59 protein-coding genes and 3 pseudogenes (1 of these 62 running past the window's edge) are annotated in these 57,671 nt (G+C 37.8%); 24 read left to right on the top strand and 38 right to left on the bottom strand.

The genetic code is table 11. The features are described 5' to 3' along the window. From IQ226_RS09460 to IQ226_RS09435, 6 genes are all read right to left on the bottom strand, one after another. Positions 1-405, bottom strand: partial view of a helicase-related protein gene (locus tag IQ226_RS09460; RefSeq protein ID WP_193894821.1) — the 5' end (the start) only. It extends 2,916 nt beyond the left edge of the window; the window shows 405 of its 3,321 coding nt (coding positions 1-405); its start codon is at positions 403-405; the stop codon falls past the left edge of the window. Between the two features lie 214 nt (positions 406-619). Beyond that, positions 620-1,282: a phycobilisome degradation protein NblB gene (gene nblB / locus IQ226_RS09455; protein WP_193894819.1), complete on the bottom strand. Its 663-nt coding sequence runs from the start codon at positions 1,280-1,282 to the stop codon at positions 620-622. A 93-nt stretch (positions 1,283-1,375) separates the two neighbouring features. Next, a complete protein-coding gene (locus IQ226_RS09450; protein ID WP_193894817.1) occupies positions 1,376-1,834 on the bottom strand; it encodes a CBS domain-containing protein in 459 nt (152 codons plus the stop codon). Positions 1,835-1,997: 163 nt separating this feature from the next. After that, positions 1,998-3,044 carry a WD40 repeat domain-containing protein gene (locus IQ226_RS09445; protein ID WP_193894815.1) on the bottom strand — a complete coding sequence of 349 codons (1,047 nt, stop codon included), beginning with the start codon at positions 3,042-3,044 and terminating at the stop codon, positions 1,998-2,000. 116 nt (positions 3,045-3,160) lie between these two features. Further along, positions 3,161-4,132: a GTP-binding protein gene (locus IQ226_RS09440; protein ID WP_193894813.1), complete on the bottom strand. Its 972-nt coding sequence runs from the start codon at positions 4,130-4,132 to the stop codon at positions 3,161-3,163. Between the two features lie 282 nt (positions 4,133-4,414). After that, entirely contained in the window at positions 4,415-5,278 is an 864-nt protein-coding gene (locus IQ226_RS09435; protein ID WP_193894811.1) for an oxaloacetate decarboxylase, read from the bottom strand. 112 nt (positions 5,279-5,390) lie between these two features. Here IQ226_RS09435 and IQ226_RS09430 point away from each other — a divergent pair, with 112 nt between their 5' ends. The 4 genes and pseudogenes from IQ226_RS09430 to IQ226_RS09420 all read left to right on the top strand — a co-directional run bounded on the left by IQ226_RS09430 (position 5,391) and on the right by IQ226_RS09420 (position 8,957). Next, the gene (locus IQ226_RS09430) at positions 5,391-6,812 is read left to right on the top strand and encodes an aldehyde dehydrogenase family protein (RefSeq protein WP_193894809.1); all 1,422 of its coding nucleotides are present in this window, start codon (positions 5,391-5,393) and stop codon (positions 6,810-6,812) included. Positions 6,813-6,853: 41 nt separating this feature from the next. Further along, positions 6,854-7,042, top strand: a pseudogene (locus IQ226_RS25055) (DUF3598 domain-containing protein); the annotation flags it as partial. A gap of 54 nt (positions 7,043-7,096) precedes the next feature. Then, positions 7,097-8,485: a histidine--tRNA ligase gene (gene hisS, locus IQ226_RS09425; protein WP_193894807.1), complete on the top strand. Its 1,389-nt coding sequence runs from the start codon at positions 7,097-7,099 to the stop codon at positions 8,483-8,485. A gap of 73 nt (positions 8,486-8,558) precedes the next feature. Continuing rightward, a complete protein-coding gene (locus tag IQ226_RS09420; RefSeq protein WP_193894805.1) occupies positions 8,559-8,957 on the top strand; it encodes a nuclear transport factor 2 family protein in 399 nt (132 codons plus the stop codon). A gap of 270 nt (positions 8,958-9,227) precedes the next feature. Here IQ226_RS09420 and IQ226_RS25050 read toward each other — a convergent pair whose 3' ends face one another. After that, positions 9,228-9,479, bottom strand: coding sequence for a hypothetical protein (locus IQ226_RS25050; protein WP_370567115.1), 252 nt, complete (start codon positions 9,477-9,479; stop codon positions 9,228-9,230). 92 nt (positions 9,480-9,571) lie between these two features. Beyond that, positions 9,572-11,371, bottom strand: a complete 1,800-nt coding sequence (locus IQ226_RS09410; RefSeq protein WP_193894803.1) for an aspartate kinase — start codon at positions 11,369-11,371, stop codon at positions 9,572-9,574. A 319-nt stretch (positions 11,372-11,690) separates the two neighbouring features. On the opposite strand from IQ226_RS09410, the gene IQ226_RS09405 reads away from it, so the two are divergent. After that, entirely contained in the window at positions 11,691-11,894 is a 204-nt protein-coding gene (locus tag IQ226_RS09405) for a hypothetical protein (protein ID WP_039204838.1), read from the top strand. A 45-nt stretch (positions 11,895-11,939) separates the two neighbouring features. On the opposite strand, the pseudogene IQ226_RS25045 reads toward IQ226_RS09405, so the two are convergent. Continuing rightward, positions 11,940-12,215, bottom strand: a pseudogene (locus IQ226_RS25045) (RNA-dependent DNA polymerase); the annotation flags it as partial. A 105-nt stretch (positions 12,216-12,320) separates the two neighbouring features. Here IQ226_RS25045 and IQ226_RS09400 point away from each other — a divergent pair. Beyond that, on the top strand, positions 12,321-14,186 hold the full coding sequence (locus tag IQ226_RS09400; protein WP_193894801.1) for a tetratricopeptide repeat protein: 1,866 nt from the start codon (positions 12,321-12,323) through the stop codon (positions 14,184-14,186). A gap of 153 nt (positions 14,187-14,339) precedes the next feature. Then, a complete protein-coding gene (locus tag IQ226_RS09395) occupies positions 14,340-15,170 on the top strand; it encodes an alpha/beta hydrolase (RefSeq protein WP_193894799.1) in 831 nt (276 codons plus the stop codon). 371 nt (positions 15,171-15,541) lie between these two features. Here IQ226_RS09395 and IQ226_RS09390 read toward each other — a convergent pair whose 3' ends face one another. Beyond that, positions 15,542-16,918, bottom strand: a complete 1,377-nt coding sequence (locus tag IQ226_RS09390) for a carotenoid oxygenase family protein (RefSeq protein ID WP_193894797.1) — start codon at positions 16,916-16,918, stop codon at positions 15,542-15,544. A 326-nt stretch (positions 16,919-17,244) separates the two neighbouring features. On the opposite strand from IQ226_RS09390, the gene IQ226_RS09385 reads away from it, so the two are divergent. The 7 genes from IQ226_RS09385 to IQ226_RS09350 all read left to right on the top strand — a co-directional run bounded on the left by IQ226_RS09385 (position 17,245) and on the right by IQ226_RS09350 (position 21,000). Beyond that, positions 17,245-17,427, top strand: a complete 183-nt coding sequence (locus tag IQ226_RS09385; RefSeq protein ID WP_193894795.1) for a hypothetical protein — start codon at positions 17,245-17,247, stop codon at positions 17,425-17,427. Positions 17,428-17,686: 259 nt separating this feature from the next. Then, positions 17,687-17,914 (top strand): hypothetical protein, encoded by a 228-nt coding sequence (locus IQ226_RS09380; RefSeq protein WP_148761459.1) that lies wholly within the window; start codon positions 17,687-17,689, stop codon positions 17,912-17,914. Further along, the gene (locus tag IQ226_RS09375; RefSeq protein ID WP_148761461.1) at positions 17,911-18,180 is read left to right on the top strand and encodes a type II toxin-antitoxin system RelE/ParE family toxin; all 270 of its coding nucleotides are present in this window, start codon (positions 17,911-17,913) and stop codon (positions 18,178-18,180) included. The genes IQ226_RS09380 and IQ226_RS09375 overlap by 4 nt, the downstream gene beginning before the upstream one ends. 517 nt (positions 18,181-18,697) lie before the next feature. Continuing rightward, complete coding sequence (locus IQ226_RS09370) at positions 18,698-19,240, top strand: hypothetical protein (RefSeq protein ID WP_193894793.1); 543 nt, start codon at positions 18,698-18,700, stop codon at positions 19,238-19,240. 425 nt (positions 19,241-19,665) lie between these two features. Further along, complete coding sequence (locus IQ226_RS09365; RefSeq protein ID WP_193894791.1) at positions 19,666-19,962, top strand: hypothetical protein; 297 nt, start codon at positions 19,666-19,668, stop codon at positions 19,960-19,962. 4 nt (positions 19,963-19,966) lie between these two features. Next, positions 19,967-20,365 (top strand): type II toxin-antitoxin system VapC family toxin, encoded by a 399-nt coding sequence (locus IQ226_RS09360; RefSeq protein WP_193894789.1) that lies wholly within the window; start codon positions 19,967-19,969, stop codon positions 20,363-20,365. A gap of 419 nt (positions 20,366-20,784) precedes the next feature. After that, positions 20,785-21,000, top strand: coding sequence for an antitoxin (locus IQ226_RS09350; protein ID WP_193894788.1), 216 nt, complete (start codon positions 20,785-20,787; stop codon positions 20,998-21,000). A gap of 668 nt (positions 21,001-21,668) precedes the next feature. Here IQ226_RS09350 and IQ226_RS09345 read toward each other — a convergent pair. Beyond that, on the bottom strand, positions 21,669-22,874 hold the full coding sequence (locus IQ226_RS09345; RefSeq protein ID WP_193894786.1) for an EAL domain-containing protein: 1,206 nt from the start codon (positions 22,872-22,874) through the stop codon (positions 21,669-21,671). A gap of 755 nt (positions 22,875-23,629) precedes the next feature. Beyond that, positions 23,630-25,057, bottom strand: a complete 1,428-nt coding sequence (locus IQ226_RS09340) for a phosphoglucomutase/phosphomannomutase family protein (protein WP_193894783.1) — start codon at positions 25,055-25,057, stop codon at positions 23,630-23,632. Between the two features lie 122 nt (positions 25,058-25,179). Between IQ226_RS09340 and IQ226_RS09335 the strand changes: the two genes are divergently transcribed. The 4 genes from IQ226_RS09335 to IQ226_RS09320 all read left to right on the top strand — a co-directional run bounded on the left by IQ226_RS09335 (position 25,180) and on the right by IQ226_RS09320 (position 27,591). Continuing rightward, complete coding sequence (locus IQ226_RS09335; protein WP_193894781.1) at positions 25,180-26,049, top strand: PD-(D/E)XK nuclease family protein; 870 nt, start codon at positions 25,180-25,182, stop codon at positions 26,047-26,049. 332 nt (positions 26,050-26,381) lie between these two features. Continuing rightward, on the top strand, positions 26,382-26,678 hold the full coding sequence (locus tag IQ226_RS09330) for an RNA-binding protein (RefSeq protein WP_193894779.1): 297 nt from the start codon (positions 26,382-26,384) through the stop codon (positions 26,676-26,678). Positions 26,679-26,818: 140 nt separating this feature from the next. Next, entirely contained in the window at positions 26,819-27,127 is a 309-nt protein-coding gene (locus tag IQ226_RS09325) for an RNA-binding protein (protein ID WP_193894777.1), read from the top strand. Between the two features lie 140 nt (positions 27,128-27,267). Further along, positions 27,268-27,591 (top strand): RNA-binding protein, encoded by a 324-nt coding sequence (locus IQ226_RS09320; protein ID WP_193894775.1) that lies wholly within the window; start codon positions 27,268-27,270, stop codon positions 27,589-27,591. A 255-nt stretch (positions 27,592-27,846) separates the two neighbouring features. Here the strand turns inward: IQ226_RS09320 and IQ226_RS09315 are convergent, their stop codons facing one another. From IQ226_RS09315 to IQ226_RS09260, 12 genes are all read right to left on the bottom strand, one after another. Further along, positions 27,847-29,208, bottom strand: a complete 1,362-nt coding sequence (locus IQ226_RS09315; RefSeq protein WP_370567110.1) for a hypothetical protein — start codon at positions 29,206-29,208, stop codon at positions 27,847-27,849. Positions 29,209-29,596: 388 nt separating this feature from the next. Continuing rightward, complete coding sequence (gene rnc, locus IQ226_RS09310) at positions 29,597-30,319, bottom strand: ribonuclease III (protein ID WP_193894773.1); 723 nt, start codon at positions 30,317-30,319, stop codon at positions 29,597-29,599. Between the two features lie 237 nt (positions 30,320-30,556). Beyond that, the gene (locus tag IQ226_RS09305; RefSeq protein WP_193894771.1) at positions 30,557-31,306 is read right to left on the bottom strand and encodes a hypothetical protein; all 750 of its coding nucleotides are present in this window, start codon (positions 31,304-31,306) and stop codon (positions 30,557-30,559) included. A 158-nt stretch (positions 31,307-31,464) separates the two neighbouring features. After that, positions 31,465-31,920, bottom strand: a complete 456-nt coding sequence (locus IQ226_RS09300; protein ID WP_228039336.1) for a DUF488 family protein — start codon at positions 31,918-31,920, stop codon at positions 31,465-31,467. Continuing rightward, the gene (locus IQ226_RS09295) at positions 31,907-32,563 is read right to left on the bottom strand and encodes a DUF488 family protein (protein WP_193894769.1); all 657 of its coding nucleotides are present in this window, start codon (positions 32,561-32,563) and stop codon (positions 31,907-31,909) included. Before IQ226_RS09295 ends, IQ226_RS09300 begins: the two co-directional genes overlap by 14 nt. A 136-nt stretch (positions 32,564-32,699) precedes the next feature. Further along, entirely contained in the window at positions 32,700-33,107 is a 408-nt protein-coding gene (locus IQ226_RS09290; protein WP_193894767.1) for a type II toxin-antitoxin system VapC family toxin, read from the bottom strand. Between the two features lie 3 nt (positions 33,108-33,110). Continuing rightward, positions 33,111-33,401, bottom strand: coding sequence for a hypothetical protein (locus IQ226_RS09285; protein ID WP_193894765.1), 291 nt, complete (start codon positions 33,399-33,401; stop codon positions 33,111-33,113). Between the two features lie 231 nt (positions 33,402-33,632). Beyond that, positions 33,633-33,815 carry a hypothetical protein gene (locus IQ226_RS09280; RefSeq protein ID WP_193894763.1) on the bottom strand — a complete coding sequence of 61 codons (183 nt, stop codon included), beginning with the start codon at positions 33,813-33,815 and terminating at the stop codon, positions 33,633-33,635. Between the two features lie 174 nt (positions 33,816-33,989). Then, the gene (locus IQ226_RS09275; protein WP_228039340.1) at positions 33,990-35,480 is read right to left on the bottom strand and encodes a GTPase; all 1,491 of its coding nucleotides are present in this window, start codon (positions 35,478-35,480) and stop codon (positions 33,990-33,992) included. Between the two features lie 38 nt (positions 35,481-35,518). Next, the gene (locus IQ226_RS09270; RefSeq protein ID WP_193894761.1) at positions 35,519-36,106 is read right to left on the bottom strand and encodes a hypothetical protein; all 588 of its coding nucleotides are present in this window, start codon (positions 36,104-36,106) and stop codon (positions 35,519-35,521) included. Between the two features lie 180 nt (positions 36,107-36,286). Continuing rightward, entirely contained in the window at positions 36,287-36,517 is a 231-nt protein-coding gene (locus IQ226_RS09265; RefSeq protein WP_190385962.1) for a type II toxin-antitoxin system HicB family antitoxin, read from the bottom strand. Beyond that, positions 36,514-36,744 carry a type II toxin-antitoxin system HicA family toxin gene (locus IQ226_RS09260; protein WP_193894759.1) on the bottom strand — a complete coding sequence of 77 codons (231 nt, stop codon included), beginning with the start codon at positions 36,742-36,744 and terminating at the stop codon, positions 36,514-36,516. The genes IQ226_RS09265 and IQ226_RS09260 overlap by 4 nt, the downstream gene beginning before the upstream one ends. 295 nt (positions 36,745-37,039) lie before the next feature. Here IQ226_RS09260 and IQ226_RS09255 point away from each other — a divergent pair, with 295 nt between their 5' ends. Then, positions 37,040-37,309, top strand: coding sequence for a hypothetical protein (locus tag IQ226_RS09255; protein ID WP_193894757.1), 270 nt, complete (start codon positions 37,040-37,042; stop codon positions 37,307-37,309). A gap of 21 nt (positions 37,310-37,330) precedes the next feature. On the opposite strand, the gene IQ226_RS09250 is transcribed toward IQ226_RS09255, so the two are convergent. The 7 genes from IQ226_RS09250 to IQ226_RS09220 all read right to left on the bottom strand — a co-directional run bounded on the left by IQ226_RS09250 (position 37,331) and on the right by IQ226_RS09220 (position 42,278). Beyond that, positions 37,331-37,600, bottom strand: a complete 270-nt coding sequence (locus IQ226_RS09250) for a hypothetical protein (RefSeq protein WP_193894755.1) — start codon at positions 37,598-37,600, stop codon at positions 37,331-37,333. Between the two features lie 128 nt (positions 37,601-37,728). Beyond that, positions 37,729-38,163 (bottom strand): helix-turn-helix transcriptional regulator, encoded by a 435-nt coding sequence (locus tag IQ226_RS09245; protein WP_193894752.1) that lies wholly within the window; start codon positions 38,161-38,163, stop codon positions 37,729-37,731. Between the two features lie 76 nt (positions 38,164-38,239). Beyond that, a complete protein-coding gene (locus IQ226_RS09240; RefSeq protein ID WP_193894750.1) occupies positions 38,240-38,674 on the bottom strand; it encodes a hypothetical protein in 435 nt (144 codons plus the stop codon). Between the two features lie 201 nt (positions 38,675-38,875). Beyond that, positions 38,876-39,226, bottom strand: a complete 351-nt coding sequence (locus IQ226_RS09235) for a DUF1257 domain-containing protein (protein ID WP_015081375.1) — start codon at positions 39,224-39,226, stop codon at positions 38,876-38,878. 143 nt (positions 39,227-39,369) lie between these two features. Further along, positions 39,370-40,881, bottom strand: coding sequence for an AAA family ATPase (locus IQ226_RS09230; RefSeq protein ID WP_193894748.1), 1,512 nt, complete (start codon positions 40,879-40,881; stop codon positions 39,370-39,372). Between the two features lie 91 nt (positions 40,882-40,972). Then, entirely contained in the window at positions 40,973-41,320 is a 348-nt protein-coding gene (locus IQ226_RS09225) for a hypothetical protein (RefSeq protein WP_193894746.1), read from the bottom strand. Between the two features lie 403 nt (positions 41,321-41,723). After that, positions 41,724-42,278 carry a sporulation/spore germination protein gene (locus IQ226_RS09220; protein WP_193894744.1) on the bottom strand — a complete coding sequence of 185 codons (555 nt, stop codon included), beginning with the start codon at positions 42,276-42,278 and terminating at the stop codon, positions 41,724-41,726. A 177-nt stretch (positions 42,279-42,455) separates the two neighbouring features. On the opposite strand from IQ226_RS09220, the pseudogene IQ226_RS25040 reads away from it, so the two are divergent. From IQ226_RS25040 to IQ226_RS09205, 4 genes and pseudogenes are all read left to right on the top strand, one after another. Continuing rightward, positions 42,456-42,603 (top strand): annotated as a pseudogene (locus tag IQ226_RS25040) (IS5/IS1182 family transposase); the annotation flags it as partial. Between the two features lie 116 nt (positions 42,604-42,719). Then, complete coding sequence (locus IQ226_RS09215) at positions 42,720-43,709, top strand: NAD(P)H-dependent glycerol-3-phosphate dehydrogenase (protein WP_193894742.1); 990 nt, start codon at positions 42,720-42,722, stop codon at positions 43,707-43,709. 530 nt (positions 43,710-44,239) lie between these two features. Beyond that, the gene (sigC, locus tag IQ226_RS09210) at positions 44,240-45,472 is read left to right on the top strand and encodes an RNA polymerase sigma factor SigC (protein WP_193894740.1); all 1,233 of its coding nucleotides are present in this window, start codon (positions 44,240-44,242) and stop codon (positions 45,470-45,472) included. 156 nt (positions 45,473-45,628) lie between these two features. Next, positions 45,629-46,084: a Fur family transcriptional regulator gene (locus IQ226_RS09205; RefSeq protein ID WP_096663223.1), complete on the top strand. Its 456-nt coding sequence runs from the start codon at positions 45,629-45,631 to the stop codon at positions 46,082-46,084. Between the two features lie 483 nt (positions 46,085-46,567). Here the strand turns inward: IQ226_RS09205 and IQ226_RS09200 are convergent, their stop codons facing one another. From IQ226_RS09200 to IQ226_RS09180, 5 genes are all read right to left on the bottom strand, one after another. Continuing rightward, positions 46,568-47,566 (bottom strand): peptidoglycan-binding protein, encoded by a 999-nt coding sequence (locus tag IQ226_RS09200; protein WP_193894737.1) that lies wholly within the window; start codon positions 47,564-47,566, stop codon positions 46,568-46,570. A 19-nt stretch (positions 47,567-47,585) separates the two neighbouring features. Beyond that, a complete protein-coding gene (cobN, locus tag IQ226_RS09195) occupies positions 47,586-51,323 on the bottom strand; it encodes a cobaltochelatase subunit CobN (protein WP_193894735.1) in 3,738 nt (1,245 codons plus the stop codon). 139 nt (positions 51,324-51,462) lie between these two features. Beyond that, the gene (locus IQ226_RS09190) at positions 51,463-52,455 is read right to left on the bottom strand and encodes a zinc-dependent alcohol dehydrogenase family protein (RefSeq protein WP_193894733.1); all 993 of its coding nucleotides are present in this window, start codon (positions 52,453-52,455) and stop codon (positions 51,463-51,465) included. A 112-nt stretch (positions 52,456-52,567) separates the two neighbouring features. After that, positions 52,568-53,200 (bottom strand): biopolymer transporter ExbD, encoded by a 633-nt coding sequence (locus IQ226_RS09185; protein WP_193894731.1) that lies wholly within the window; start codon positions 53,198-53,200, stop codon positions 52,568-52,570. Beyond that, the gene (locus IQ226_RS09180; RefSeq protein ID WP_193894729.1) at positions 53,190-54,086 is read right to left on the bottom strand and encodes a MotA/TolQ/ExbB proton channel family protein; all 897 of its coding nucleotides are present in this window, start codon (positions 54,084-54,086) and stop codon (positions 53,190-53,192) included. Before IQ226_RS09180 ends, IQ226_RS09185 begins: the two co-directional genes overlap by 11 nt. Before the next feature lie 188 nt (positions 54,087-54,274). Between IQ226_RS09180 and IQ226_RS09175 the strand changes: the two genes are divergently transcribed. Beyond that, on the top strand, positions 54,275-54,583 hold the full coding sequence (locus IQ226_RS09175; RefSeq protein WP_193894727.1) for a YkvA family protein: 309 nt from the start codon (positions 54,275-54,277) through the stop codon (positions 54,581-54,583). Between the two features lie 397 nt (positions 54,584-54,980). On the opposite strand, the gene IQ226_RS09170 is transcribed toward IQ226_RS09175, so the two are convergent. Further along, positions 54,981-55,913, bottom strand: a complete 933-nt coding sequence (locus IQ226_RS09170; RefSeq protein WP_193894725.1) for a cobalamin-binding protein — start codon at positions 55,911-55,913, stop codon at positions 54,981-54,983. A gap of 360 nt (positions 55,914-56,273) precedes the next feature. After that, positions 56,274-57,536 carry a DUF1802 family protein gene (locus tag IQ226_RS09165; RefSeq protein WP_193894723.1) on the bottom strand — a complete coding sequence of 421 codons (1,263 nt, stop codon included), beginning with the start codon at positions 57,534-57,536 and terminating at the stop codon, positions 56,274-56,276. Positions 57,537-57,671 lie beyond the last annotated feature (135 nt).

Below are 57,671 nucleotides of genomic sequence, written 5' to 3'. Positions count from 1 at the left end.
CCCATTATTATCAATGTGGTACATTTTGCCATGCAGTAAGTTAATTTGTTTAATTGAGCAAATATTGACCTTTTTTTGTATCCATTCTTGGCATTCCCGAGCTAATTTACTCTGTTTGAGGCGATCGCTTAGTTGAATACCAGTATCTTCAATTTTAAAAGCTTTTTGATCAGTATTAGTGCCGATGGCTTGAATAAATCGAGGTTCTCCAAACAGGAAATCTAAGTTATCAATAGACGATAATTCCTGTTTTAAAGCTTCAAAGGCATAAATCGTAAAATAAGCAGAGACGATAGATAATTTAGAACCTGGTTCAATCTTATCTTTAAGAAAATCTCCAACTGTACCCCGGTCATGATTGTCTCGAATACCAGACTGAAACACAGAAAGCTGATGATCTGACATAGTGGTTGATGGTTGAGAAAAAATTAAAATTGCTTTTCTCTTAGTGTTCCCTGATTTAACCTTTAACTTTCAATGAAAATGTAAATGAGAATAAATATTCAGCATGATAACTCCTGGAAACGATCTATCAAAATTTTTATATCAATCAAAAATCAGGATATTTAATAGAATTAGGCGAGCAGTTGCGCTTTATATAGTAAACGCAACTACTAAATTAGACTAACTGTAAACCAGCTTTTGCTTCTTTGGAAATAGCTTCTACTTCATCATTCACCAAAGTTTCTAGAATAGATTTAGCTTCATCACTATTCAAACGAATTAAGGCTTGCACAACTCTGTAACGCACTTGCCAATCTGAGTTAGTGCTGTATGGAACTAGGAGAGGAACTGCTTTTGGATCTCCCAATTCACCAAAGGAACTAATAGCCGCAGTTTGAATTAAACCATTATCGGATGCGATCGCTTGGGTAAGTAATTCAAAGGCTCGTGGATCTCCTAATTCTCCCAATGTGGCAATAATGCTAAACTGGACTAGCCATTCTGGTGTTTCCTGGTAAAGCTTTTGTAAATCATCAAAAGCGTCATGCAATTTTAGCGCACCTAAACAGTCTGCGGCGGCGGCTTGGACATCTGCTTCAGGATCATGTAGTAAACTCCGTAGAATAGTCAAGGATAAGGATAAATCCTGTGTTCCCAGGGTATCCATTTGACTGACAGCAGCATAACGGACACGCGCACTTTTATCCTGAATAGCAATTTGGACTAATTCTAAAGCGATTTGTGGTTCTAGATCCCGAATTTGGTTAACTGCACGCAAGCGATCGCCTAAATTGTCAGAACGCAGTAACTCTTTTATACTATCAGCAGATACACTCATTTAATTATCCTAAATTTTGAAAATGGTAATTGGTAATTGGTAATTGGTAATTAGTAGTTAGTTACTTTCTTCCAAGTCCCCAGTCCCCAATCCCTACTCAGCAGCCATAGTGCGAACAATATCACCACGAGTTAGAATACCAATGACCTTACCCGCACTGTCAAGGACTGGGAGACGGTGAACCTTGTGATCTTGGATTAATTTTGCCGCTTCTCTTAATGGTTTATCAGGAGAAATAGTCAGGGGATTTTTACTCATCACTTCCCCTACGGTTTGTCCTAAAGCTTTATGTAAATCTCGTTCATACGCACCAGGATTTTGTAAATAAATCACACTATCCAAAATCATAATATATGCAGGAGGAGTCACACCAGTTTCTTGCCACATCAAGTCTGTTTCGGAGATAATTCCCACTAATTTACCTGCGTCATCAACTACAGGTAAACCGCTAATTCGTTTTTCTGCCAAAATTTGGATAGCTTCTTTTAAGGGAGTTTGAGGATGGACGAGGATAGGATCACGACTCATCACTTCAGCAACAGTTTTAGACATTTTCTTAACTTGCACCATTTATAAAAGTCTTTTTCACCATTGTAGAAAATTATCGGTGATAAATAAATCCTGTTAATAGATTGTTACTTTTCATCTTAAAAATCAATGTTGTTTTTGATGAAAAGGCACTTTTGTTAATGCCACTGTAATTGAGGATATGAACTTAAATATTCTCCCCAGAAGTTGACCAAATTATTAATTCACCTTGTTCACCACCGGCGGCTAATAATTGTCCTTGGGGATGCCAAGATAGAGTAGAAACCCCGGCTTCAGTGTCAGTAAAAATCTGTGAAACTTCCTTGTTTTCATTCCACAAACATAGCCAACCGTCAGCACCAGCAGAAGCAAGCATAAAACTTTGGGGTGCAAAAGCGATCGCATTAATAATATCCAGATGATTAGTTAATACTTGCGCCTCCCAGCCTACAGATTCATCTACCGACTTTTCCCATGCTACTATGCCATCAACGCTAGAAACAGCCAAAATCGGCGCATCTGTGGGAGTTTTTATCTCTGACCAGGCTAGATGGCGAATTTTCCCTGGAAAACCCCGCATCACCCAAGGATCAGGATGTTCCCATTGTAAAACAGTCAGAGTCCGATCCATATTTCCAGATGCTAAATACTTACCATCATCAGACCAAGCCATTGCTGTACTGACAGTAGACAGAGGAAGAATAAATGGTTCATCATCCCAATCTTGACTAGACCAAATTTTTATGCCTTTATATCCGTTAATAGCCAAATATTTGCCATCTTTACGCCAATCAATTCCCAAAATAGAGGAATCATTAAAATTGAGAGTAGCCACAACTTTTGATGTATCTGCATCCCAAATTTGCACATAACGACCCAAACTAAAAGCTAATTGGTTATCGGTATGACTCCATGCTAATTGGTCAACCCAAATCGGGGCATTTTCTAAAGTGCTAATTAATTTATCTTCCCACCAAATTTTCACATTTCCATCTTGTCCACCAATAGCTAAATATTTACCATCATGGGAAAAGGCCAAACAATTTACTGCTTTATCTGTCGCTGTTTGTAAATTAGTTAATTCACCATTTTTCCATAAAACAACTTCTCCAGCAGCCGAACTAGCTGCAAGTATTTCACCGTCAGCAGACCAAGCTAAAGCGGTGACATAATCTGCAAGTTTTGTGGAATAATGTTGTGCAAATTCTGGAGATTTACTATTTGTTAAGCTCATAGTTTTGATATTTTATTTTTACAGTAATTCGCCAAACCTGTAGGGGCGGGGTTTCCCCGCCCTCAATTGTATTAATTGTCGAGGAAATTGGGGTTCTAATTCAATTTGTCATCTATCTAACTCATACAGGCAAAAAAGTCTGTCTTTAATTGGGCTTCATCCAAATTTCTACCAATAAATACAAGTTCATTTTTGCGAGTTTCATTGACTTTCCAAGGTCTATCTGCTTTACCATCAAATATCATGTGTACACCTTGGAAAACAAAGCGATTATCTTCATTTTCAATATTTAAAATTCCTTTCATTCTGAAAATATCTAGACCTTGATTTCTGAGTAATTCTGTCATCCAGGCATTTAATTTTTCACCATTGATCGTCCCTTCTGATACTATGGCTACAGAATAGACGCTTTCATCATGAACGTGAGCATCTTCTCCTAAGAAATTAGGATCAATTTCTAAAGCATGATCTAAATCAAATGCTTGGACTCCCAATAAAGCTGACATTGCTAATTCAGAATTATGGGTGCGGTAGATTTTTGCCATTGCATTCATTGAGCGGATACGAGTTTCTAATTCATCTAAAACTTCCGGTGTTACCAAATCAGTTTTATTCAACAAAATTACATCAGCAAAAGCAATTTGTTCTTGAGCTTCGTCAGCTTCCCAATGTTGCCAAATATGTTTGGAATCAACAACTGTGACTACCGCATCTAATGACAACTGACTTTGTAAATCTTCATCAACAAAAAACGTTTGAATTACAGGTGCAGGATCTGCTAAACCGGTGGTTTCAATTACTAAATGATCAAATTTATCTCGGCGTTTCATTAAATTGCCAATAATGCGAATTAAATCACCGCGAACTGTACAACAAATACAGCCATTATTCATTTCAAAGATCTCTTCATCTGCATCAATTACCAATTGATTATCAATACCTACCTCGCCAAACTCGTTCACAATAACGGCAACTTTTTTACCGTGTTCGTAGGTAAGAATATGATTTAATAATGTAGTCTTACCCGCGCCTAAATAGCCAGTCAAAACGGTTACTGGTACTGAATTGAATGTTTCTAAAGTCATCATAGTTTATCCGTTTACTTATTTTAGGAACAGAGTATTAACGCAAGACAGAATACAAAAAGGTTACAGGGTAAGTTTTGCAGTTATCCGCCGTCTTGTAGTGTCCAAATAATAGCTTAGAAGTCAGAAAGATTGAATGTCAAGGGAAAAATGTTTAGCTCTTAGGTACTTGTTATGGCAAATTACCAGTTGCTAAAAGGGAACGGGGAAAATAGAGATTATATTGCATTATTTTCAATATAATTCATTATTCATCAACTTTCAACCAGAAAAGTAACGAATAATTTATTCTTTATACTTCTTTTCCATAGCTAAATATTGCGGCATATTCATCAATTCTTGAAAATCCTGAAAATTCATCAAACCAGATAAATTATCGGTCCTTCCCTGTTTCTTTAAATGACGAAAACAAACACTCATTACCTCACTTACAGCCATCAATGCAGTCAGAGGAAAAAAGACAATTGTAAAACCCAAATTCTGCAATTCAGTGGGAGAAATAGCCGGAGTTTTCCCACCTTCCACAATATTTGCTACCAATGGCACATCAGGAAAAGCAGCGGCTATAATTTCCAACTCTGTCACAGATTGGGGAGCTTCCACAAACAAGACATCTGCACCAGCATTGATGTATGATTGACCACGAGCAATGGCTTCCTCCAACCCCAAAGGCGCACGGGCATCAGTTCGGGCTATAATGACCAAACCACTATCACCACGCGCTTCCACCGCAGCCCGGATTTTTCCCGCCTGTTCAGTCATGGAAATTACCCGTTTACCTGCAAAATGTCCGCATTTCTTCGGCCATTCTTGGTCTTCTAAAATTATCCCAGCTACACCCAACCGCACTGCATCTTTAACAGTCCGCATCACATTTAAAGCATTACCGTAACCCGTATCACAATCAGCAATTAAAGGTATATTAATTGACTGAGCTATTCTCCCGACAGTATAGAAATTTTCTGTAGCGGTGAGAAAACCATAGTCAGGTAAACCCAAAGTAGAAGCAGCAATCCCAAAACCACTGGTAGCAGCGACATCAAAACCCGCCTTTTCTACCAATTTTGCACTCAAACAGTCATAAACACCAGGAATAACGATAATTTCCGTGCGTGTCAGTAATTCACGCAGTTTTTGAGCAGCAGACATACAAATAACTCTAAATGGACTATTTTGAGAATACAATAAATACTGTATTTATAGTATTTCTTCCTTTGCGCCTTTGCGCCTTTGCGAGAGATAAAATTTAAATTAATCACAAATGAGTAAACCAATAGAAGTCCGCAACCCCCGCACAGGTAAATTTGATTATGTCATCCTTCCTCCACCACCAAAATTACTTTCCCAACAATGTCACCGTTTGCGGAGAGGACAAATTATCTGGCAAAAATTAGGAATTGAAGGCAGAATTGCCGCTTTAAAAGCATGGAAACAAGCTATATTATCAGACCGGACACAATTAATAGAAGCTTTGGTTAGTGATACTGGAAGATTATCAACATCAGTGACAGAAGTAGATTCTTTTATTTCTAGTATTGATAAATGGTGTAATTTAGCTCCACAATTAATACAAGGGACAGCAAAAAATACATCTATTCCTTTTATTGCTTTACAACAAATGGCTGTTCCTTATCCTCTAATTGGCGTAATTAGTCCTTGGAATTTCCCCCTATTGTTATCTACAATTGATACAATTCCAGCCTTACTAGCGGGTTGTGCTGTAATAGTTAAACCCAGTGAAATCACTCCCCGTTTTGTTGCTCCTTTGATGACTACAATTAATACAATTCCTCAATTGCGTGAGGTTTTAAATTTTGTTGAAGGAGCAGGACAAACAGGAGCAGATTTAATAGAAGATGTAGATTTAATTTGTTTTACAGGTAGTGTGGAAACTGGGCGGTTAGTGGCAGAATCGGCAGCCCAAAAATTTATTCCTGCTTTCTTAGAATTAGGAGGAAAAGACCCAGCTATTGTTTTAGAATCAGCAGATTTAGATTTAGCAACCTCAGCAATTTTATGGGGTTCTGTTGTGAATTCTGGACAATCCTGTTTATCAATTGAAAGAATTTATGTTGCTGAATCTATCTTTGAAGAATTTTATCATCAATTAGTAACTAAAGCTCATGAATTGAAATTGGCATACCCAACTATTGAAAGTGGTGAAATTGGTCCAATTATTTGTGAAAAACAAGCAACTATTATTAATGATCATCTGCAAGATGCTGTTTCTAAAGGTGCAGTAATTCACTGTGGTGGTAAAGTAGAAGAATTAGGTGGAGGTTGGTGGTGTCGTCCTACGGTTATGACTGAAGTTGACCATTCTATGAAAGTAATGACTGAAGAAACATTTGGTCCAATTATGCCGATTATGCCTTTTGCTAATATAGAAGAAGCGATAAATTTAGCTAATGATTCTATTTATGGATTAAGTGCTGCTATATTTTCTGAATCAGAAGAGTTAGCATTAGAAATTGGTATGCAAATAGATGTAGGTGCTATTAGTATTAATGATGCAGGTTTAACAGCTATAATGCACGAAGGAGAGAAAAACTCCTTTAAATTTTCTGGTCTGGGAGGTTCACGTATGGGTAAAGCTGCCTTTAAACGCTTTATGCGAAAAAAAGCCTTTTTGATTAAAACTAACACTGATAAAGACCCTTGGTGGTTTAATAATGAAGATTAGGGATATAGAGATTAGTTAAAAGTTTTTACCAATTACCAATTACCAATCGTATTCAAGGTAAAGCTTGGGAAGTTGACGATTCCAGCGTTATTCTATGGTTTGGTTATAAACAATTTCCAGATTTATACTTATATGAAATGATTCAGATTAGTCCTGACAATAATCATTGCGCCCGCACTTGGCACTGGTTTAAAAATCATCAAATTTACCAACGAATATTAATTCAATAAGAAAGGGTAAAATAGTAATTCTGTGGTTGATTTCCCATTTATTAAGGTAAAAAAATGACCAAAAGTGACAAAATTAACTTTTCTACTCCTAGCGGTTTTCCTGAATTTTTACCTAGCGAAAAGCGTCTAGAAGTATGTTTACTAGATATTATTCGTCAGGTTTTTGAAAGTTATGGTTTTACACCCATTGAAACCCCAGCAGTAGAAAGATTAGAAGTCCTACAAGCTAAAGGTAATCAAGGTGACAATATTATTTATGGTATTGAGCCAATTTTACCACCAAATCGCCAAGCAGAAAAGGATAAATCTGGAGAAACTGGTTCAGAAGCTAGAGCTTTAAAATTTGATCAAACTGTTCCTCTTGCTGCGTATATTGCCCGTCACTTAAATGAATTAACTTTTCCTTTTGCTCGTTATCAAACGGACATGGTATTTCGGGGTGAACGGGCAAAAGATGGACGGTTTCGGCAGTTTCGACAATGTGATATTGATGTAGTTGCTCGTGGTAAACTGAGTTTACTTTATGATGCCCAAATGCCGGCAATTATCACGGAAATTTTTGAAAAGATTAATATTGGTGATTTTGTCATTCGTATTAATAACCGCAAAATTCTCACAGGTTTTTTTCAATCAGTAGGAGTTGCTGAAGACCAAATTAAAACCTGTATTAGTGTTATTGATAACTTGGAAAAAATTGGTGAAGCTAAAGTTAAACAAGAGTTAGAAAAAGAAGGTATTTCCTCAGAACAAACGGGAAAAATTATTGAGTTTGTGAAAATTGATGGCAGCATTGATGATATTTTAGATAAACTCAAACACCTGGCTGAAAGTTTGCCAGATGTAGAACAATTTAATGTAGGGGTTACTGAATTAGAAACTGTAATTAATGGAGTGAGAAATTTAGGAATTGCTGATAAACGTTTCTGTATTGATTTATCTATTGCTCGTGGTTTAAATTATTATACTGGAACTGTTTACGAAACTACTTTATTAGGTCATGCAGCTTTGGGGAGTATTTGTTCTGGTGGTAGGTACGAAGAATTGGTGGGAATGTTTATCGGGGAAAAAATGCCCGGTGTGGGTATTTCTATTGGTTTAACTCGGTTAATTAGCCGGTTATTAAAAGCGGGTATTCTGACTACTTTATCTGCCACGCCTACCCAAGTTGTAGTAGTAAATATGCAAGAGGATTTAATGCCTGTTTATTTACAAGTATCTCAACAGTTACGGCAAGGGGGAATTAATGTTGTGACTAACTTTGAAAAACGCCCTTTAGGTAAACAATTTCAAGCCGCATATAAGCAAGGAATTAGATTTTGTGTAATTATTGGTGAGGAAGAAGCAGCAGCGCAAAAATCATCATTGAAGGATTTACAAAGTGGTGAACAAATAGAAGTAGCTTTGGCAGATTTGGTAGAGGAAATTAAACGCAGACTGGCATAATTTGGCATCATTTTAATTACCACGCCAACAGCGTGGTAATTTATCAAAAAAGTCAAAAATTAGGAATACATAGATGACTACACAATCAGAACGCACCTTAAATGTTGCTAATCAGGCATTTGGGTATTTTGTACAAGGTTTAGAAACTGGTAATTGGCAAGCATTTTTAGATATGCTGGCAGATGATTTTACCTTTTGGTTTCCTATGGGAAAATTTCACGGTTTAAATGTAGGTAAAAAACGAGCAAAGGAGTTTTTTGAATATGTTTCTGAGTCCTTCCAACTAGGAATTAAGATTACCTCTTTAGACAGTATTACTAGCAATGAAAAAACAGTGATTTTTGAATTTCGGGATGAAGGTAACTTATTTGGTAATCCTTATAAAAATCGAGTTGCAGTTGCCTTTGATATTCGAGATAATCAAGTTTGTGCCTATCGGGAATACTTTGGTAGTGATGGTAAATCCTATTAATAAGAGACAAAACAGCACAAAATCATAAAATTCATTAATTCATCCACGTTTATCTGCGGTTAATTATTCTTGACATCTTACATTTTTGTCTTCCTTTGCGCCTTTGTGTGAGATTTTAAAATGTAGTTAATTTATCTATAGGACTCCTATTTGATTTTTGATAGCTTGCGTGGCGTAGCCATACGGAACTCGGTACACCTTTATATTCTCGAATCCTCTTGCCTCTTGCCTTCCTACGTAGGAAAATATGGCTAACGCCACGCTTCGCTATCAGGAATCAAATCGGATTCCTATATGTGAACCGAATAAAATAATTACCGTTCCCAAAAGGGAAATTATCACACCTGATAAATCCCATCCATTCGGTTTTACTCCTTCAAATAGCCATAACCACAGCAAAGATGAAAGGATATAAATTCCCCCATAGGCAGCATAAACTCTACTAGGATTATCGGCATCTACTTTAGTGAGGGACACAGCAAAGACGATCAAAGCGAAAATTCCCGGAATTACCCAAAAGATGCTTTTTCCTCATCTTAACCATGTCCAAAAACTGTAGCAACCGGAGATTTCTGCAAATGCAGCAATTAGGAGGAAAATCAGACTGGATATGTTCACGCTGGAACTACAAACTTTTCACTTCCAGCTAAATCAAAAGCTGAGTGAATAACTTGTAATGCTTTGACACCTTCATCCTGTCCGACAACACAACTAATTTTAATTTCTGAAGTGGCTATCATTTGAATGTTGATGTGATTTTTAGCTAAAGCTGTGAACATTTTGGCGGCTATACCTGGTTGTCCTACCATACCAGAACCGACAATACTAACTTTAGCGATCGCCTGATCTAATACTACCTCACCCCAATCAAACTCTTTGGCAACTGCTTTTAATTTCTGTTGAGCATTTTCTGCATCCATTCTCGCCACAGTAAAGGCAATATCCCTTCCGGGAACACCATTTACGATTCGACACCGTTGGGATTGAATAATCATATCCACACTGATGTTATGTTGCGCTAAAAATCCAAACAATTTGGCAGCCATACCCGGATGATTTGGTACTTGCCGAATCGCAATTCGGGCTTGGTTTATGTCTAAAGCGACACCACGCACCGCAGGGGATTGAGTCGCAGCACAGGAGAGGGAAGTAGAAGAAGAGTTGATTTCAAAAGTATGACACAAAGCAGCTATAGCGCGATCGCAATCCCCAATATCCACAACACAACTCACCTTAACTTCACTGGTAGAAATCATCTGAATATTCACACCAGCTTCCGCCAAAGTTGTAAACATCTGCGCTGCTACCCCCGGACGACCAATCATTCCCGCTCCCACAATACTCACCTTGGCAGTATCTTTCTCTACCATCACTTCCGCTTCATCAGAACTATGCTGATTTTTAAATATCGGTGCTATAGCCAAGGATACTGCTTCTGCCCGTTTTAATATTGAAGTATTTACTGTAAAAGCAATGTCATTAGTATTACCTTCATGAATAGACTGAATAATTAAATCCACATCAACATTTTCCTGGGAAATTTGCCCAAATAACTGGGCGGCTATCCCTGGTCTATCAGGAACACGCAATAAAGCCACCTTAGCCTGTTGAATATCAAACTCCACAGCATCCACTGGCCGTGCCAATTCTAAATTTACTAACGCCCGATCTTGCCTTGACGGCGTTGTTACCCAAGTTCCGGGCTGATCCGTCCAACTTGAGCGCACCACCAGGGGAACGCCATAATTACGGGCAATTTCCACAGCCCGGGGATGTAATACCTTCGCCCCTAAACTAGCCAATTCCAGCATTTCATCACTCGTGATTTCTGTCAATAATTGGGCTTCAGGAACAAGACGCGGATCTGTAGTTAAAATTCCCGGAACATCTGTATAAATTTCACAAAAATCTGCCCCGATAGCAGCGGCTATGGCAACGGCGGAAGTATCAGAACCACCACGTCCCAAAGTAGTAATTTCTAATGCTTCTGTACTGCTAATTCCTTGAAATCCGGCAATCACAACCACTTTACCGCTATTAATTTGCCGCATTAAGCGTTCAGTTTCAATATGTAAAATCCGAGCGCGGCTGTGTTCTGCTTCGGTAACAATCCCTACCTGAGCGCCAGTCATCGAAATTGCTGGTTGACCAATTTCCTGCAATGCCATACTCAGTAAAGCAATGGTAACTTGCTCTCCTGTGGAAAGCAGCATATCCATTTCCCGACGACTAGGAGTTTTAGAGATGTCATTAGCTAGTTTAACTAATCCATCAGTAGTTTTACCCATTGCCGAAACCACTACTACAACAGAGTTGCCAGCTTTGACAGTTTTTTCAACCCGCGTCGCCACAGCTTGAATCCGTTCGACTGAACCAACAGATGTACCACCGTATTTTTGAACTATAAGCGCCATAAAATTCTCTTTAATCACTTGTTTTGCCACAGTTAGGGTGTCACGACTATGAAAAACCCTAAAAGTGCCAGTTTAGATTACCAAAAAAAATACACCCGTTAGCAATCTCGGACTTTAATTTTGGTAGAGTCGAGGGGGAATATTATTTGCCGCCCCTCTCTTTTAGATCCGTGCGTACCCGTTTCCGTGTACACGGCTCCCGATGTTCTTAACTTTCGCTTTTGCTGATATGAATATAATCGTGGCAGCTTTCGTGAATTGCTAGAAGGTTTTTAGCTTAATCAGCAGAAGCCCCACGTCTCACTCTTAGGAGCGTGGGATGAATGCGCGTGAGTTGAGTTGCGTAGCCCAAATTGTATTTGAGCGTAGCGAAAACAAAGAAGGCTACAGCGACGAAACGAACAAAATATTGATTTTATGTTATTATAAAAAAGTAGGTGTAGTCCAATTAAATGCAGAAATGCAGCCTACAAAACAAAAAACAAATCTCAAAACCAAAGAACCGTGGGGCGCACGGTCTTAAAGCTCAGTTAATGTCCTCATAGAGGAGTCACTGAGAAGCCCACACTCACCTGAAAGGGAGTGTGTGGAGTACGTCACTTTTCCAGTTTTGGTGGTTTCCATCAAAATGATGTAAATGTACCTTCTCGTCACTAAGCATTTTTAGCCCACAATGACCACATTTATGGTTTTGCCGTTTGAGGGCTTTAGAGGTGTGATTGTCATATAGCTTGCTGTTGCGTTCGCTCCAGTAAGTTAAGTCTCCGTCATAGGGTGATTTTTCACCTTTGACATTGAAGTATTTGTTTTCGGAGTGAGAAACTGCTGGGAATGCCTGCTGGATACCGTGATTCAGCTAACAACGAATCGCACAATCACAGTCAATCCTCAATCTCTCAACCTGCAACAGCTACAATGAGAATTGTTGTGATGTTCTCTATTAGCTAAAGTGTCAGACCCTTTACCATTGCGCGAGCATTATCTCGCTTTAATTAACGATATTATCGAAACCACTCTCAAGGGTAAAATTAGCTCTGTAGAGCAGGTTTATCAAATGCTGCTCAAAGGTATCACTTCCGGGACTGGGGAGGTGTTTGAATTAGTTTTGAGCGATCGCCTCAATATCATACAATCTCAGGTAGACTCGGAAACCGATGAACTGAAAAAAGCCAAAGCTACCCGGAGTTTACGCGCGGCTAAAACCATCCAAACTCAATGGCAACGGTGGCAAGAACAAAATAAAGCCACTGAAGCGATATCCCTATCTATGCGGGAAATTACCACAGCCACCGCAGATGAGCGATTAACGGCTTTACTACGAGCTACTGATCCCAATTTGAAGTATCCCTTAAATTTGTCCCAACTTCAACAGTTAGCCAAATCTTTACAACAATTTGCCAGTGCTAATCAAGATTTTCAGGAAATTGCTGACGGGATTAATCGTGGTATCGCTTCTTGGCAAAGAATCCAAGCAAATTTACTGAATTGGATGTATGAACCCAAAAGTTCTCTAGGATTTGGTGGTATACCTGGAGAAAATAGTCCTTGGGCAAGTTGGGCTAAAGTAGTTAATAGTGAAGTTCCCCAAGCATTTTTTCAGATTCTCGCAAAAGAACAATCAGCCCTAGAATTTGCTCAACAACAACAGCAAATTAGTTTGAGTAACTGGGTAGAATTAACAATAGTTTTACAGTCTTTGCAAAGGGGTTTAATTAATTGGTTTGATTCCTACGGAGCGCTTCGGAATCAACAAGCTTATGATATTCAAGCAGGTCCTAAATTATCTATTTCCACATTTTTAACCTTTGCCGTAATTTGGAGTCAATTAGCTAGTGGTTTTCAAAATCAAGCCATAATCTATAGCAATGGTGCATCCCAAATCATGCTGCAAATTTTGCGAACCTTTGCCCAACGTCCTTATTTTCCTCTCTACGGTGGGATTTTTGCCTCATTTTCCGGTAGTTATTTACGGGATGCTTTAGATTATTTAGATGCCCCCTTGCGTTCTGCCGAAGGTACTCAAGAAAAAGCCCGGATTTTGACATTATTGGGGTATTCTCAGCGCGGTTTGGGCAGATATAATCGCTCTCTTGATTTTCATCAACAAGCCGTAGAAATAGCTAGAACTGCCGGAGATAAAGCCTGTGAAATCGCCAATCTCAATCACCTAAGTCGGACTTGTGTACAACAAGAAAATTATGGTGAAGCCATTAATTATAGTCAACGGGCATTAATTTTTAGTAGACAAACAGGAGACAAAACTGGAGAAGCTAATGCTTTGGTAAATTTAGGTTATAGCGAAGTTATGCAAGCCAAGCAAACAGAAATTAGTGAACCAGAAGTTTATGAATCTGCGATTAATTATCTAGAACAAGGTTTAAAATTAGCAGAAAAATTAAACGATTTACAAAGTCAAGCTTTATGTTTTAGTAGTCTAGGAATTGCTTATTTAGTAACTGCACAATATCCCACAGCAATTAAATATTTAGAAAATGCCTTTAAAATTGCCCAAATTTCTGGCGATTTGTATTTACAAGGTCGTAATTTAGCCTATTTAGCTGAAGCTAATTATATGATGGCTAATTACGAAAAATCAGTTTACTCTGGTAGTTTAGGAATGTATCTTTTAGAGCAAATCGCCTCTGATGAATGGCGACAACCCGCTGCCTTATTGACAATTATTAGAGGACAAATGGGTATAGACAAATTTCAATTATTACTCCAACAAAATCGCCAGAATATGATTGCTATTATTGGTGTTGATGGCTATGATTACATTCCTACGTTGCTAGTAAAATATCAAGAAGATATGTAATTTGATGTTAATAAAATTGTAGGTTGGGTTAAGCGACAGCGCAACCCAACAAAAGGATTAATTAACAAAAAGATTAATAATGTCGGGTTTCCTTGCGTCAACCCAACCTACGGAATTTACCCGAAAATCGCTGTAATTTATTATTTCTCTATCATGGATAAACAGCAATTAAAAAAATTGCTTATCGGCGATTTAAATTGGAAGCGAATGTTAAAATCTCTCATTTTTATTTACGCGTTTTTTGCTGTCTATGTGTATTTCCGCGCTGACAGCATGATTTTTCTCCCTCAACCATCCAGCTATCAAGATAATCAGGATATTCTCAAGATAGAAACCGCAGAGAATAAACATATTTCTGCAATCTATTTACCAAATTCTCAAGCTAAATATACCATTCTTTATGCCCATGGTAATGCTGAAGATTTGGGATATATAAAACCACATTTACAAAAAATCCGAGATTTGGGTTTTAGTGTCTTTGCTTATGATTATCGCGGTTATGGAACAAGTGAAGGAACTCCTACAGAAAAAGCTGCTTATCAAGATATTGATACTGCTTACAATTATTTAATCCAAAAATTAAAGATTTCTCCTCAACAAATTATAGTTTTTGGGCGTTCCGTTGGTGGTGGTTCAGCCGTAGATTTAGCATCTAAAAACCCTGTAGCTGGGTTAATAGTTGAAAGTAGCTTTACTTCTATTTTTCGAGTAGTTGTTCCTGTACCAATTTTACCATTTGATAAATTTACTAACCTCGACAAAATCAAAAAAGTCAAATATCCAGTTTTGATCATTCATGGTAAATCTGATGAAATTATTCCTTTTAGTCATGGAGAAAAATTATTTGCTGCTGTATCATCTCCCAAACTTTCTTTTTGGGTAGATAAAGCCAGCCACAATGATTTATCCTTTGTTGCAGGTGAAAGGTATTGGGAAATATTAAAAAAGTTCGCTGATTTAGTTGAGAAAAATCCTACTAAATAGGGTTTGCTGAAAAAGTTGTCTGTGAAGGGAGGTGACAGGTGCTACGCCACGGGGACAGTTTCAGGTATCTGTCATTCCCAAACTTTTAAGTTTATTAGAGGTAAAATACTCCGTTTTGGTACTACCCCCCTCAAAAACCTTGCACCTATTTTCCTTTTTATCAACCTCAAACCTTTGATTCATTTACGTTTTACATTTTTTCAGCAAGCCCTAAATAGAAAATAATACCAATTTAAAAAATGATCTAAATAATCTAAATGTAGGTTGGGTTAAGCGACAGCGCAACCCAACAAAAAGATTAATCAACAAAAAGATTAATCAACAAAAGGATTAATAATGTTGGGTAACATACGTCAACCCAACCTACCTAATTACGAGATCCAAATACCATGAAATCCGTAGGGGACACGCTGGGGAATTATTACCCGCGCTATGGGTTCACTGGTGATATCTTGGGCGTTAATAATTACGAGTTCTGATGTTTGGGAATTTTCATCATAAACAAATGTTACTAACCATCCTGCATCTTCAGCAGTACCATGAGGATGAGGTGCAAACACGGCTTCTCCACCATAACGATTTTTACCAAATTCATGGGTTTGGGACGTACCATTTTCAAAATCATATTTGATTAGACCATCAAATAAGGGATTTTGACTATTTGCCATTTTTCCTACATAGCCATATTGGGTTTTTCTCCCTAACAGGTTTTCGTTGACACGGGGAAATTCTCCCGGTACGTCATCGAGTTTTTCTTCAGTAACTGCACCTGTAGAAAGGTTAAACCGCCAACGATGTAAATAAGGAATGTCTCCTTTTTCCTCACGGTGTGTATTGTCAGAAACCAGGACATTAGTAGAATTCATGCGACAAGCGATAAGTACCACTTCGTCTCCAGTTTCGTAAGCATTGAGGGTGTGGAAGACATAGCAAGAGGGACTTTCAAACCACCGAATATTACTGTTGTCACCATGACGAGGCATTATACCAAAACGACTGGGGCGATCGCTCTCAAACATCATCATTGGTTCTCCCTGCTGCATTCGCTCGACACTAAATGTCAGAGGTAAATCCATGAAAATGGTATAATTTTCCGTAATGGCGAAATCGTGCATCATCACCGCTGTGGGTATTTCTATCGGTACTGTTCGTAATAACTCACCTTGGGCGGAAACTACGCCATATTGTAGATAAGGTGGTCTCAAACCGTAACCAAAAAACATCATCTCCCCAGTGACGGGATCTACCTTGGGATGGGCAGTAAAGGGGGAAACCAGTTTATCATTATAGGTATGTTCCCCAATAGTTGCTAAATCGGGAATGTTGATGTGATGAGGCGCACCTCCTTCCCATAGTGCTAAAAGCTGTTGATTGTGCCACACCAAAGCTGTATTAGCGGTATTTTTCCCCGGTCCGTGAGGGTTGTCCATTTGCGGTGGTTCTAAAAGTCCACTCCACACAGCTTTACCCGCTTCATGTTCAATCTTCCATCCTCTAGTTCTCACATAGCGATTGTGATAGGTGGCTTTCCCGTCCTTAATTTGGACACCATGCAACATTCCATCACCATCAAACCAGTGATATTGACCAAGAGGACTCCATTGCGGGTTGGGTCCATTACGAACAAACATCCCTGATAATGCTGGAGGGATTTCTCCAATAACTTCCAAGGTATCAGTAGATATTTCGGTGTTTATGGGGGCAAAGTTGCCCGCTAAATAAGGATTTACGGCTGTTGATGCGGTCATACTCAGTGAGTTTAGATGGAGACACTGTATTTAATATAATTATGGTTGGCTATTTGTAAACTGTCCGTTCGCTGATTTTGAATAGACAACAGGAATTAAAGTCTTGAAGAAAAAGGAAGACAGAGATTTTGTTCTCCACAGAGCGAAGGAAGGATTGAAGCGGGAGAGGAGTAGGGTATTATCAGGGGAGTTGAGGGGAAGGGGAATAAAACAGTGGAAATAAGTTCAGAGCGAATAGACGACATACATTATCACACAGCCAGATCATCGTTTATGTGCAGTAGAAAGATGGGTGTGATGATAGACTGGCCAGAGTCGTAGAAGAATTGGGCAAACAAGACTCCGAAAACTTCGCTAATTCTCAACTCCGAGGTTTAGAACAACGTCTCAACGCGGCTGAAAATGCTCTTTTGAAGCTGGCTGCCAAACCGGGAAAGGATTTAGTACAACTCGATGAAAAAATTGAGATAAATTACATCCTGTACATCCTCAAGTCCTGGACATCCTGATTCAGACAAAAAATCCGTGTTAATCCGCGTTTATCTGTGTTCACCTCTGAATCAAGAAAAATAGGCGATCGTTTAAAATTGGGGTTGTGTGCGATAGCGAAGCGCTGCTGCAAGCAGTTCATTTAGAATTAGGGTGGTTGTGTGCGATAGCGAAGCGCGACCTAGGAATCGTCTAAAATTGCGGTCGCTGATTTTTTTATAAAGCTTAATGGCGATATAATTTAAATAAAGACCGTCATAGACAAGGAAAAAAACAACCATGAGTCAAGCAGAAATTGGAGAATCTTTGCTAACTAGCACAGGTTTTTATAGCCTGTTTCAAACCTTGCCCCTAGAAATTCGACAAGGTTTTTTACAGCTTTTATTTCAAAATAATTCGTCTGAATTGGAAGACTTTATTTTATATTTAGCTTGTGAAAATTCTCGCAAAGAAGGCTTTTTATCTGAATTAGAGTCTCAGTCTCTTTTGGAGAGTTTGCCTTCATGAAGTATGAAATTGCCAAACGCTTTAAAAAAGATCTAGATAAAATTAACGACCAAAAAATTCTTGCAAAAGTTAGAAAATGTATTGAAGCAATTGAAACTTCTGAAACACTATCCGAAATCCCTGATCTTGAACCACTAAAAGGCTTTTCAGGATACTATCGCATTAAATTTGATTACAGTTACCGTATCGGGATTTTCTGGAATGAAGAAGTTATTGAAATTCTCAAAATAGAAAGTCGCGAAGGATTCTACAAAAATTTTCCATAGTGCGATATTTAGGAATAAGTTGGGAGGGCGATAGCGAAGCGCGACCTAGGAATCGTTTAAAATTGGGGGTTGTGTGCGATAGCGAAGCACTGCTGTAAGCAGTTCGTTTAAAATTAGGGGTTTGTGAGCGATAGCGAAGTGCTGCTGCAAGCAGTTCGCGTAAGCGCCACCAAGAAATCGCAAAGGATAAGAAATTTATAGGCGATCGCTGTATGATAATAATGCACTTCCTGTATTACTTGCACAAGAACTTGGGAGTTGTCTTTTCAAGTTAATTCCCGGAAATAAACTCAAATGTCAAGAGATATCTAAACAACTAGCACTTTTTTCTCTCGAGAATTAGAACTATTTATTTTGTTGCTAATTCAGCAAATGCTTAATCAATTTTTGGTAACATATTTCTTACTTTGTTGAGAACAAAGTCATATTCTATTCAAAAGCTGTAAATAGTAAAATCACAAAAATAAAATAAAATCAGTTATCATAAATATAGCTAACTTCATTTTCAATAACTGCCATGACTGCAAATTCTATTTTTCACTTATCCCCCATCATTCGGATCACATTATTAACATTATATATAGCCTTAACATTTCCTTTACCTATTTTAGCTAAAATTACTTCTGCCTCTGTTCCCCCATCATTATTAATCATAGGAATTATCACTGGGTTTGCAATTTTATATGCTGTACTTTCGGAAAGAGTGATAGCAGATGAGGAAAAAATTCAAGTCACTTATCCAGTGTGGATACCACGCTTTTTCCTTCCTGGTTGGTCTTTGCTGTGGTCAGATATTAAAGATTTAAAACCACGTACTACTGGTCAAGGTGGATTAGTCTATTATTTTATCAGTCATGATGGTAAAGGTTATTTATTACCCATGCGTATAGCTGGTTTATCTCGGTTACTTAAGATTGTTCAAGAAAAAACTAATATTAATACTCATGATGTTAACCCTTTCTCACAACCTTGGATGTACATCATTTTATTTGGTTGTACTTTATTATTGCTTTTAGTGGATATTTGGACTATTACTAATAGTATGAGCGCTCTCCCGTAGGTTGGGTTGAAGTATGAAACCCAACCGCTTTTCGTTATCAGGAGGTGCTTCTAATTCAGGGAAAAAAGTTTTATTCCTGACTCGGTGACTCCTGAATTTTGCTGTAATTTCTCTTTGATTAACCTGTCAAAGACATAGGTATCGCTTTTTCCGGATGTTGGGAATATGTCAGTTCGCCTCAAATGGGGTAGTTGTGAGCGATAGCGAAGCGCGACCTAGGAATCGCTGTTTAGGAATAAGTTGGGAAAGCGATAGCAAAGCGCTGCTGCAAGCAGTTCGCTTAAAATTGGGGTAGTTGTGAGCGATTAAGTGATAATACCATGTGACACCCCAGGGTGCGGAATGTGGGTTAAAAAATTAATTTATTGAACGATATAATATAAATAAGAATTAGATTTTTCCAAAGTACAAATAGAGTAAACATCATGCAAGAACAATTAACCGACTATCAACAAGAACTAACAGAACGCATTTCTCATGTTGTAGATAAACTATTTCGGGGTAGTAGCTTCTACATGGTGAAGTTAGATCAATATGAAATGACCCAAATGTTAATGGAATTATTTAGCAGATTTTCCCCAGAAGAAATGAGAGCAATTAAAGAACATGATTTAACCAGAAGAATTGATAAAATTCTTGTATTAGAAGCTGTTGCTGGGACATTAAACGATTTAACACCAGAAGAAATAGCGATTTTTGATGCAGCAGTAGCAGGAAAATAAAACCGTGAATTATTTACTGGATTCAAATATCGTTAGTTACATTTTGAAAAAGAATACCATTGTGGATAATAAACTCCGAGAAGTCAATATTCAGGGAGGAATGGTATTTATTAGCTGCATTACTTATTATGAAATCAAGAGAGGACTTTTATCTATTAATGCTGTCAAGCAATTGTCTGAATTTCATATTTTTTTTCAAAAATATCAAACATTATTTTTAGATGATTTAGAAATTATTGAAAAATCCTGTGAAATTCATGCCAAATTAAAAGCTAAAGGTACTCCTATCCAAGATGCTGATGTTTTAATAGCAGCTACAGCAATTGTCCGTGATTTAATTCTCGTTTCTAATGATTCTGATTTATTAAGAATTGAAGAACTTAAATTAGAAAATTGGTTGTGATAAAAATTTAGGAATAAGTTGGGAGTGCGATAGCGAAGCGCTGCTGCAAGCAGTTCGTTGAAAATTAGGGTGGTTGTGTGCGTGAGCGTTGCGCGACCTAGGAATCGCTGTTTGGGGATGTGGGGTGCGATCGCCTATACCCAGACCTAATGCGATCGCCTTAATAATCCCGTAACTTGTGACATAATCATAATGTAAATTTTAGGAATAGAAATTTAAAATTTAGTATAATAATGAATTAAGTTAGAATTTACTTGGGATTCACAAAAAGCCGAGAGTAATATTCAAAAGCATGGAATCAGTGTTTATTATCGCCTTTTAGTTGTTTGTCATTGTTATCGAGAAAATGATCCAATAATTAGGATTATTTCAGCAAGGAAAGCAAATAAACTAGAACAGAAACAATATCAGGAGTTCCTATGAGAGAAAATTATGATTTTTCTAAATCCGTCAAAAATCCCTATTCTAAACAATTAAAAGAACAAGTTACAATTGATTTAGGAAAGGATATTATTCAATACTTTGAAGAAATAGCTCAAGAAACAGGTATTTCTTATTTGAATTTAATTAATCTTTATTGGCGTGAATGTATGCAAAATAAACGTAAATTATCGTTGATAGAAAGCAACAATTAAATCTGTATTTCCATCGGCGATAGCGAAGCACTCCGTAGGAGTCGCTTATGGGTTAGTTGCCGATGAGCCTGTATTAATAACAACAATATCTCTAGTGTCAAATACTGCTGTTCACTCAAATGCTTTCGGAAAATTGTTTGATATGATTGTGGTAACATTTTTTGCTTCGGGGGCTTCTTTGTCCCTATTTTTTTACTCCCTTATTTTCTCAAATTATTGCCACATCTCATCTTCAACCGCCTTGTCACCCGTTAAGGAAAATGTGGGGATGATTTTGTTTATTCTGATATGGCTAACGCCACGCTACGCTATCAGACAATTACAACATTAACCACCAACAAACAAATGAGCCATTACATCCTGTACATCCTCAAATCCTGGACATCCTGATTCTGACAAAAAATCTGTGTTCACCCCTGAATCAAGGATCAAAAATACACTAATTATCTTTTATATGGTTGTATTGTTATTAAACCTGGAATAACAGCATAATGCTTTACATTAAATATATGTAATGGTAAACCGAAAGCAATTGATGTTTGACGGATCAAAGCATCAATTAACCTCGCTACATAACCAGGTAAAGCAATTTCTTCCTCGAAACTGTCACCTGTCCCCGTGGCGTAGCACCTGTCACCTCCCCTCACAGACAACTTATTCAGTAAACCCTAAATAGAAAAAAACTTATTCGTGAATAACAGCTTTTGAAATTCTAACGCAGGTAATGCTGGACTATATATAAAACCTTGGATTGCATCACAGTTATTTTCTCGTAGAAATGCCAATTCTGGCTCAGTTTCTACCCCTTTAGAAATAATTTTCAGATTCAAATCATGTCCTAATTGAATCAAGCTTTTGGTAATTGCTGCTTTGCGGTAGTCATCATTAATATTTTGAATAAAGTCACGATCAATTTTGAGTGTATCCATTGGCAACTGTTTAAGATACATTAATGAATTATTACTCACTCCAAAATCATCAATGGTAATTTTTATCCCTAAAGAGCGTAATTTTTCCATAGCAGTTATAGCCACATTCATATCTTCCATAATCATGCTTTCGGTTAATTCAAGCTCTAGAAAATTTGATTGAATATTATGGCTAGATATCAAGTGGATAACCTTGGGAATTAAATCTAGCTGGTTAAATTCCAAAGGTGACAGATTCACCGCTATCGTTAAGTCATGAATGCCAATATCTTGCCAAACTTGCATTTGTTGGCAAACGGTTTTTAACACCCAATTACCAATATCAATAATTAAGCCATTAGACTCTGCTAAAAGAATAAATTCCCGTGGTGCAACTCTTCCCAGTTCGGGACTTTGCCATCGCAACAAGCTTTCTGCGGAAGTAATTCTCCCAGTATTGATATCAACAATTGGTTGATAATGAACTTCAAAACCATCAAAATTATTCTCTTTTATTGCTAGAGTTAAATTATTTAAAACTAACTGCATTCTTGGTGTTAATTTATGAGTACCAACCAACCAGTTTTGCTTTAGGTTTGCATATTTTTCTAACTTATTCAGAATAGCACTTAATAATTCATCCCTCGTAAAAGGCTTATTTAGATAATCATCTGCACCCACATTTATCCCCTGACGAAAATCGGATTTGTCCGTATTAGCAGTCAAAAAAATAAAAGGAATAGTTGATGTTAATGGCTCCTGACGCAACGCTTTTAACACGCCATAACCGTCTAATTCTGGCATCACTATATTACAAAGAATTAAATCTGGAACTTCTAACCTAGCAACTTCCAAGCCTATTTTACCATTAGCAGCCGTAACAGTTTCAAAATTCTCAGCTTCTAGTATATCTAATAAATTATCTCGTCCTGATTCCTCATCGTCAATAACTAGAATTTTCGACATAATTAACCTCATTTTCACGATGATTATTTCAATTTAAAATACGTAAAGTGAATTTTAAAGCTATAACAACTTGATTGATGGGAAAAATTCTCTATAAACTAATATTTAGGGTTTGCTGAAAAGGTTGTCTGTGACGGCAGGGAACAGGAAAAACTCATGTTTAAAAACATGAGATTGAAATAATGACACTGTTTTTTTCGTGCTACGCATCTTTTAAAAACATTTTTTTTGAGTGAGCTTTAAACTGGTGAAACTTTAGTTTCTTATCTGTTCCCTTTTTTTGTAAGCAATGCCTATCAAGGATATTATACAATGGGTAATGCCCACGTCATTTAAAATTGTGTAAATATTATTGATAATTTCCATAGATATAGCCCGGATTTCTCACAAACAATGCGATCGCAATCTATATAATCCTTATAGAGAGACGGTTTCGGGCATTTTTCATGAAGTTGATTTTTGATGCAGTGTGAAAACCCAGAATCCAGATTTTATAAGGGTTTGAGGATTTTGGTGGGAAATCCGGGATAGGACTCCTATTTGATTCTTGATAGCTTGCGTGGCGTAGTCATAGAAAACTCGGTACACCTTCATATTCTGAAATCCTCTTGCCTTTTGCCTTCCTACGCAGGAAAATTCACAGAATCAAACCGGAGTCCTATAGGTGGACATTAAAAATTATTGTTATGACAAGGGAACAGGGAGCGAATTTTATTCTTTCTCCTGATTCGGTGACTCCTGCTCCCTGCTATAAACTAAGCTAACTTAGCAATTTCACCTGCCATGAATTTAGCAATCTGACTAAGTTTTTCCGGTGAGTTGGTTTCCATGTACACTCTCACCAAAGGTTCTGTTCCAGAAGGACGCAGTAACACCCAGCTACCCTCTTCTAAATACAGTTTAATACCATCTTTCCTGCCCACCTCTTTCACCGGAATTCCTGCCACTTCTGAGGGCGGATTTTGGGTGTAGGAATCAATCACTGCGACTTTGTGATCTTCCGTGAGGTGTAAATCCAAGCGATTGTTATACAAGGGTCCATCAGCTTCAGCTATAGCTTCCTGTACCAACTGACTTAAAGGCTTACCTTCATAAGCGATCGCCTCAGCTACTAGCATATCTGCTAAAACCCCATCTTTTTCGGGAATATGGCCAATGATACTTAAACCACCGGATTCTTCTCCACCAATCAAAACAGCAGTTTCTCGCATTTTCTCGCCAATGTATTTAAAACCCACCGCAGTTTCATAAATTTGCAAGCCATACTTAGCAGCAAAATTATCTAATAAATGCGTAGTTGCCACAGTCCTAACAATTGCACCGCTCTTACCCTTGTTTTTAATCAAATGCCGTGCTAGAACTAACAGCACTGTATTGGGAGTAAGGACATTACCTTGTTCATCAACAATACCAAAGCGATCGCTATCACCATCGGTAGCCAAACCCAAATCCGCATGATCAGCCTTCACGGCTGCCACCAACTCAACTAACTGTTCCCCTTTGGGTTCAGGCATACCACCGCCAAACAGCACATCTCGCCAATCGTGGAAACTTTCTAATTGACAACCACAGTGTTGCAAGACTTCATCTAAATATCCCCGTGAGGTAGAATAAAGGGCATCATATTTGACCTTTAAATTCGCACTTTTAATTTTTTCCACATCCAACAAGGTGTAGATAAAATTTAGATAATCGGGCTTTGGATCAAAAGTAGAAATTGTCCCAGATGGGTTACTTCCAGGTAACTCATCCGATGCTGTTTCTATGTTGGCGACAATAGTATCAGTAATTTCTGGAGTTGCAGGACCTGCATAATCGGGAATATATTTAATCCCACAATAGGGTGCAGGATTATGACTAGCAGTAAACATCAAAGCCCCTGCGGAATTGAGCAGACGGGCATTGTAGGCAATTACTGGGGTGGGACAATCCCGATCAGTAATTTTCACATTCCAGCCCAAATCCGCCAAAACTGCGGCAGATGCGCGGGCGAACTCGTCAGCTAAAAACCGTGTATCGTAGGCAATTAAAACAGGTTTGTCCTGACTATAGGCCGTTTTTAGATAACTAGCGATCGCTCTCGTTACTTTCCGTACATTAGGAAAAGTAAAATCATCGGCAATAATTCCGCGCCATCCATCAGTCCCAAACTTTATCTTACCGGAATTGCTAGGGTTACTCATATTGCCACTCTCTCCCGTGCATGATTATTGCTATTTACTATTAGGAAGCATCCCGCAAAGCTGTGGAACAGCCACTAAGCCGCAAGTATCCCCAAGGTAATTTCTCTCACTCTACATGAGCAATGTCAACCCCCGATAGACCCTTTGTTAGTTACCACCTTTGGTCTTTATTTGCCCCCAGTCGGGGACAGGAGCATTGGCATTGCCAAATGAGAAGAGGATTTATTAAAGCGCGACAGCATGAACCAAAAGTCAAGTCTCTGTTGGTAACAGCTACTCCACCCCAGCGCATTGGCATTCTTGCCCAAAAAGGTGTGTATGAGTTTCACCGTCATCTGCATTGGTTAACTCAGGTTGATGGCGTGGAAAAAGTAGCGAGGTTATTGGGATTGAGTCAGACTCATGAAACAGTTAAATATCGGGTATTACAAATTTTAAGAAAATATCAAAATGCCCCTTTATTGTTGGGTAAGCGGATTCTGGAATTAACTTCCGGTGATGAAGGTTTCCCCAAACCAATTGTGATTGAAAAACAAGATTATTGCTTTCGGTTATATGCCGCTATGGACTGTATATTTATTGAGTCTGATAGCACCTTACATATTTTAGATTTTAAAACGGGTAGATCTGCCTTTGACCACAGACAAGCACTAGTTTATTTACTGGCAGCCCGTTATCTTTATCCTGGCAAACCCGCAGTTGCCTCTTTTTATAATTTGGAAGTTGGCAAAAAATCGGAATTAATTACTATTAGTAATAGTGAGTTTAAAGCCTTAGAATCTGAGTTAGCAAATATTGCCCATCAACATCAAGAAGATTTGCAACAATATGAAGCTAAAAATAGCAACTTCAGTCAAATATTTCCCCCAAATCCCGGAAACCATTGCCGTTTTTGTGCCTTTAGTTCTATCTGTGAATTTGCTGATTTAAAACTACCAAAATCTTATTCGATGCCAATTACAAAATCTCATCCTTCTCCCACATCTTCGTGAGTCGTACTTTGGTGATTTGGGCTTTGGTTAGTTGTTATATGGGACGGTTGGTGATTTGGTTATGACCTGAGTTCGGTGTTAGGAGTTTCTCCTTCGGAGACGCTACGCGAACAGAGTTATGATTTCTTCAACGAGATCATAAGGGTTTGAGACTCATATTTGGGGCAGTTTTCCAAAAATTATCTTATGTCGAACTCAGGTGGGTTATGCTACCGGAGAAAAAATTTCTATGCCCAATTAGAAAATAAACCTTAATTACTGGTATTATATGGTTGAGGCATTTCTTTTATTCATACTGTAAATGCCCATTTTTTAATTTCTGGAGCTATTCAATGTCAATTTACGTCGGTAATTTGTCCTATCAAGTCGGAGAAGAAGACCTCAAGCAGGTTTTTGCAGAATATGGAACTGTAAAAAAAGCTCAACTACCTATTGACCGAGAAACCGGACGCGTCAGGGGTTTCGGCTTTGTAGAAATGAGTTCAGATGCAGAAGAAGCAGCAGCAATTGAAGCGCTTGATGGTTCTGAATGGATGGGACGCAACTTGAAGGTTAATAAAGCTAAACCCAGAGAAGAGCGTGGTGGTGGACGGGGTGGTGACGGTGGCGGCTATTCTCGCCGTTACTAAATTTTCACATCCACAATCAATCATAATTTTATCAAGACAGACACAATATGTGTCTTTTTTAAGTCCTATGGCGGATTTTATCTGAGTGCTGATATTGTAGTTAAGGAACAAGTCAACTTTTTAGTTTTCGGAGCTATTCAATGTCAATTTACGTTGGTAATTTATCCTATGAGGTTACAGAAAATGACCTAACTGGGGTTTTCGCAGAATATGGAACCGTGAAGAGAGTCCAACTACCCACTGACCGGGAAACTGGTCGGAAAAGAGGTTTTGCCTTTGTAGAAATGGGAACAGACGCAGAAGAAACAGCCGCAATCGAAGCGCTTGATGGCGCTGAATGGATGGGACGTAGCTTAAAAGTTAACAAAGCTAAACCCAAAGAAGATCGTGGTGGTGGTGGACGTGGTGGATATGGTGGTGGTAGCGGTGGTGGACGCAACCGTTACTAAGCTTTAACATCCACAACAGATTGTAATTTTATCAAGACAGACACAATATGTGTCTTTTTTAAGTCCTATAGCGGATTTTATCTGGGTGCTGATATTGTAGTTAAAGAACGAGTCAACTTTTTAGTTTTCGGAGCCATTTAATGTCAATTTACGTTGGTAATTTATCCTATCAGGTTACAGTGGACGCTTTAACGGAGGTTTTTAAAGAATATGGAGAGGTTAAGAGAGTTCAAATACCTACTGATCGGGAAACTGGGCGTGTAAGAGGTTTTGCCTTTGTAGAAATGGGATCAGATGCGGAAGAAGCAGCAGCAATTGCTGCACTTGATGGTGCTGAATGGCTGGGACGCGACTTGAAGGTTAACAAAGCTAAACCCAAAGAAGATAGAGGAGATAGAGGTTCTTTTGGTGGTGGTGGATCTGGACGTGGTGGATATGGTGGTGGTGGACGCGATCGCTACTAAATTTTGCCATTAAAACTCTAAGCATCATATTTTCAGGACAGAGAAAATCTCTGTCTTTTTTAATGTATACAAAAGCTTAAATTTATGCTATAGTGGTATGCAATTGAATTTAGATACATCCTAGCCCCCTCCTCGCTTGCGGAGAGGGGGTGGGGGGTGGGGTTCTTGTATCTCACTCAACCGAGAACCGCTATATTGTACTATCTCTCAACTTTTTAAGAGATTTATCAAGACCTCAGCAAGCCCTATTTATTTTTAACAAAATCTCTTAAAGAATGATAAGTCAATCCCACCAAAATTAATACTAAAAGCAATATTCAATTGTTCCAAAGTTCCCACTAACCAGCCAACAGTGTCAGTGGTGTAAGATTCATAGTGATTAAACAAAATTGCAAATTTTCTTTCTAAATATGGTTTGACTTTTCCACAAATGAGGACAATTTTTAGTAGTAAGCCCATTGTGGGGACTGTTCCTTGATTACTAATTAAATCTAGGAAAACAAAGTGCTGTGGTGATGATTGGTTATTAACAACTAAATAGTTTAATAAATTGCTGCAAGTTTTCACTAATAATAAATCATTAATTTTTTGCTCATCGGCTTGAGGTAAAATATCTTGTAAATATTTATATAGTTTTCGGTTGAATTGTTTTTTCCCGTATTGCTTGTCTACAGAAGATATCAAATATTCATATAAATCATCTTTAAAATCACGAAAATTTTTCGCTTGTCCGCCATATTTTATGAACTGTTGGGCAGATTCATGATATGTATTGCCATGTTCAACTTTACCCACAAAATGTTTTAATGTGGTGTATAACTCACTATCAGTTAATAATGTAGGATTATCTATAGGGCGCAAAATTCGTAAGGATTCAGCAGTTGAAGTGTTTTGCAATGCCTGAATTTGCCGCACTTTATAAGTTACATATTGTGATAAATCAATTTCAAATTTCTTTTGTACCTGTGATTGAAAATGTTTAACAGTTTCTTTTTGTTCAATAGTGGAGTTGTCGTTCATTAAACAATGTTCATATAGATAAGGATAACGGCGAATTAAGGTCATCAGTGGTTGATTATCTTGCCTCTTAGCTACAGGATGAGTCTCATTTACTACTTGAGTAAATCTCTTTAAAATTAAATACTGTTCGCTGCTGACAAACTGTTTAACTAATTCCCGTAAACGGCTGATTTCGCGGCAACGTAAATTGTTAATTTTATAAGTAGTAGGTATAGCATTAAATAAACCTATCAAATCGTCAATTGCACTATGTAGCAGGGGGTTCATGTGCCAGTAGTTGATGAGAATATGGCAACACCGATTCAGGAAAAACTGAAATTCTTCAGATGCGTGCTTAGATGCGGTAATCTTGTCTAAAATTGAGATAATTTCTGGTTCAGGATAATTCGCTCTTTCAATAAATAATGCCCGAAATCTATCCAACATTTGGTTGGGAGATTCTTTTCGCACTAAGTTTAGTAAGTGTTGATAGATTAACTGTTCTTCATGGTAACAGTCATGGTAATGGTGATCATAGTCCAATTTTCGACCAATTAATTTCGTTGAATGTGCTTGGGGAACTGTTTTATCTGGGTTAATATCAATTCTGTTTCTCACTTTTCATTACCTATAAGCTGGAATCAATGTAATTTTTTATATGTTTTCTTAAAACTATTAACCGTATAAACCCGGTTTTACGATGATTTTTTAATTTGTACAGTTTAGTCTAATGCTGCTGCGGATATTTTACCACATAACATAGGACTTCACTGAGAACTAAACATGAAGTGGACAAGGTATTGCCTAATCTTAAATTTTTAATTAAGAAACATCAGTGATTATGATCACCAAGAAATAGTAATCCTAAAATTTGGTATAAATTGGAGAATTTTGTGTAGTTTATTTTCTACTAAAGTCAGCGTTTGGAAAATCTAGCAGGAGTAAAACACCTGTGTGGGGTGAGTTTTATGATTAATTGATGTTTTGACGACTTTGGTTGTTATTATTACTCATCTTTTAGTGGGGTGCTAATTAGCAAATAGGCCTCCTTCGCAGCCGCTTGTTCAGCGGCTTTAATAGAACGTCCTTTACCTTGTCCCAACATTTTTTCATGTAGCCAAACTTCAGCAAAGAAGCGTTCATGAGTACGGTGGGGTTGACTAATTTCTAAAACTCGATATTCTGGAAGGACTTTGAATTGTGCTTGAGTCCATTCTTGCAAGGCTGCTTTATAATTGAGTCTGGCAGGATCAAGACGAATTTCTGTGGTTAGCTGTTGGAAATGGGGATCTAACCAAGGACGAATTAGGTTAAGATTGTTGGTGCTAAGGTAGAGTGCCCCTAGAACGGCTTCAAAGGAGTCTGCTAATCGTGATTCTTGGCCGATATGATCAGCCGTAGCACTACCAGCCACCAATAAATATAATTCTAAACCATATTCTCTTGCTAATTGGGCGAGAATGCGATCGCTCACCAACACCGAGCGAATAGCCGCAAAATCACCAACTGAACAATCAGCATAATGTTCCCATAATACCACGGCAGCCACTAGGCGTACCACTGCATCGCCAACAAACTCTAGCTGTTCATAGTTGGCAGTATCAGAAACCGTGGGATGAGTGAGTGCTAAATCTAACAATTCCCATTTAATAGGTGCATTTAGTGACAAACCTAACTTTTGGACTAAACTTTCAAGCTGCCGTTGACGGCGGGGATAAACGCGGGACATTGAGTAAGTTGGGAAAAAAGGGCTAATCACTCTTAACTTAGCATTAAATTATAGGGTATAAATAAAAGTTGTTTTTTCTGCAAAAACTTACAGTGTCAATATTCTCGAAAGTTGAACTATGTGGAGAATGTGGAATTGGCGATCGCTAGTCTTGCAGTTAGCATTAGTTACACTCCAAGGCTCTTGGTCTCTTTTTTTACTTTTAAGTTCCCCGATTATTAAATCATTTGGGAATATTTACCATCCTAGACGTTTAGCAACATCCGTAACATTAATAACAGATGCCACTAATTTATAACAAAATATTTCCTCACTTTGAAATGAAGGTTGAAAAGGTTCACTTAAACTTATTGTTAATCTAAATTTATCAGGTTCAAAATTTTCCAAGTTGAGTTTTTCTATGACTTCTTCGCAGGAATATATTCCCATTTCTAAAAAATCAAGTTTATCTATCCAAATTGGATCTGTAATTGGTAAATCATAAAAATGATTACATAAATAAAAAAGACATCTGCAAGTTTTCTTATTCGCAGAATTATATTTGATCTCCCATTTTAAATTTTCTGGATTAATCATTATTAATGAATATCTAATCTGGGATATTTGTAGATCTTCATAACGGATACGTTTCCCAAAATTACCCAATAATTTAGGTTCAGAAGAATTTCTTTTAATTTCTGGTTTAATTAATTTTCGTACTTGTTCTAAAGTAGCTTGTCCTAAAATCTGCCATTTATAACTATAATGAATCAGATAATTTTCTGGCTGATGACATTTTGGTTCATGTCTAATTATAGGAATTCTCACCACATCAAATAATTGCACCTCTCTACCATTCCTATCCTTATAATGTTCTGGATATAGAGTTCCATCTTTTTTGTTAGAAACTGGTCGTAACCACCCTGTACCATCGGTTTTAATACCTGCAAGACAAATTCCGCCATGCTTAGTGGATTTAGCAAGACAAATAATATCAAACGTCAGCATTGTTAAACTTTAATTAGCACCTTAAATAATATTATAAGTAGGTGAACACAATAAAACCAATCTGTGTAAAGAAAAGTAAAATCCCCCAAACCCTCTTCACTATTGCCTCTTGCCTTTTGCCTTGCCATAACGGCGATTTTCAAGGCTAACCTACTTACTTAAAGATGATGAATTTTAATATTTTTTTCTAAGTTACTTTGCAAATATTCAGCCACTAACCGACGATGACAATTATGGGGTTTTAACTCACTACACAATAAACAACTTTTATCTATCATATCTATAGATAACTTCCTTTCAATTTGTCTTTGTGTAATCAATTGGTTAAATTTCTGTTCATAGCTATCCCAAGTTATTTCTTTTTTTTTATAAGCATCTAAAATGTCTTTTGTGGGAGCTAAATCAAGAATATGGATATATTCAATTCCGCCAATTTTCTGGAGAAAATATTGTAAATCTGACTTTTTCGCAAATCCCGCAAGTTGAGAAACATTATTTAAGCGAGTGTCAATAACTCGTTTCACACCTGCTTTTATCAAAGTCTCAAAAAACTGCTCGGCTTTTTTCTGAGTAAAGCCAATAGTAAATAAATTAATTTGTTCATTCATCATCATCTGTTGTTTCTGTATAAGCTACTTTTTCACTTTGTAATTGATATGCTTTTTCTACTAACTCGGCACGGGAAAGAGGTTTTCCTAGGGTTTGGATAGGTTGTAAATCGAATAGAGAAAGCTGTTTAACAGAATTTTGCAAATCAGACAAAACTTTATATAAATTATTCTGTTTTAATACCCGATTTTCTAAATCTTCATTTGTTTCTAAATCTCCATTTTTATGAATATGCTGAATTTCTAAACCAGCATTTTTCAAATGTGGACAAATCAAAATAGCTCGATGACAAACAATGGGATCTTGTTCTGCACACATTAAACTAATTTGATATTTTTCTGAACCTTGAATTAAGCGATTTAAACCGATTTTAAAAGCCTCTGTTGCAGCAATTAAATCATAACGAGCCATACCATCTACATAACAGTTTCTATCACGGGGACGAGCGCCTAAGTTATCTCCCAGGGGAACATAAGCGATATTTGCGGTTTTCAGGGCTGCTTTTAATGCTGATTGGTTAAACTGAGGAAATCGGCGACTATAGGGACTAGAACGCACGTCAGCTAAGGCTGTTACTTGATGTTGATGTAACAGTTCGATAAATGTTTCAATTGCATGATTGGAATGACCAATAGTGAATGTTTTCATAATTTGTTATTATCGGGAATAACACTGAATTACAATTATTTACAGGCATTTTAACTATTATAATGGCAAAAGCTATTTTTTGCGTCATTAATATCTGAGTAAGGATTTACAGGATAAAAAGAAGTAAACAGAGCATTCAAAATAAGATGATAAAACCCTCTTGAGTAAAATGTTGATCATGAGTTAATACTTCAATAATTTCTAATTGATTCATGGTATTCATAGAAATACAATCTGTTAAACTGTAGCCTTTATCTAATCTTTTTTCATATAAATTTAATCCGGCTACAAATGATTCATGATCTTGTGGAATAACTTGAACTGCGGGATTATTCATAATCTGTTTGATAAAATTTACAGTTCGTTTTCTTTGACGACTACCAGAGTTAGAATAAAATGTTAGTACCTCTGTTAATACTTCTTCTGTGGTTATAATTTGGGAATTAGCAATAGATTGACTCACTTTAATAACAGAATCATACCAATCATCTTTGGGGTTTAGTAGTGCTATCCAATAAAAAGTATCAGCAAATATTTTTTTCATATATTATTTTTTAGGAATGCCATAAATATAATGATCATGCTGTTGCGCTCCATCATGGGGTAATTGCTGAAGTTCATCTTCTGTAATATCTTCAGTAATTTCTTGAGCAATTTCCCAAATATTTTTATTAGTTAATTCTTGATTTTTAATTTCATTATTAGGCTGTAGTTGAATAATATTTTTTAAGAGGTTTTCAAATTGATCAATGGGCAAGATAACGGCTGTTTTTTCTCCGTTTTCATTAGTAATATATTGAATTTGTAAATTAATTGTGTTAGCCATTTTGAGAGTCATAGTAATAGTAATATTTACTGGACAATGTTGTTTAAGAAGTGTGAAGTTCTTAATACACAGCTACACCTATTATAACTTAAATTTTTACATGGGGTGAAGACTTGTATTCATAATCATTGTCTGAATCAGGATATCCAGGATTTAAGGATTTACAGGATGTTTAAATATACCCAACTTCTTTGATTAATCCTATCATGTTATAGATGAATTATTTGAGAAGCCGGGGATATACTACTTGATTAATTGTTTAATATCCTGTTTTATCTCCTGACGTTTATTCTCAATTTGAGTTAATATCTCATGTTTGGACTGGTCAGAATTTCTTAAATCTTTCTCTTTAGCTTCAATATCATTTAATTCATCATTATAGAAAGTTAAAACTTCTTCTATATTAGACTCATACTCTTTTCGCATTTCTTCAGCCAGCTTTCTGAACTTTTCTCTTACTTGTGTTCTAGCTTCACGTAGTTTACGCTGATTTTCTTGATATTCTTGTTCCTAAAATTTCTATTGTTTCTTGGCAAAGCTGATTAACTTTTTTGGCTTTTGCATTAAATTGAAAATTTGACATTTTTAATTCTCCTATGGTTATTCTTCAAAGTTAGAAAATTCTGATTCAGGTTCTTGCGTAGTTTTGACAGTTTCAGCAATAGTATGACCTAATTTTTCCTTAATTTCAAATAGTCCCTGTATATATAAATCAACCTGAGCTATTACTTGATAATCGTATTTATTGATACTTTCATAAAAACAATCTTGGCATGATTTAATAGTTGATTGTTTGTTTTCAAATACTTGTTTTTTCAACGAATCTTTTTCTTGTTGAACATCCTTTTTATGATTTTTATCATCTTCTCCAGTTTTCCACTCACCAGCAAAATTAGCTCCTATATGAAATAATCCGGCTGCAACAGTCCAACCTATTGGATTCCACCAATTTGTAGCTAGAGCAATAACACCAACAACAGCACTAACAGCTACACCTGACCGTTTTATCCACTTTCCTGTATCACCTTTATTAAGATTGCTAATCTTAATGTTTTCAATATCTATCTTAATATTATTGACATCATATTCATATTCTTGTGTAAACTCCTTTAGTTTTTCATCCAGTTTTTTAAATATTTCATTTATGACATCTTTCATTCCTTTTTCAAGATTTTTTTGATTAACTATTTTCTGCCATTCTTGCTTTCTTGCGCTAATATCCATATCTGAATATCTCTCAACAAAATTACCTATCTGATCATCTATTTGATTAAACAGTGAATTACATTCAGATTGAATTTTAAGATTACCTTCTTCTTGTGTTTCTAAAAATATATTTCTTAGCTTCTTTCTCTGCTCTACCATCAAGTTCAATTGCTTATGTAATTCTTCCTGGGCTTGATAGAGTTTTTCTTGAATTTCGGTCAAAAAGCTAATTAAGCTATCAGAGAAAGTTGATAATCGCAAATTTTGACCATTAGTATAAATTTGATAGGCAATTAAAGAATATAATTCTTCTATTTTGCTCAATTCCCACAGTTGACTACTATACTTTTGATATTGTTCTTTGGTACTTAAAAATCCAGATTGAGCATGAATAGGAACTATATCTATAGTATGCCAATTCAAATATTCTTGAATATGATTTTTAATATGATGTTTATGTTGTGATAATCTATCTTCATCAAATACCATTTCTGGAATATCAATAAACATCTGTAAATCTTCTAAATCATTGGAAATATCATGTTTAACATTGAGAATTACAGCAAAGTATTTATTAATTTTCTGCAATTGTGCCATTGCTTGAAATTCACCAGGTTGAACAGAATCATCACTGGTTAAAAACAAAACAATATCAGACTGATCAATAATATCATTAGCTTTTTTGGTGTCATCATCACCTTGATAAGCCTCAATTCCAGGTGTATAAAGTAACCGTAAACCTTGCCAAAAATACTCTTTTACATCTCTAGTAGTGCGTTGTGAACCTTTGCCAATTGTACTACCATTACCGCGAGTCAGTGTTTCTCGTAAGGTACTTTTCCCTGCTTTCGTTCTCCCAAATAAAGCAACAGTAAAATTTGTCAGATGTTTTCTTTTCTTATCTAAAGAAATAACTAAATCTTCTAAGAGGATGTTTGAAAAGTTTTAATATATAATTGTATTTTTTTTAAAACATCAATAAATTCAAATCTATCAACATCCTTTTGATTTAATAGTTTATTACTAATATCTCTTGTATCATAGTTCAATACTTTGATGATTTCTTCGGTTTTTTTAACATACTTTAAACTGATATTGTAAGCAGAGTTAGCTGTTTTTGAACATTGTTTTAAAGCAACTTCAAATTCAGCTTGAGGTACTTTTATTTTGGAAATGTCTACCTGATAATTAGATTTTTTTCTATGATTTTTAAATTTACTGGACTTAGAATAATCAGAGCTATTTTCTGGCTGTAAATCAAAATTATGATACCAATTTGGATCAAAAGTTTTGATTTGTTTTCCGTAAATTTTTACAGTTTTAATAGATGTTAATTTGAAATTGGCTATTTCTCTCATGATAACTGGTAACAGTTGATCTTTTTTTGTAACTGCTACTGACTCCAGGGCTATTTTGAGACAATCATTTTTAACAGAGACTTTGGCAATAATGCCGTCAAAGGTTAAGGATTGGTTAAGACAATGAGCGATCGCTTCTGTATCAATTTCCATACGGTAGTCTTTTTTACGTAAATCCCATTAAATCGAGCAGTATTCCTGTACAAGATGGAGAACCAATATTACGCGGATCTAAAGCCAAAGATTTGCTACAATTTGCTGGAACTTGGCAAGGCGACGACTTTGAGAAATGTCTCCAGCCATTAAGTTCTAAAAAAGTATCGTCAAATTAAACTAGGCAACCTGCAACGGTTGTGTAGGAAGCATTCTAGGTTCTGGTAATGCTTTATTCTCTTCAGTCAGCATCTCAACAAAAGTTTCAATCACTTCCTGACCATTTCTCGCAGCTTCTTCATAAGTTCTACCATGAGTATGAAACTCCTGCCAGGGAAATTCAGGTAAATGAACTAAAAAAAGTTGATCCTCTTGGGACCATTGAATTACCATGCTGTAGTGATAAGTCATTCTTCACCTTCCTTATTTTCTAGTTCTTCCAGCTTTTTCAGCACCCGCTGAATGTTTTTGTCTAAATATAGCGGAGCATCATCTCCATCTTTTCCCGGTATGGTTAATGGTTCTTCCGGTAATAAAGGATGTTTCCAATAAGTATGACTTCCTTTACCTCTACCTGCTTGAAGGAGATACCCAACTTTTGCTACTATTGCCTTCAGTTCTCTTATTTTCTTCGGCATTTCTCATTACCACACTCCCCGTTTATATTTTATGCTATTTCTGTACAACATAATCATTGTCTGAATCAGGATATCCAGGATTTAAGGATTTACAGGATGATGATAAGATTAATATGATAGATTATAATCCAAATCATTTTGTCCGATTATTCAACCAATAAATCCTCAAATTTACCTAGTGTCTATCAGTTCTCACATTCTAGCAAAATTATCAATGACTAAGATAATCAAATCAAAAAATCCTGTACATCCTCAAATCCTGGACATCCTGATTCAAACAAATTAAGAATAATAAATGACCACAATTAAACAACTGCTAATTGCAGCTATTGAAAATACTCCAGAACCTATTCTGGAAAAAACCCTCGACTATCTTGAATATCTCAAAACCAAAATAAATACCCCTGCTATTAAATCAAATAGTATTTCTGTAAAAGATGGAGAACCAATATTACGCGGATCTAAAGCCAAAGATTTGCTACAATTTGGTGGAACTTGGCAAGGTGATGACTTTGAGAAATGTCTCCAGCTTGTTTACAATACCCGCTCCGAAGCTAAATTTTGATCTATCTTATGTTTATTTGACTTATGTTAATTCATTTTTAATTCGATTTATTGCATTTTTCAGATTACCTGAATTACTCCAATTTACAAACCCACCAAAAATTAGATATCCATGATTATCAGCTAGAAAAATATGGTTAAGTCCAATAACGTTTTTGCAAATTTTAACTACAGTACCATCTTTCTGTGCAAATTTTGAAATCGTAACAGCTTTTTCAGCTTCATAAAGTACATCATCAGTAATATAATTAATTACTTTCCCAAATACAGATACTCCAAAAACTTCCCACATGATTTCTTATCCTATTACGCACCTTAGTAACTATTATTGGAATATTTTACAAGTACATCAGACTATAGATAAATAATTTTTATTTACAAAATTTATTTATACAAAACTGTAATCAGACGTTAAGAAAGTTATTTAAAAATTACTTCCTCTCTAATCTCAATATCCAAGGCGCGTTGAACTTTCAAAATTTTAGTGAAACTAGAATTAGCATACATATTAGCTTCATCACGTTGTACCTGCTGTTCCTTCACATTTAAAATTTTTGCTAGTTGTTCCTGAGTTAAACCTCGAAAAATCCGCGCTTTAATTAATGCTTCTGGTAATTCTTCCAAAGATTTACATTCTAACCTATGTATTTTTCTTGCCTTGAGATTTTCATATTCCTCCACTTGGTCTAAAAGTTCTTCTAGTTGACCATTAAGTGACCCTAAATATGATTGATGCCGTAGCTTTTCATTTTCATTATCTTCTGGAGGTACTTTTTTTTTCAAATTTTCTATAGCTGATTGAAATTTTTTAATCTCAGCTTTAGTAATCATATATTGACGTTCATTTAAAATCATGCCTAATCTCCTTGTATAATCATAATCTTGGTTAAGAATATTACCCAAATTTGAGTAATATTCTTTTGTTAATTTTCTACAAATCTATTGCAATAATTCCTCTAATTTTACCATTCTTATCTTTTTGAAAAAAATCTATAAAAGTTTCATAATCATTTGCATAAAGATAAGCTTCAAAAATTTCACCTCCATAAGTCTTTTTTTGCGCTAATCTTTTATTTCTGCCAGCATCAAATAAATTTATATCTAAAGATTGTAAGATTTTAAAATCTACACTCTTATCATCCCATAGAAGATCAAAATCGTTTGGATGTGTTTTTCTACTAACAAAACTACCACCAATATAAATTCGACTACATCCTGCTTGTTTTAATATTTCACTAACTCTTTTCATACCTTCTACAAGTTGTTGACGGTGTTCATTAAAAGCTAGAACATTTTTAATTTCTTCCCAGGTGGAAAGATGAATACCAGCAGGTAAATTTCCATTTTGCTCGAACTTTGGGATCATTGTTATTTATCCTTGTTTTATTAACTACAGTGTACATAGGCATTCCTCGTATTGAAGATGAGATGATAATGATATATTTTGATTGTAACACAACTTTTTTGTTGTATCTACTCTGATGGAAAATTTACCCATAAAAAAAGCGGGCTAACCGCTTATTAGAAGGTTAACCCGTTTCACTTTGGGAACGTGCTACAGAAATTGTTACTGCAATACCAACTTAACATTGGCATTTTGCAGACCGCGCTGTTTTACTTCAGCCAAAGTCTTGTTAACGGCATATTTTTGATTGATAGAGTTGATCAACTCGGTCTGGTTGTGCTTCTTAGCAACACCCCATAAGTCAGCAATCAGGTCAAAAGAACCGTCACTGTTACGAGACCAACCTAGATCGTACTCGCCTTCCAATACAGCAACGATGTCGGAACGGAGACGCTGACCGTTATAACCACGGACATCAGCTTCAGTCTTAACGCTGATACCTAAGTCGCGCAAAGAAGATTTGAGAATTTCGGCATCGGTGATCTTGGTACGCAGAGTGCTAAAGTGAGACATTTGGGTTTCCTCCAATAAGAAGATTGATGAGAAAAACGACAACGGTTCTTTTTCAGCGAAGCCGCATGATTTGGGAACGGCTTTTTTCTATCTGTTAGCCTTGTGACTAACCTTTCCCCCTGACAAACAGCAGAGGAAAGCTTTTAAAACTCCATGCGCTGATATTCAGCGACAGCGGAGGCTGCGGGTCTAGCACGCTGTCTGGCCCAGTCCCTTAAGGCTGTGACCTGTTCTTGCATCGTTCGTGACAGCGGCAAAGTAGACTTTAATGCAGCAATAATATCTAATTGGGTGAACTCCCGATCTTGGGCGAAGGCTTCATACATAGCCGCCACGATCGCTTGTTCAATTTCTGCCCCGGAAAAGCCATCGGACATTTTTGCTAGTTGTTCTAGATCAAATCTAGCAATTTCCTCCCGGCGTTTAGTCAGGTGAATACCAAAGATATCCTGACGTTCTTCCGGTGTGGGCAGATCCACAAAGAAAATTTCATCAAAGCGACCTTTCCTCAAAAACTCTCCAGGTAGGCGTTCTACACGGTTAGCAGTTGCCATAACGAAAACTGGAGATTTCTTTTCTTGCATCCAAGTCAGGAAAGAGCCGAAAATTCTGTTTGATGTCCCCCCATCAGAATCGCCAGAACCACCGCTACCCGCAAAGGATTTATCCAATTCGTCAATAAACAGAATCGTGGGGGAAATTGATTCTGCTGTTTTCAGGGCGTTCCGCAGGTTGGCTTCACTTCGACCCACCATTGAGCCGTCGTAGACCCGCCCCATATCTAATCTCAGAATTGGTAAACCCCATAAACGGGAGGTAGTTTTAGCAATGAGTGACTTACCACAACCAGGAACACCAAGAATTAACATTCCTTTTGGTTGGGGCAACCCATACTCTCTCGCCCTTTCTGTAAAGGCGTTAGAGCGTTGGGTCAGCCAGGTTTTTAATTCTTCTAAGCCACCAACAGCATCAATGGTTTCATCTTCTTCGATGTACTCCAAGATTCCATTACGGCGGATGAGTTGTTTCTTCTCGGATAAGACGATATCAACTTCATCTTCTGTCAATCGCCCAGTTGTTACCTGTGCTTTGCGGTAGACTTTCTCAGCTTCATCTTTAGTTAGACCTAAAGCGGCTCTGAGTAGCTTTTCTCGCGCCTCGGTTGTCAGCCGTTGTCCACGATTTTGCTCTTGATGGGCAGTTAAAACTTTATTTAACTCAGCCATGTCAGGCAATTGAAAATCTAAAACAACAACTTCTTTTTCTAATTCAATCGGAACTTGCTGGACAGGAGACATTAAGATAATGTTCTTTTGCGTTCCTTTAAAACTAGCGATCGCGTCCCGGAGCGATCTGGTTGTTGCCGGCGCATCAATAAAGGGATGTAAATCTTTAAGAATAAATATACTGGGTTCTTTTTGCCGAATAATCCAATCAATCGCTGCTTCGGGAGAAACAGTATTGTGTTGAGTTGTATTCCGGGGCTGACCGTACTCGACGATACCGTGAGTTACTGTCCAAATATATACTCGTCTTTGGGGTTTTAAATCTTGGGAAACTTTAAAAATTGACTGCTCTGCCCGCTCTTCCTCGGAGGTCACAAGGTAGATTAAAGGGTATTGAGCTTGAATTAAAATATTGAGCTCTTCTTTCATACTATCGACCTACTTGAGACCTTATAGAGACAGTACCAACCAGCGATAGCGTGGCGTTAAGCCAGACTATTTAATCATTAATAATTCCTACCTAACAAGGAACTAATTCTTCCTCACCCTTGGGATGGGTTTCCTCTTTTTCTCTGCCATCAATAGATAGATGATCTTGGCCGATGATTCCTGGTTGGTTGCCCAAGTTCACTAGTTCGCCATCACGCAATATAAGTGAAGATTCACAAGTGGGACAGGAATAAACCCGGTGAGTTCGCCCATGGGAAGACGCTTCTATCTCTTCTACTATTTCTGAGTTGGTCAGGTAGAAACTGAGCGCCCGTTCTGCGAGGTCTGACATCGGTTCTGAGTCAACGGCAGAACGAATTTTAAGTTTTCTGTGCAGTTCGGGTGATAAATATAACGTAACCTTTTGCTTAGTTTGCATACAACTTTCTGGTGGTCTTACCCGGGTATGTATACCACCTTATCGCCTCTTTTCTTGGTTGTCAAGATGGTAAAGCGTTTTAATGGCAATTTTGTTACATTTCGCAATATAACTAGGTTAACTACGTGAGATAGTGGTAAAAATAGGTAATTTGTTAAACCTATTTAGAAAGATCATCAGCCAAAACCTTACACTTTTTTATGATCAAAATCCTTATTAATAAATGGTTTCAGCTTTATTCAGCAAGGCATACTTAGACTGTCGTTACCAAGAATTGTAAGTTAATAAATTCACGTTCCTTAGAGCAATACCTTGTCCAAATTGGAAAAAGCATGAAACCCAACAGAAGCGTTGGGTTGCGCGATCGCTTAACCCAACAAAGCAGAAAATGGACAAGCTATTGTTAGAGGGTAATGTCTTCCCCCCGTTCAGTAAAGCGGACATCTTTGATTTTCCACTGAGAATTACTAATTAATGTTTTGCGGACACTGCTAAACAACGCAAACTGTTCACAACTAGACAGAGAAGATACTTGTCTTTTGGAATCTGGTGAGATGCGGAGATCAACAATCGCAACACCGTTTTTCACATTAACACGATAACCAGATACGCTGAAGTCTGCTGTGCTTTGTTCTTTGAATATTTTACCTATGGCTTCATTCATGGGTGCTGCTGCGGAAACGTCAGCTTTTTGAGGAATTAGCTCTTGACATTGAGCATCACTTGTGTATACGGTGACGTTAGTAGTTTTACCAGAAATGGCTTTATTATTAGAATATAGCTCAACTTTGGGAGTGGGAGACTTCTGTGGTTTCTTGGGGGGACTGGGGTTAATTTTGCTATTTGGTATTGTTTCTGGAGTTGGGTTATCAGCAGTATTGCTAGAATCACAACTGCTAATAACAGTGGAGGACACGACTAAAAATAATGATAAAATAGTTTGTTTGTAATTATACATATAGCAATTCCGTTTGATTGTTACAAGACAATTCATCAGGGGAAGGACAGAAAAAACCTGAATATTAATGATAACTACTTTTCCGCCCCTACCATTTTATGTCAATTGAGAATGGTCGGTTGATTTACGCCGTGTTGTCCTAGAAAAAATTATTTATTAGTGTCCTTTGTCAGTGGAAGTACAGTCATGGCTAAACTGCCTCATACCTCTGGAGACTGCTATTGCTCTTACTTTTATAGTTATGAATCTTTCTACCTTACTGTCAAGGGTTTTTTGTGGGTTTTTATGGCAATTTTTGCAAATAACCTCTTTTTTCTCTAATTTGATTAGTAAAAGTAATGTTTTGCCTAATTACCTGGTCAATTTTTTTTGCCTTTTTCCACCTTTTCAGCAAGCCCTATTTATACAAACACTTGCATAAACATTAAACTCTTCACTAATATGACCAATCCCAAAATCCAAAATTTAAAATCTGTCGTTATTCTTGGTGGGGGTGCTTGGGGTAAAGCCCTGGCTAAATTAGCAGCAATTAATGGTAATCAGGTGCATTTATGGTCACGTTCTGACTGCCAACCTCTAGAAAAAGTATTAGAGCATAAAAATGCTCAAGTAATCTTGTCGGCTATTTCCATGAAAGGGGTGAGAGATGTGGCTTCTATGGTGGAGTCTTGTCCCCTATCTCCAGAAACAATCTTTGTCACCGCAACCAAGGGACTAGAACCACACACTACATACACACCTTCGCAAATTTGGCAAGCAGCTTTTCCTGATCATCCAGTGGTGGTTTTATCAGGTCCGAATTTGTCCCAGGAAATTGCCCAGGAATTACCAGCAGCAACGGTAGTAGCAAGTAAAAATACCAATGCTACCCAAACAGTCCAACTAGTATTTTCCTCCAGTCGCTTTCGTGTTTATACTAATCCTGACCCTGTGGGCGTAGAATTAGGGGGAACACTGAAAAATGTGATCGCGATCGCCGCAGGTGTATGTGATGGGTTACACTTGGGCACAAATGCCAAAGCCGCCTTAGTCACTCGTGGCTTAACCGAAATGGTGCGAATAGGTCAGACTTTAGGTGCGAAACCGGAAACATTTTATGGTTTATCTGGTCTAGGGGACTTATTAGCAACCTGCAATAGCCCCTTAAGTCGCAATTATCAAGTTGGTTATCAATTAGCTAATGGAAAGACCCTGGAAGGAATTATGGCAAATCTTCCAGGTACAGCCGAAGGTGTGAATACTTGTCGGGTATTAATGGAAATCGCCCAACAGCAAGGTATTACTATTCCCATTACCGAGCAAGTTTACCAACTGCTGGAAGGAGAAGTTACACCAAGACTTGCATTAGATCAACTGATGTTACGAGATATCAAGCCTGAATTTGATAATTTCCCGACAGAACAAATATGGCAAACAGGGGAGAAATGCTGATAGTGTAAGGTGTTCAATTGAAATTAAACGATTACCGCGAAATCCCTAGAAAAAATTTATCAAATTGTCAGGAAATTACTTTTTGAGTGATGTAAATATAACTATGTAGTTTATAAACATCATGACAACTAAATGTTATCTTGATGAACAGTTAAAAAAATAACCTTCAATATCTCTAAACATGGTAGTGTTGACTAAATAACTCTTAATATAAACTCTGGCTAAAAATTTACAGAGACATTCTTTCAAGCACACAACTACTAGCAACGAACAACTCATTAAAAATGTATTTTTCTGATCTAGTATACCGTGGCGAAAATAACTATCCAGTTAAAACAGTCCAAAAGCTGATAAATTAAGTTTTCTTCTCTTCGATCTGTTTGGACTATTACAAAGTTTTGCAAAGAATTGTACAGTGAAGCCCAAACTATGTTATTTCATGACGAAATTACGGAATAGCAACAGTTAATTAGCTGACCGTAATTTTAGCTGACCGTAATCTATTGTTACCTGGAGCCATTTGAGACATCATGCCAGCAACATCTTTTTATAAAAATGCCGCCCACGAAGGGCAAAATCCTAGTCTACCCTTGGATATTGAAATCAATAATGATGATTTGCCAGATTTAGACATGGCTGCTGTTGAGTCTGATTTATCCTTAGCCGCGCAAACTAGCCGACGTAGCACAGATTTGGTGCGGCTCTATCTGCAAGAAATTGGTCGAGTCCGCTTGTTAGGACGAGATGAAGAAGTCGCTGAAGCCCAAAAAGTACAACGATATTTACGAATGCGGTTATTGCTTAGTGGTGCTGCTGTTGAGGGAGACGCTGTAATTGCTCCTTATTCGCGGTTAATCGAGGTACAGGAGCGGTTGAAATCAGAATTAGGACACCGCCCTTCTTTGGAAAGATGGGCGACTACTGCGGGGATAAATTTACCTGATCTCAAGCCGACTTTAGCCAATGGGAAAAAACGCTGGGCAGAAATTGCTAATTTAACCGTTGAAGAATTAGAGCAAGTGCAAGCTGAAGGACTACAAGCCAAATCGCACATGATTAAGGCGAATTTGCGCTTGGTGGTATCCGTTGCCAAAAAGTACCAAAATCGGGGTTTGGAATTATTGGATTTGGTACAAGAAGGGACTTTAGGTTTAGAACGGGCCGTTGAGAAGTTTGATCCTACAAAGGGTTATCGTTTTAGTACCTATGCTTACTGGTGGATTCGTCAAGGTATTACCAGGGCGATCGCTACTTCTAGCCGCACTATTCGCCTACCTGTCCATATTACCGAAAAACTCAACAAAATTAAAAAGGCGCAACGGAAAATTGCCCAAGAAAAAGGTCGCACTCCGACTTTAGAAGACCTAGCCATTGAGTTGGATATGACAGCTATCCAAGTCCGGGAAGTGCTATTGAGAGTTCCTCGGTCTGTGTCTTTGGAAACGAAGGTAGGGAAGGATAAAGATACTGAATTAGGGGAATTGCTGGAGACTGATACGATTACGCCAGAGGAGATGTTAATGCGAGAATCTTTACATAAGGATTTGCATAATCTTCTGGATGATTTAACCAGTCGAGAACGGGATGTTATTTCGATGCGCTTTGGCTTGTCCGATGGTCATGCTTACTCTTTAGCAGAAATTGGTCGCGCCCTTGATTTATCACGGGAAAGGGTCAGACAAATTGAATCCAAGGCTTTACAAAAACTTCGCCAACCCAAACGTCGTAACCTAGTCCGGGACTATCTAGAGTCGTTAAGTTAGAAGGGAAGAGGGAAGAGGGAAGAGGCAAGAGACAACTAACCACTAACCACTGACCACTGACCACTAGCAAATATTCTCAATAAGCGGTGATTGTTGCAAATCAAGCCAAATATTTGTTATATTCTCAATTAATGAGCTTTGTTGAGAAAATTTACTATGACTGTCTACACAACTGGTTCACTTAAAGCTGAATTAAACGACCGTGGTTGGCGTTTAACTCCACAACGCGAAACAATTTTACATATTTTTCAGGAACTCCCACAAGGTGAACATTTAAGTGCAGAGGACCTATATCATCGTTTAGAAACTGATGGTGAAGGGATTAGTCTATCAACTATTTATCGCACCTTAAAGTTAATGGCGAGAATGGGGATTTTGCGGGAGTTGGAATTAGGTGAAGGGCATAAACATTATGAAATTAATCAACCTTATCCCCATCACCACCATCACCTCATTTGTGTTCGCTGTAATTCGACTATTGAGTTTAAGAATGACTCAGTTTTAAAGATTGGCGGAAAAACAGCACAAAAAGAGGGTTTCCATTTATTAGACTGTCAAATGACAATCCATGCCGTGTGTCCTAAGTGTCAAAGAGCGTTGATGCCACTTTAGGAATTAAGACAAGAGGCAATAGGCAATAGGCATTTAGGCAAGAGTAATTAAAAATTACTAGTACAGCAAGCACGGCGTAAATAAACCGACCATTTCCAAAAGCCAAAAAGCCTATGCAGTCTTAATTTTGACTTTTGACCTTTGACTTCTGCGAAGCGGTACTAGCCCAAAATTTGGAGGATGAATCAAGTTGTGGGGAATCTGATGATATTGAGAAAGCGGGAATTAAAAACTTCCGCTTTTAATATACCGATACGCACTTGCATGAGATACAGAATTTACAGTAAAAGCTATCTGGCAAGAACCTGAGTTCGACATAAGATAATTTTTGGAAAACTGCCCCAAATATGAGTCTCAAACCCTGATGATCTCGTTGAAAAAATCATAACTCTGTTCGCGTAGCGTCTCCGAAGGAGAAACTCCGTTCGCGTAGCGTCTCCGAAGGAGAAACTCCTAACACCGAACTCAGGTGGTAAGAGATTCCTACCTGCTGACTCCTGACTTCTGACTCCTGACTCCTGCGATGTCTTTGAGACTGATACCATAAAATGCTTGAGCGCGACTAATTGCTTTTTGGGTATCAGATGCCATTATGCCATTGATTTGACCTTTATAGAAACCTTTTGCCTGTAGTCGTCTTTGGATTTCTAGGGTGGTGAAATCACTTTTGGCAGAGTTTTTAACTAAACTGTATAGCTTAGAACGGGTGGTTTGTCCAGCTAGGCCATTGACTTCTAGTTTGTGTTGTTTTTGAAAGCGTTTGACGGCATCAACGGTGTTAGAACCATAGTAACCATTGGGCTGATTTTGGAGAAATCCGGCGGTGATGAGATGTTCTTGGAGGATTCTGACGGCTTCACCGCGATCGCCTAAACTAAGTATATCTGGGTGATCTAATTTTTGATAAGTAGTTGTTTGATTTTCATCGGTGACTGCTGGTAATTTGGCTAGTGTGGATTTACCGACAACACCATCAACTGTGAGTTGGTAAGCTTTTTGGAATCGTTTGACTGCTTCTTGAGTAATTGGACCAAAAATGCCTGTGGAATTACCATAATAAAAACCAGCGATTTTCAAGCGTTCTTGTAAAACTTTGACATCTGCACCTTCATCACCTTTGCTGAGGAGATTGGGGTTTTTGCGCTTGTTACTGACGGAAATAATATTATTTGAGATAGTGGGGGTTGTCGGGGCCGTACTGATAAACTGGTCATTGGTGGTTTCAATTTGAGATATTTCCTTTTGTTCGAGATGGTTTACGGTAGCAGCGTTATCATTTTTTTCTAAGGCGAAAACACCACTAACACCATTCAAAATAGATATAGTTAAAGCCAGGGGAATCATGTATTTCCACGCACTACCAGAAAAGAGTTGCCAATTTGGTGCGGCGGCTGTTTTAAATAAAGAACTGAGGGATATTAACTCAGTGGTTTCTTCGTCTTGATTGGCAAAAGCTAAATGTAAATACGCAAGATTTTCCATATCCAATTCCTAAATGAAATTATTTTTCTTCGATAGTTGCTTCCGCTTGATGGACTAAATTGCGGAGGTTTTCGAGGGTTTGTATATTCACATCCTGCCATAAGCCGCGTTGGTTTGCTTCTAGTAATCTTTCCGCAATATCGCGTAGTGCCCAGGGGTTCTTATCGTGGATAAATTCACAAACAGTCGGCTCTTCTAAATATGCTTCGACTATGCCTTGATACATATAATCTTCGACGCATTGGGACGTAGCATCGTAAGCGAAGAGAAAATCTACGGTTGCAGCCATTTCAAATGCACCTTTATATCCATGACGCATGACTCCAGCTATCCATTTAGGATTAACGACGCGAGAACGATAAACCCTGGCAATTTCGGCGCTAAGTTGGCGGATTTTGGGCTGGGATGTGTTGGAATTGTCGCCAAAGTAGGTTTGGGGATTTTTACCTTGAAGAGAACGCACGGCTGCGGTTAAACCACCCTGAAATTGATAATAATCGTCGGAATCGAGTAAATCGTGTTCTCGGTTGTCTTGATTGTGGAGGACGATTTGCATTTGCTTTAAGCGTTGTTCAAAGGCTTCTGCATTTTTGTTCCCTGTTACCTCACTAGAAGAATAGGCGTAAGCACTCCAATTTGTGTAAGCTTGGGCTAAATCCTGATCATTTTCCCAGTTTTGGGAGGCTATTAGTCCCTGGAGTCCTGCACCATAAGCCCCTGGTTGGGAACCAAAAACACGATATTGCGATCGCTCTTGGGCTACTTCTAAAGATAAACCTTCTTGAGTCCATTGTGCTGTTTCTTGACGAACTGTATCGGCGAGGGGATTTTGGTCTGGTGGTTCATCTAATGCGGAAACGGCTTTCACTGCTTGATCAAATAAAGCGATTAAATTGGGGAAAGCATCCCGGAAAAACCCGGAAATTCTTAGGGTGACATCCACACGGGGACGACCGATAATCGCCAAGGGTAAAATTTCAAAATCTACTACTCGTCTTGCTGCACCATCCCACACGGGTTGCACACCAAGTAAAGCTAAGGCTTCGGCTATATCATCACCACCAGTCCGCATGGTGGCTGTTCCCCACACTGATAAACCGAGGGTTTGGGGATATTCTCCATGTGCTTGGGTGTAGGTTTCAATCAGGGTTTCAGCGGCTTTTCTGCCAATGTCCCAGGCGGTTTCTGTGGGTATGGCGCGAATGTCAACGGCGTAAAAGTTTTTACCTGTGGGTAGAACTTCGGGTCGTCCGCGGGTGGGTGCGCCAGAAGCCCCGCTGGGAACATATTTTCCGTCAAGTCCCCGTAGGAGGTTTGTGGTTTCTTGGTTGGTTTTTTGTAGGGCTGGGAGGAGTTTGTCGCTGATCCAATCCGTAGGGGCGCAGGGTCTGCGCCCAGAGATAACTTCTTCTACTAAATGGGCGGCTTCTATTTCTAGGAGTTCGACGACATCGCCGATGATGTGGCAGGATTTAAGTCTGTCGCAGAGGCGCAGAGGCGCAGAGAGGGGGGCTGAGAGGTTGTCTGTGAGGGGGTCTATGTCTATTTGCCATTGTTTGGCTATGGCGCGGGTAATGCCGATGGAATAGCGGTTGGGGATGCGGGCGATCGCTACTATGAGGTCTCGCAGTTGGGTTCCTTGGGGACATTGGCCGAATATGTGTAAGCCGTCGCGGATTTGGGCTTCTTTGAGTTCGCACAAGTAACCGTCTAGGGAGTTTAAAATTAAGGTTTCAAAGTTGGCGATGTCTTGGGGGTTGGTGATTCCTAAGTCTTTGTACAGGTTTTCTTTGATGACGAGTTCTTGAATGCGATCGCGTATTGTTGGTAATCTGGAGGGATCTAAACTTTCGGCTTCATAATATTCATCAATTAGGTTTTCTACTTGTTGCAATGGTCCATATAATTCTGCCCTTGTCATTGGTGGTGTGAGGTGATCAATGATTACGGCTTGGGCGCGTCTTTTTGCCTGTGAACCTTCTCCGGGATCATTAACAATAAATGGATATAAATGGGGCATTGGTCCCAGGGCAATTTCTGGATAACAAGTATTGGATAAGGCGACACTTTTTCCTGGTAGCCATTCTAAGTTGCCATGTTTTCCTACATGAACTATGGCATCTGCTTGAAAAGATTCTCGTACCCAATCATAAAAGGCTAAATAATTATGGGTTGGTTCTAAATCGGGGGCATGATAATTTAAACTAGGGTCGAGATCATATCCTCTTGATGGTTGAATACCGACAAAAACCTTACCAAATTCAATTCCAGAAACCGCCCAATTTTGGATTGGATCTAAAATAGGTTGTCCCCAACGTTCGATAATTTGTTTTTGGATTATTTCTGGTAAGGTGGAAAAATAGTTTTGATATTCTGCTGCTGACAAACTTTGATTTATTGGTTTCCAATCTTTTCCTTCGGGATCATTGGTAACGCTAGATGTGAGAATTTGAATTAATTCGTCTCCAGTTTCGGGAATAGTTCCCAGTTCATAACCGGCTAATTTTAAGGCTTTGAGAATTTCTACACAACTGGCAGGAGTGTCCAGTCCTACGCCGTTGGCGAGCCGTCCGTTGGTGTTGGGGTAGTTTGCTAAAATTAGGGCTATGCGGCGTTCTTGGGGTGGTTTTACCCGCAATCGTACCCAGTTTGCAGCCAGTTGGGTAACGAATTGAATGCGATCGCTCACGGGTTCATAAACTACGACATCAGTTTCTAGTTTATGATTCCGAGTTTGTAAGGTTTTGAAAGACACAGCCCGACTAATAATTCGCCCGTCTACTTCTGGTAATGCCACATTTATGGCAATATCACGAGGTGTTAAACCTTGTGATTGTGATTCCCATTGTTCAACGGAACTAGCACAAAGAATTACTTGCAAAACCGGAACATTTAATTTTTTCCAAAGTTCAGTTTGCGGTGTTTCTGTTTCTAAACTTGCTAGGGAAAAACTGGTGGTATTCATCAATAAACTAACATGATGATTATCATCTTTTGCTGCAAACAATTCATATAAATTATCACTAACACCAGGTTCACGTAATGAAGAAACAAAAACTGGGACAGGTTGTAAATTTTTCTCTATCAAAGCATTACATAAAGCATCAATAACTTTAGTATTTCCTGCTAAATAATGGGCGCGATAAAACAAAATCCCTACTTTAGGCTGATTCCTAAGAGGGCGGGGAAACCCCGCCCCTACCGACTGATTCCTTTCATACAATCCCACGCGGGGAATAGTTTGTGGTGGTGGGGGATTAAAAGATGTTGATAGAGATATATCAGCGATGAATTGCAAAGCGTTGAGGAAATTTTCCGTACCACCTTCTTGAAAATATTGCCAAATTTTCTGGACAATTTCCGGAGAAACCGTAGATTTGGAAATTAAATCAAAATCAAGTCCGTCATCTCCTGGCATGACAATGAGATTTGTACCATTACGGTGGACAATTTCCTGTACCACTTCTAAACCATAAGCCCAGTATGAACTTCCTCCTATGAGACGAAGGACAATGACTTGGGCAGATTCTAAAACCTGTTCACCATAATCATCTATACTTACTTGTTGCTGTAGTTGTAACAAGTTGGCTACCCTAATTTCGGGGAATTGACTAGGTAATTTAGGAACTACAGCCGCTAGAGTTTGAATATCAGTATCGGCTGCTGTAATCAACACGAAAGGGGCGGGAGTTTGTGCGAGGAAAAATAAACCTTCAGACTGATTTAATCCTCCTGGTGTAGCACTGATTCTGTGCATAATTGGTAATTAGTGATGGAAATTAGACTTTAGTTTATTTTTTTAACCGTGTTTCTGATTTGCCAAAGTTGAGAAAAATCCCATCTTTAGTCAATAGCTAAAGTGACAAAACAATCTCAACAAATTCCCTACTTAATGATTAATTCAATAAAACAACCTTACCCAGTACAGAACCAGCTTCCACTAAAGCGTGTGCTTTTGCTGCTGACGCTAAAGGGAAGGTCTGACTAACTTCAATTTTTAACTTCCCTTCATCTATCCAATTAGCACATTGTTGTAAAATATCCCCATGATGTATTAACGATTCCACATTTCCTAACAACAACGGTGTTAGCATTAATTCTAAACCAATGCGGAGATTTCTGTTTCTAGCAACTTTCCAAACAGTGTTAGCTTTTGGTTCTAGAATAGTCACAATATCGCCATAAAGTCGCACCGCAGGAAAGGATTTTTCCAAAGTATCACCACCCACAGTATCAAAAACTAAATCTGCACCTTCACCATTAGTCCAATCTAATACAGATGCGACAAAATCAGTTTCTTTGTAAAAAATTACCCTATCAGCACCAAGTTGAGTGACAAAATTAGCCTTTTCTTGTGAACTAACCGTAGTCGCTACTTCAGCGCCTTTGAGTTTAGCCAATTGAATAGCCACATGACCAACACCACCTGCACCAGCATGAACTAATACCTTTTCTCCTGGTTCGAGTCTTCCCCGTTCATATAAAGCTTCCCAAGCAGTAATTAAAACCAGAGGTGCTGCTGCTGCTTCTGTAAAAGAAATAGATTTGGGTTTCAATGCTACACATCTTTCATCAACAATGATATATTCAGCATAATTTCCTGGACTTGCACCCAAACCACCATAGCAAAAATATACTTCATCACCAACGCCAAATTTTTGGACATCATTACCCACAGATTCCACTATACCTGCACCATCACATCCTAAAATAGCTGGCATTTGTTCTGGGAAAAATGTCCCCCTTTGACGTATTTTAGTATCAATGGGATTCACACCAGCGGCAAAAATTTTTACTAAAATTTCTTTGTTTGTTGGTATGGGTTGGGGAACTTCTTGTAGTTTTAAAACTTCTGGTTTACCTACTGCGGTCATTAATATTGCCTTCATGATTTTTCTCCTAGATGCACTTGTTTAAGTTTACCTAAAAATATCCCCATAACTTCCTAAGTTTTAAGGAAAATATGGGGAGAAAGTATCCAAAATTTCTCACGAAATGGTTTTAATTTTGAGGAGAAGAATTATTTGTTCCTGGTGTTACAGGTGCTTGAGGTAAAGTATCGGGATTAATTCTGTTTCCAGGTGTGGGAAAAGAATTTGGGTTAATCGGTGGTAAAGACCTCAAACTTTCCGGTGAGTTAATTTCTGGGGTAGTGGGATTATTAGATATGGGGGGAGTAGGGAAATTTGGTGAATTTGTCAATGGTTGAGATGAACCGGGGATAATTCCCAAAGATACACGATTTCCTCCCACTTTTCTCAGCAAGTCTAGGGTTTGAATTACGTCGTTATAAGTAGCTGTCCGCGACGCATTCAATACTAAAATCCCGTCTGGATTGGTTTGAATGTATTGTTTTAAACGTGCTTCTAATTCCTCCCGGTTCACAGGTTCTTTTTCGATGTAAGTTAATCCAATAGCATCAATTGTTACAGGCAATATTTTGCTTTTAATTTGGGAATTAGCGGCAGAATTTTCGCCTGTACCAGCTTTGGGTAAGTCAACATTAATTGCTTGCTGACGGGTAAATTGTAAAGCTGCTAAGAGAAAGAATGTCAGAATACAAAAAACAACGTCAATTAGGGAGATAATTTGAATTTGAAGGTCTTCACCGGAGGTATCTAGCTTAACTTTCATCTTCTTGTTTTTCTCCAGAGTTCAAATTGGTGTTATCCATCTTGTTATCGGGTGAATTTGCCGAATTTACAAGGTTTAAACCGTAATTATCAATTGGATCATTTGGCTCAATTGACGAATTTACAGAGTGTAAGCTGAAATTGTCAGTTGTGTAATCTGGCTCATTTTCCGGTTCTTGAATAAATGTTTTTGATTCTAGCTGAGAAGATGAATCAAAATTTGTAGAGGTGCGTTTTGAGAATCTGTCGGTGTTAATTGTTTTAGGTTCGGGAGGATATTGACGGTAAAGCAGTTCCAATTCATTGCCGGCTTTGTTGAAAATTTTAACTTGGTTAACAACAAAACTTTGAAATAGGCGGTAAAATACTAGACTGGCGATCGCTACTATTAACCCCGCTGCTGTACTAATTAACGATTCCCCAATCCCTGTGGTGACACCGGCTGTAGATTCAGTTCCCAAATCACCAATCCGAATTGCACCCAAGGAACGAATCAAACCTAAAACCGTCCCCAACAATCCTAACAGTGGTGAAAGGGCAATCACGGCTTCTAAAAGTTTTTCACCCCGACGCATTCCCGCTATCTCGTCGGCTGCGGTTGATTCTAGGGCTAATCTAAAGGTTTCTGGATCACTTTTTTGTAAGCTTAAAGGTGCGTATAAAAACCTGCCAACGGGCTGTTTTATAGATTGTTCAGCTATTGCTTCAGCGATTCCCCACTCCTCACCAGCAGCATCCAGAACCCGATTGACTATTTCCTTTTCCTGGGACAGAATCCGTAACCAGAACCATAGACGTTCAAAAATCACACTTAGTGATAGGACTGATAAAACTAGCAAAGGCCACATAGCAGGCCCGCCCTTCTTAAACAAATCTAAAATATCCACTGTGTAGGTTTCCTCTCTCCATTCCGAGTAGTCAAGGCATTTTCATTTTAGAGAGTTTTGTATGACTCACAAACTTTTCTGATTAATTACTCAGGAGTAACATCTTCTATACACAATATGGCGGTTATTCCCACCGGGAGTTTAGATGATTATTTGCCAAAATAAAAAGATCACTGGAGGTTAAGAATATGAACTTCTCAATTCAATCCCTGTATACATGGTATCGAAACACACTACGCAATCCCAGATACCGTTGGTGGATAATTATCGGCACTGTAGCCTATTTAATTAGCCCTTTAGATATTTCTCCAGATTTTATTCCTATTATTGGTCAAATTGACGATGTTTTACTGTTGAGTTTATTCGTTTCCGAAGTTTCTTCCTTAGTTCTTGATGGTTGGAAGGCAAAAAAAGGGACTGTAGAAAATAGTACCACCAATCCGGCTCATCATGCCCCTGGCGAAACTGTGGATGTTGATTCTATCCCTGTTAAGTAGTATTTGTCAGTTGGGTTGACGCGGGGAGACCCGGCATGATCAATGATTGTGTTAGATTTGGCGATTATAGGACTTACGCACTGTACAAATTCACCATCATGTGTATGAAGGATATTTGGTCGTTTCAGGCTTTTGGCGATTAACTTCCGATCAATAGCGCTTCACTATCGCTCAAAAATCATCAAACAATCAGGTTAAAATGCCGGAAACCCATACTTCATATTTGGTTTATCCTGTCAATGCGTAAGTCCCATGATTTGGAATTCACTGCTATACAAACAAAGTCCGCCTGCGCGGACTAACGAAAAAATCAAGGATTTGAAACCCATGTAGGCGGGTTTTGCTTGTGTAGACGCGGTTTCTAACCGCCCGTTTAACTTACCCCTGATGGCAATAATTACAAGATTTGCCAAGCACTACCTTGATAACCATAGTCAAAAATATCTGGGTGCAATATTTCTGCTAAAATTTCCACAGAATCTACTAATCGCGGACCAGGACGGTTAAAGTAAGCGTTACCATCGGTAATAAATACTCTTCCTGTTTGCACAGCGTGGAGTTTTTTCCATTCTGGACGTTGAGTTAATAATTCTGCTTCTTGGTGAGTTCGTTGCAAATCAAAGCCACAGGGCATGAAAATAATCACATCTGGATTACTATCTACTAATGTTTCCCATTTGACATGAGTAGCAGGTTTGCCAGTGATGCTAAATAATGGTCTTCCTCCTGCTAGGTTAATTAATTCAGGAACCCAATTTGCAGCAGTCATTAAAGGATCAGTCCATTCAATGCACACGACTTTAGGCAATTCAGCGGTAGAAAGTCCTTGTAGTCTACGCTTGCAAATTCTGACACGGGCCTCTAGATTCTCCAGTATTTCTACTGAATCTACGCCAAATGTGTGGCTAACCCGTTCAATATCACCCCACATATCCTGTAATGTATTGGGTTGTAGAGAAATAATTTGCGGTGAACTGTGGGTAAGTTGGGCAACTGCTTTTTCTACCTCTGGTAAACTGACAGCGCAGACATCACATTGATCTTGAGTGATAATATGGGTAGGGTGCAATTTCTCTAAAACATCCACTTTGATTTTGTAGATACCCAAAGCAGATTGTAATAGATTGTCGGCTTCTTTGTGAATAGAATGGCTGTTAGTATCACCATTCAAACGGGCTTGGGTACAAACTGGAAGATTGACGATTTCGGGAGGATAGTCACATTCATGCGATCGCCCTACCATAGCATCAAACAAGCCCAGTTTGGCCACAATTTCCGTAGCACTAGGAACTAAAGAAATAATTCTTATATCGTTACTTGTATCAATCATAGTCTCACCCCCCTGGGAATAGGAGTCAGGAGTCAAAAATAGAGAATGGTGTTACAGCAGGAGTCAGGAGTCAGGAGTAAAATTGGTTTGCTATCTCGCTTTGAATTTAGATCCTGTACCTCATTAATCTGTAATCTGCTGTAAGTTGTTTTTAACAGATATTTCTACCTTCATTTTTGCATATTTTTAGAGAGACGGTATCTATCTTGAGGATTGTTAGTATTTGGATTTCGCGCTAAGACCCAGAAAATAAGGAAGTTGCTAGTCAGCAAGCACGAGATAAACACCCTCATGCTGTACATTGTATGTTGCGGTTGCATGAAATTGGAGCAGTTAGTAGAATATGATACAGGGTTCTTTTTAATTAATTGGTAAGTCGCGCAAGTAGTAAAATTTATCTGTTTTCCCATCGTTTCCTTTTTCTCTTCCTAAATAACCTGTTAAGGGTGATGATAGTTCTATTAAAATTTCGTGCATTTCTTGAATGTTCAATATAGTTTGTGGTGGATTAGAAACATCATAAACACCCTCAATATACTCAATTCCCACTTTTTTGTCAGCCTTTTTAATTAACTGCACTAAATGCGATCGCAACTTAATCTCTTTTTCTACTTTATCTATATATTCATTAATTTTATCATTAGATGCTTCCCCAAATGGTTCTTTTTCTAAATATGGCTTTAAATTCAATAAATCTATTGAACCTGGATGTTTTGCTTTTAATTCAACTAATCTTTGTAAAGTTTCTGGACGAATAACATTCATTTGATTTCCTTTTGCTGTTTCTTCAGCATCTTTTGTTAATTTACCAGCAGCCATAATAATTTTAATACAATTATTATATTCTTGCTGTAAGTGCTTGTATCCCAGTTTTGAAAGTTGTGATGCTGTACCATCACTAACTTTTTCTGTTGCAGTAGCTTTACATTCTCCTACGACTCGATAAGGATACTCACAATAAAAATCCAAACCTCCAGCACCACCTAATTTATCAGGATCTAAGTTAGCTTTAGAATTTGTATTAGAAGAAGAAAAGCCTACTTCTACAAAGCTTTTACGAACTAATCTTTCAAATTCGTTACCATCACTAGAATTACCCACATTAGCAATGTTTTTTATCCAATCTAAACTTTTATCTAATTTTGGAATAGGTGGAACACTATACCAGCCTAAAAATTGCTTAATGTCATGATTTAGCTTTTCAATATCTCGATTAGTTTCTGAAATATTTTCACATTGAAACTGTAAAGCTTCTATATTTTGGTATGGAGAAATATTTCCAGATAAAATTAGGTTTTTTCGTTGGCTAAAACTAGAATCAGAAACCACAGGAATATCATTTTCACTTGCATGATGTACTATATCTTCAGATTTAGTCCAGTAAAATAAACCTGTATCTGTTGGTATATTAACTATACAAGGTTTAGAAAGATAATAAACTCGCAACATCAAAAATTTGAGAACTTTCTGCTGTTCAAATATATTTTCTAAAGCACTCAAATTCCAAATTGTTGATTGTGTAATTTTCGGTAAAAGATCCTTTTGATCAGGATTAATACGCCATTGATATTCACAACGCGCCCAAAATTTAAGATGAATAGGGTATGTTGAATATTTAGCCAAGGAATTTCGGCTCTTTCGTCTCTTTTATGGTCACAACTAAAATTACCAAAATTTAATGCCGATAAATCTAAACCATAAAAGCCGAAAACTCTATCTCTGTAAAGGTTTGCAAACTTTTAAATACAAGAGAATCAG

Source organism: Dolichospermum sp. LEGE 00240 (genome assembly GCF_015207875.1).
In the GTDB taxonomy this organism is placed as follows: Bacteria; Cyanobacteriota; Cyanobacteriia; order Cyanobacteriales; family Nostocaceae; genus Dolichospermum; species Dolichospermum gracile.
Note: the sequence above shows the minus strand (reverse complement) of the source record. Positions and strands in the feature narration are given on the sequence as shown.

What these genes read in the sequence shown, in the direction of transcription:
- IQ226_RS09435 (WP_193894811.1), bottom strand. Translation starts at nt 5,278, where the DNA reads ATGTCTGCTGCTCAAAAACTGCGTGAATTACTGACACGCACGGAAATT.
- IQ226_RS09170 (WP_193894725.1), bottom strand. Translation starts at nt 55,913, where the DNA reads ATGATTGATACAAGTAACGATATAAGAATTATTTCTTTAGTTCCTAGT.
- IQ226_RS09200 (WP_193894737.1), bottom strand. Translation starts at nt 47,566, where the DNA reads ATGGAAAATCTTGCGTATTTACATTTAGCTTTTGCCAATCAAGACGAA.
- IQ226_RS09335 (WP_193894781.1), top strand. Translation starts at nt 25,180, where the DNA reads ATGTCAACCCCCGATAGACCCTTTGTTAGTTACCACCTTTGGTCTTTA.
- IQ226_RS09380 (WP_148761459.1), top strand. Translation starts at nt 17,687, where the DNA reads ATGAGTCAAGCAGAAATTGGAGAATCTTTGCTAACTAGCACAGGTTTT.
- IQ226_RS09350 (WP_193894788.1), top strand. Translation starts at nt 20,785, where the DNA reads ATGAGAGAAAATTATGATTTTTCTAAATCCGTCAAAAATCCCTATTCT.
- nblB (WP_193894819.1), bottom strand. Translation starts at nt 1,282, where the DNA reads ATGAGTGTATCTGCTGATAGTATAAAAGAGTTACTGCGTTCTGACAAT.
- IQ226_RS09430 (WP_193894809.1), top strand. Translation starts at nt 5,391, where the DNA reads ATGAGTAAACCAATAGAAGTCCGCAACCCCCGCACAGGTAAATTTGAT.
- IQ226_RS09440 (WP_193894813.1), bottom strand. Translation starts at nt 4,132, where the DNA reads ATGATGACTTTAGAAACATTCAATTCAGTACCAGTAACCGTTTTGACT.
- IQ226_RS09175 (WP_193894727.1), top strand. Translation starts at nt 54,275, where the DNA reads ATGAACTTCTCAATTCAATCCCTGTATACATGGTATCGAAACACACTA.
- IQ226_RS09260 (WP_193894759.1), bottom strand. Translation starts at nt 36,744, where the DNA reads ATGCCGAAGAAAATAAGAGAACTGAAGGCAATAGTAGCAAAAGTTGGG.
- IQ226_RS09330 (WP_193894779.1), top strand. Translation starts at nt 26,382, where the DNA reads ATGTCAATTTACGTCGGTAATTTGTCCTATCAAGTCGGAGAAGAAGAC.
- IQ226_RS09185 (WP_193894731.1), bottom strand. Translation starts at nt 53,200, where the DNA reads ATGAAAGTTAAGCTAGATACCTCCGGTGAAGACCTTCAAATTCAAATT.
- IQ226_RS09420 (WP_193894805.1), top strand. Translation starts at nt 8,559, where the DNA reads ATGACTACACAATCAGAACGCACCTTAAATGTTGCTAATCAGGCATTT.
- IQ226_RS09235 (WP_015081375.1), bottom strand. Translation starts at nt 39,226, where the DNA reads ATGTCTCACTTTAGCACTCTGCGTACCAAGATCACCGATGCCGAAATT.
- IQ226_RS09220 (WP_193894744.1), bottom strand. Translation starts at nt 42,278, where the DNA reads ATGTATAATTACAAACAAACTATTTTATCATTATTTTTAGTCGTGTCC.
- IQ226_RS09370 (WP_193894793.1), top strand. Translation starts at nt 18,698, where the DNA reads ATGACTGCAAATTCTATTTTTCACTTATCCCCCATCATTCGGATCACA.
- cobN (WP_193894735.1), bottom strand. Translation starts at nt 51,323, where the DNA reads ATGCACAGAATCAGTGCTACACCAGGAGGATTAAATCAGTCTGAAGGT.
- IQ226_RS09225 (WP_193894746.1), bottom strand. Translation starts at nt 41,320, where the DNA reads ATGCAAACTAAGCAAAAGGTTACGTTATATTTATCACCCGAACTGCAC.
- IQ226_RS09205 (WP_096663223.1), top strand. Translation starts at nt 45,629, where the DNA reads ATGACTGTCTACACAACTGGTTCACTTAAAGCTGAATTAAACGACCGT.
- IQ226_RS09410 (WP_193894803.1), bottom strand. Translation starts at nt 11,371, where the DNA reads ATGGCGCTTATAGTTCAAAAATACGGTGGTACATCTGTTGGTTCAGTC.
- IQ226_RS09255 (WP_193894757.1), top strand. Translation starts at nt 37,040, where the DNA reads ATGACCACAATTAAACAACTGCTAATTGCAGCTATTGAAAATACTCCA.
- IQ226_RS09300 (WP_228039336.1), bottom strand. Translation starts at nt 31,920, where the DNA reads ATGATGATGAATGAACAAATTAATTTATTTACTATTGGCTTTACTCAG.
- IQ226_RS09320 (WP_193894775.1), top strand. Translation starts at nt 27,268, where the DNA reads ATGTCAATTTACGTTGGTAATTTATCCTATCAGGTTACAGTGGACGCT.
- IQ226_RS09190 (WP_193894733.1), bottom strand. Translation starts at nt 52,455, where the DNA reads ATGAAGGCAATATTAATGACCGCAGTAGGTAAACCAGAAGTTTTAAAA.
- IQ226_RS09265 (WP_190385962.1), bottom strand. Translation starts at nt 36,517, where the DNA reads ATGACTTATCACTACAGCATGGTAATTCAATGGTCCCAAGAGGATCAA.
- IQ226_RS09340 (WP_193894783.1), bottom strand. Translation starts at nt 25,057, where the DNA reads ATGAGTAACCCTAGCAATTCCGGTAAGATAAAGTTTGGGACTGATGGA.
- IQ226_RS09325 (WP_193894777.1), top strand. Translation starts at nt 26,819, where the DNA reads ATGTCAATTTACGTTGGTAATTTATCCTATGAGGTTACAGAAAATGAC.
- IQ226_RS09450 (WP_193894817.1), bottom strand. Translation starts at nt 1,834, where the DNA reads ATGTCTAAAACTGTTGCTGAAGTGATGAGTCGTGATCCTATCCTCGTC.
- IQ226_RS09280 (WP_193894763.1), bottom strand. Translation starts at nt 33,815, where the DNA reads ATGCGAAAAGAGTATGAGTCTAATATAGAAGAAGTTTTAACTTTCTAT.
- sigC (WP_193894740.1), top strand. Translation starts at nt 44,240, where the DNA reads ATGCCAGCAACATCTTTTTATAAAAATGCCGCCCACGAAGGGCAAAAT.
- IQ226_RS09230 (WP_193894748.1), bottom strand. Translation starts at nt 40,881, where the DNA reads ATGAAAGAAGAGCTCAATATTTTAATTCAAGCTCAATACCCTTTAATC.
- IQ226_RS09445 (WP_193894815.1), bottom strand. Translation starts at nt 3,044, where the DNA reads ATGAGCTTAACAAATAGTAAATCTCCAGAATTTGCACAACATTATTCC.
- IQ226_RS09365 (WP_193894791.1), top strand. Translation starts at nt 19,666, where the DNA reads ATGCAAGAACAATTAACCGACTATCAACAAGAACTAACAGAACGCATT.
- IQ226_RS09245 (WP_193894752.1), bottom strand. Translation starts at nt 38,163, where the DNA reads ATGATTTTAAATGAACGTCAATATATGATTACTAAAGCTGAGATTAAA.
- rnc (WP_193894773.1), bottom strand. Translation starts at nt 30,319, where the DNA reads ATGTCCCGCGTTTATCCCCGCCGTCAACGGCAGCTTGAAAGTTTAGTC.
- hisS (WP_193894807.1), top strand. Translation starts at nt 7,097, where the DNA reads ATGACCAAAAGTGACAAAATTAACTTTTCTACTCCTAGCGGTTTTCCT.
- IQ226_RS09285 (WP_193894765.1), bottom strand. Translation starts at nt 33,401, where the DNA reads ATGACTCTCAAAATGGCTAACACAATTAATTTACAAATTCAATATATT.
- IQ226_RS09240 (WP_193894750.1), bottom strand. Translation starts at nt 38,674, where the DNA reads ATGATCCCAAAGTTCGAGCAAAATGGAAATTTACCTGCTGGTATTCAT.
- IQ226_RS09295 (WP_193894769.1), bottom strand. Translation starts at nt 32,563, where the DNA reads ATGAAAACATTCACTATTGGTCATTCCAATCATGCAATTGAAACATTT.
- IQ226_RS09290 (WP_193894767.1), bottom strand. Translation starts at nt 33,107, where the DNA reads ATGAAAAAAATATTTGCTGATACTTTTTATTGGATAGCACTACTAAAC.
- IQ226_RS09395 (WP_193894799.1), top strand. Translation starts at nt 14,340, where the DNA reads ATGGATAAACAGCAATTAAAAAAATTGCTTATCGGCGATTTAAATTGG.
- IQ226_RS09390 (WP_193894797.1), bottom strand. Translation starts at nt 16,918, where the DNA reads ATGACCGCATCAACAGCCGTAAATCCTTATTTAGCGGGCAACTTTGCC.
- IQ226_RS09250 (WP_193894755.1), bottom strand. Translation starts at nt 37,600, where the DNA reads ATGTGGGAAGTTTTTGGAGTATCTGTATTTGGGAAAGTAATTAATTAT.
- IQ226_RS09305 (WP_193894771.1), bottom strand. Translation starts at nt 31,306, where the DNA reads ATGCTGACGTTTGATATTATTTGTCTTGCTAAATCCACTAAGCATGGC.
- IQ226_RS09215 (WP_193894742.1), top strand. Translation starts at nt 42,720, where the DNA reads ATGACCAATCCCAAAATCCAAAATTTAAAATCTGTCGTTATTCTTGGT.
- IQ226_RS09375 (WP_148761461.1), top strand. Translation starts at nt 17,911, where the DNA reads ATGAAGTATGAAATTGCCAAACGCTTTAAAAAAGATCTAGATAAAATT.
- IQ226_RS09345 (WP_193894786.1), bottom strand. Translation starts at nt 22,874, where the DNA reads ATGTCGAAAATTCTAGTTATTGACGATGAGGAATCAGGACGAGATAAT.
- IQ226_RS09405 (WP_039204838.1), top strand. Translation starts at nt 11,691, where the DNA reads ATGAATGCGCGTGAGTTGAGTTGCGTAGCCCAAATTGTATTTGAGCGT.
- IQ226_RS09270 (WP_193894761.1), bottom strand. Translation starts at nt 36,106, where the DNA reads ATGGAAATTGATACAGAAGCGATCGCTCATTGTCTTAACCAATCCTTA.